Below are 57338 nucleotides of genomic sequence, written 5' to 3'. Positions count from 1 at the left end.
CAAAGCGCACGCGGTGCGAGCTGCCAAAGCGATTCCATAGATAGTGTGCCACCTGACGCACGCCGATTTCATGCGCCGCGCCGCCCAGATTAAAGAAGCAGTAATGCACACGGCAGCCGCGACGCATCAGCATGTAGCTGGAGACGCCAGAGTCGAAACCACCGGAAATCAGGGACAGGACATCTTCCTGGGTACCGATTGGGAAGCCGCCGATACCTTCGTAACGCCCTTTCACCAGCAGCAGGCGATCGTTTTCGATCTCCAGGTTCACGGTGACATCCGGGTTGGTCAGACGCACGCGCGCCGTTTCAACATGCTGGTTCAGACCGCCGCCAACGTAACGTTCCACCTCGATAGAGCTGAATTCGTGCTTGCCGCGACGCTTCACGCGCACGCAGAAGGTTTTGCCTTCGATCTGGTCGCGATACTGCACCAGCGCTTTTTCGAAGATGTCATGCAGTGAAGTGAACGGAACATCTTCCACTTCCAGAATATGGTGAATACCCGGAATACGGGTCAGCGCGTCGCGAATGTCCTGACGTTTGTTTTCATCTTTCGCGCGAACTTCAACGTGATCCCAGTGGCGCACCACGGCGAGGGTTTCGTCGTAGTGTTTTAAAACGTTACGAATGTTCCCGGTGAGAATTTTAATAAAGCGCAAACGCACAGATTGGCTTTTGATGGTGATTTCAGGGAACAATTTAATGATAAACTTCATGGCGGCAATGTTTCTTAGGCAAGCGTATTAAGGCTTGTAATGGAAAATAATATTACAGCCCACACCCGTGGCTGCATCCAGGCGCGCAAGTATACCACCATCGCGCCGTTCCTGTGCACATTGCGCGTTATTTGATAATTGCCCCGAGTCCGTTACCATGTCGGGGCTGAGAATATAAGAGTCAATTCACTATGCCGAAGAAGAACGACGCACCGGCCAGTTTTGAAACTGCGCTGAGTGAACTGGAGCAGATCGTCACCCGCCTTGAGAGCGGTGATTTACCGCTGGAAGAGGCGCTCAACGAATTCGAGCGTGGCGTGCAGCTGGCGCGCCAGGGGCAGGTTAAACTGCAGCAGGCCGAGCAGCGTGTGCAGATCCTGCTTTCCGATAGCGAAGACGCTAAGACAACGCCTTTCACACCGGACGCCGAGTAAATGGATTTTGCTAACGAGCTTCAGGCGCGAGTCATACGCGCCAACGACGCCCTGCGCCGTTTTATTGCGCCACAACCTTTTCAGAACACTCCACTGGTTGAGGCCATGCACTATGGCGCACTCTTGGGTGGAAAGCGCCTGCGCCCGTTCCTCGTCTACGCCACCGGCAATATGTTTGGTATCAGCGATACTACGCTGGACGCCCCGGCTGCCGCCGTTGAGTGCATCCATGCCTACTCGCTGATCCACGATGATTTACCGGCGATGGATGATGACGATCTGCGTCGCGGTCAGCCAACCTGCCATATTAAGTTTGGCGAAGCGAATGCCATCCTGGCGGGGGATGCCCTGCAAACGCTGGCATTCTCTATTCTGAGCGATGCGCCGATGGCAGAAGTCAGCGATCGCGACCGTCTGGCAATGGTTTCCGAGCTGGCGATGGCCAGCGGCGTTGCCGGCATGTGCGGTGGGCAAGCGCTGGATCTGGAGGCAGAAGGACGTCAGGTTAATCTGGAACAGCTGGAGCGTATTCACCGGCATAAAACGGGCGCACTCATCCGTGCCGCCGTACGCCTGGGCGCACTGAGCGCGGGTGAACAGGGGCGCAAAGCCCTGCCGATTCTGGACAGATACGCAGAAAGTATCGGTCTGGCGTTCCAGGTTCAGGATGACATTCTGGATGTGGTGGGCGATACTGCAACATTGGGTAAACGTCAGGGTGCGGATCAGCAGCTTGGCAAAAGTACCTACCCCGCCCTGCTGGGTCTTGAGCAAGCCCAGCGTAAAGCCCGGGATCTGATAGAGGAAGCCCGCCAGTCGCTGAATGAACTGGCCGCGCAGTCTCTCGATACCTCGGCACTGGAAGCGCTAGCGGACTATATAATCCAGCGTGATAAATAAACACACTATCTCGATGAGCCTTTGATGAGTTTTGATATTGCCAAATACCCGACACTGGCGTTAGTTGACTCCACCCAGGAGTTGCGTCTGTTGCCGAAAGAGAACCTGCCGAAGCTGTGCGACGAGCTGCGTCGCTATCTGCTCGACAGCGTAAGCCGCTCCAGCGGACATTTCGCCTCCGGGCTTGGCACGGTCGAGCTGACCGTTGCGCTGCACTACGTCTACAACACCCCGTTCGATCAGCTCATCTGGGACGTGGGCCATCAGGCCTATCCACATAAAATTCTGACGGGTCGTCGCGATCAAATTGGCACGATCCGCCAGAAAGGCGGCCTGCATCCGTTCCCGTGGCGCGGTGAGAGTGAGTACGATGTGTTAAGCGTCGGCCACTCCTCCACCTCCATCTCTGCGGGTATCGGTATTGCCGTGGCCGCCGAAAAAGAGAACAAGCAGCGCCGCACCGTCTGCGTGATCGGCGACGGCGCCATCACCGCCGGGATGGCCTTTGAGGCCATGAACCACGCGGGCGATATCAAGCCGGACATGCTGGTTATCCTGAACGATAACGAAATGTCGATTTCCGAGAACGTCGGCGCGCTGAACAACCATCTGGCACAGCTGCTCTCCGGCAAGCTTTACTCCACGCTGCGCGAAGGCGGCAAGAAAGTCTTCTCTGGCGTACCGCCAATCAAAGAGCTGCTCAAGCGCACCGAAGAACACATCAAAGGCATGGTCGTGCCGGGCACACTCTTTGAAGAGCTGGGCTTTAACTATATTGGCCCGGTTGATGGGCACGATGTGCTGGGGCTGGTCACCACGCTCAAGAACATGCGCGACCTGAAAGGCCCGCAGTTCCTGCACATCATGACGAAGAAAGGCCGTGGTTACGAACCGGCGGAAAAAGATCCGATCACTTTCCACGCGGTACCTAAATTCGATCCGACCAGCGGTTGTCTGCCAAAAAGCAGCGGCGGTATGCCGAGCTATTCCAAAATCTTCGGCGACTGGTTATGTGAAACCGCGGCGAAAGACAACAAGCTGATGGCGATCACCCCGGCTATGCGAGAAGGTTCCGGCATGGTCGAGTTCTCCAAAAAATACCCTGACCAGTATTTTGACGTGGCGATTGCCGAGCAGCACGCAGTCACCTTCGCGGCGGGTCTGGCGATTGGTGGATACAAACCGGTGGTGGCGATCTACTCCACCTTCCTGCAACGCGCCTACGATCAGGTGATCCATGACGTTGCCATCCAGAAGCTGCCGGTGCTGTTTGCTATCGACCGCGCAGGCATCGTGGGGGCTGACGGCCAGACGCACCAGGGTGCATTCGATCTTTCGTTCCTGCGCTGCATCCCGGACATGGTTATCATGACGCCAAGTGACGAAAACGAATGTCGTCAGATGCTGTATACCGGCTATCACTACCAGGATGGTCCAAGCGCGGTTCGCTATCCACGCGGTAACGCGGTAGGCGTTGAGCTGCAGCCGCTGGATAAACTGGCGATAGGTAAAGGTCTGGTGAAACGTCGCGGTGAGAAAGTGGCAATTCTGAACTTTGGTACCCTGATGCCAGAGGCCGCTAAGGTCGCTGAAGCGCTGAATGCCACTCTGGTGGATATGCGCTTCGTGAAACCGCTCGATGAATCCCTGATCCTGGAAATGGCAGAAACCCATGAGGTGCTGGTGACGCTGGAAGAAAACGCCATCATGGGCGGCGCGGGGAGCGGCGTAAACGAGGTGCTGATGGCGAATCGTAAAGCCGTTCCGGTACTGAACCTTGGTCTGCCGGATCACTTCATTCCTCAAGGTACTCAGGACGAAGCCCGCGCGGCAATTGGCCTGGACGCCGCTGGTATTGAAGCCAAAATTCGTAGCTGGCTTGCCTGATCCTTTCCTTTTTCCGCTCCTGCTATGCTTAAACGTATTGTTTAAAAAAGCAGGAGTGGAACCATGCAATACACGACATTAGGAAAAACGGATCTTAACGTTTCCCGACTTTGCCTGGGCTGTATGACCTTTGGCGAGCCTGACCGGGGTAATCACGCCTGGACGCTGCCGGAAGAGAGCAGCCGCCCTATCATCAAACGCGCCATTGAAGGTGGCATTAACTTCTTTGACACCGCCAACAGCTACTCCGACGGCAGCAGTGAAGAGATCGTTGGGCGTGCCCTGCGCGATTTTGCGCGTCGTGATGAAATCGTCGTCGCCACCAAGGTCTATTACCCGGTGGGCGATCTGGCTGAGGGCCTTTCTCGCGCCCAGATCCTGCGTTCCATTGATGACAGCCTTCGACGCCTGAACATGGACTATGTCGACCTGCTGCAAATTCACCGCTGGGATTACAACACGCCCATTGAAGAGACGCTTGAAGCGCTCAACGATGTGGTGAAAGCCGGTAAAGCGCGCTACATCGGCGCATCGTCTATGCACGCGTCGCAGTTTGCTCAGGCGCTGGCTCTGCAAGCGCAACATGGCTGGGCGCGCTTCGTCACCATGCAGGATCACTACAACCTGATCTATCGCGAAGAAGAACGCGAGATGCTACCGCTCTGCTATCAGGAAGGCGTGGCGGTGATCCCGTGGAGCCCGCTGGCACGTGGTCGTCTGACCCGTCCGTGGGGGGAAACCACGGCCCGCCTGGTATCGGATGAAGTAGGAAAAAATCTTTATTCCAGTACAGAAGCCAGCGATGCGTTAATTGCCGAACGGTTAGCCGGGATCGCCGACGATACCGGAGCCACCCGCGCCCAGGTCGCGCTGGCATGGCTGCTGGGTAAACGCGGCGTCGCGGCACCGATTATTGGCACTTCGCGGGAAGAGCAGCTTGATGAACTGCTGAATGCGGTGGATATCACGCTGACGCCGGAGCAAGTTGCCGAGCTGGAGACACCGTATCAGCAACATCCGGTGGTAGGGTTTAAGTAATCCCTCTCCCTAACCCTCAAATACGTAAGCCGGGTAAGGCGAAGCCGCCACCCGGCAGTACAGATCGCACAACATCACCCGAAGTGATCGTACCCTTTCCAGTCCAGCGTAACGGGCGCACCATCTTTCACAAACTTCAGCCCTTCACTCTCCGGCATGATCTGGCCGATACAGGTAAATTTCGCGCCGAGATGCGCTAACGCCACGTCCAGCGTCCCACGGTTGAGCTCAGGCACGGTAAAGCACAGCTCATAATCTTCGCCGCCGGAGAGCGCCCAGCGCAGCGCCTGCTCAGGCTCGACGTGTCGAAGCAGCTGCTCTGATAGCGGGAACAGATCCAGGTCAACGCGCGCGCCGACACCGCTGGCCTTCAGAATATGACCGAGGTCTGAGATTAACCCGTCCGAGAGATCGATAGCTGAGCTTGCCCTTTCGCGTAGCGCCTGGCCGTGAAGAATACGCGGCGTTGGCCGCAGATGGCGTTTGACCAGATACGCCGCGTCGTCAGTGTCATTCACGGTTAAGCGATCCTGGAGGATCGCCAGTCCCGCTGCGCTGTCGCCCGGCGTACCGGTGACGTAGATCCAGTCGCCAGGTTTCGCCCCGGAGCGTTTCAGCGCGCGTCCAGCCGGCACATAACCGTGGATCGCGAGCGTCATCGATAGCGGCCCCGCCGTGGTATCGCCGCCAATCAACTGCATGTCGTAGTAGTTAAGCTGCTCAAAAAGAGCGTCACTAAAGGCTTCAAGCCAGGGTTCATCGACCTCTGGCAGCGTCAGGGCCAGCGTTAACCACGCCGGATCGGCCCCCATCGCAGCCAGATCGCTCACGTTGACCGCCAGCGCTTTATACGCCAGGTCGGCAGGATCGATATCAGGTAAGAAATGGCGCCCGCACACTAAGGTGTCGGTGCTGATTGCCAGCGTCTGTTTTTCGGGAATATTGAGAAGTGCACAGTCATCGCCAATGCCGGTTTCAACATCAAGACGAGAGGTTCTGACACGGTCGAAATAACGGGCAATCAGGGAGAATTCGCCGCATGCCATACGTTATGCCTCAGCAAATAAAAGAAAAAACCGGAGCCGCACTGCCCGTCAGGCAATGCAGAGCTCCGGTTTGCGGATCACTTTTTGTGGGGACGGATCGCAGGTGCTGCTTTATCAAGAACGCCGTTTACAAACTTGTGGCTGTCTTCAGCGCCGAAGGTTTTCGCCAGTTCGATCGCTTCGTTGATGGCCACTTTGTACGGCACATCATCACGTTTAGACAGCTCAAACAGCGCAATGCGCAGCACTGCTTTTTCTACCTGACCCAGCTCTTCGAGCAGACGGGAGAGGTAGGGTTTCATCAGACCATCGAGATACGCGCTATTAGTCGCCACTCCCGACAGCAGTTCACGGAAGTACAGAACGTCAACATCTTTCACGTCCTGTTCTGACAGGAACTGGTATTCAACATCAGCGATGTCGTTCTGGGACAACTGCCAGGAGTAAAGTGCCTGAACGGCACATTCACGGGCGCGGCGACGAGCAGCAGGTTTCACGGAATTCCCCTTACAAAAAAATCAGGCCTTGATGGCTTTCAATACATTGATCATTTCAAGCGCGGTCAGTGCAGCTTCTGCACCTTTGTTACCGGCTTTAGTGCCAGCACGTTCGATGGCTTGTTCAATACTTTCGGTGGTCAGCACGCCGAACGCGACAGGAATTTCAGCATCCTGTGCAACGTGCGCCAGACCATTGCTTGCACCGCCCGCAACGTATTCGAAGTGCGCAGTGCCGCCACGAATAACGGTACCCAGCGCAATCACCGCGTCGTATTTACCGGTTTTCGCCAGCGCGCCCGCTGCCAGTGGCAGTTCGTAAGCACCTGGAACCCACACAACGGTAATGTTGTCATCTTTAACCTGGCCGATACGTTTCAGGGCGTCAACCGCACCTTCCAGCAGGCTATCGTTGATGAAGTTGTTGAAACGCGCAATGGTGATGGCGACGCGAGCGTCCGGGGTAGCTACAGCAGCTTCAATAATGTTCATACTCTTCCTTTACGGGTTCATTTGGCCCCGCAGGGGGGCGGATTTTATCATAATACTTTGCGCACTGCTTCCCTATTTCAGGAGCAATTACGCTGTCGTTAAATGGAGGCAAACATCCGGACCCACCGGACGAATCTCGCTAAATTTGAGTTGTGGTGCATCGGCCAGTTTTTCAAGGCCGGGCAGCACAAACAGGCCACGCGCGTCGCTACCCAGCAGTTTAGGCGCAACGTAGACAATCAGTTCATCGACCAGACCCGCCTGGAGCAGTGCGCCTGCCAGCGTCGGGCCGGCTTCCACCCAGATGCTGTTCACCTGCTGCTTACCCAGCAGCATCATCAGCACCACTAAATCCAGATGACCGTTGTGCTCCGGCACCATAATGCTGCGCACACTTTCCGGCCAGTCGCGTGAATCTTCCTTTGTGCGGGCAATCCAGGTTTCACCGGGCTGCTGCACAATGCGGTGTTCAGGCGTGACGCGGTTCTGGCTATCAATGACAATACGCAGCGGCTGACGCAGGTTTTCCTGCGGATACAGCGCCTGGGTATCGGCATTCAGTTCGTTCCAGCGCACGGTCATGGCCGGATCGTCCGCGAGAACCGTTTCACTGCTGGTGAGGATAGCATGGCTTTGCGCACGCAGACGTTGCACATCGCGCCTTGCCTGCGGCGAGGTGATCCACTGACTTTCGCCGTTCGCCATCGCCGTGCGGCCATCCAGTGAGGCGCCCAGCTTGAGCTGAATATACGGGAACCCGGTACGCATGCGCTTCAGGAAGCCTTTGTTAATCGCTTCCGCGTCCTGCATCATCAGGCCGTGGCTAACATCGATCCCTTCCTGCTGCAGACGGTACAGACCACGTCCGGCCACCTGGGGATTAGGATCCTGCATCGCAGCGACAACGCGTGACACTCCCGCCGCGATCAGCGCTTCACAGCATGGCGGCGTGCGCCCGTGATGGCTGCATGGCTCAAGCGTCACGTAGGCCGTCGCTCCGCGCGCTTTTTCACCCGCCATACGCAGGGCGTGCACTTCAGCATGGGGCTCGCCCGCGCGGTAGTGGAAACCTTCGCCCACGATCTCGCCATCTTTAACAATGACGCACCCGACGTTGGGGTTGGGATGGGTGGTAAATCGACCGCGCTGCGCCAGCTTCATGGCGCGCGCCATGTACATCTCATCCTGCATGGACTCAATCCTGTAAGCGGGCGATCTCTTCGCCAAACTCTTTGATATCTTCGAAACTGCGGTAGACAGAGGCGAAGCGGATATAGGCAACCTTATCAAGCTTTTTCAACTGCTCCATCACCAGATTGCCGATCATCTTGCTGGGCACTTCACGTTCACCCAGACCACGAAGGTAAGATTTAATGTGGTTTAACGCCATTTCGACGTCATCCGCGCTGACGGGGCGTTTCTCCAGCGCCTTAAGCATTCCGCTGCGCAGTTTCTCTTCGTTAAACGGCTCGCGCACGTCGTTACTTTTTACCACGCGCGGCATGACCAGCTCTGCCACCTCAAAGGTCGTGAAACGCTCGTTACATACCAGACACTGCCGACGGCGGCGTACGGAAGACCCTTCGCCCACAAGGCGAGAATCTATGACTTTGGTATCCACAGCGGAGCAGAATGGGCAATGCATACGGTATCCCTGTTATCTGGTTAACTGACTTTCATTTTACCCTGAACTGGCCTGACAACAAAGGAAGAGCTTTTTGAGACAAAGGATCTATGTCTGTCGGGATGATGCTGGCTACCATTACGGTGATCCGTTATTTCAAGGAATTAAACGCAATGACAAGACGTTACCTGAAAATTCTGCTGGTGGGGAGCCTCTTCACCCTTAGTGCCTGTGCACAGCAAACCGAAGTTCGCCAGATGAAACAGAGCGTGAATACGCTCAATACGGCGATGGACAAACTGAACAAAGAGACCGTGAAGATCACCCAGCAAAACGCGCTGAATGCAAAATCCACCAGCGGAGTGTATTTGCTGCCGGGGGCCAACACCCCTGCCCGTCTCAACAGCCAGGTTGGCACGTTAAAAATGTCGCTGGTGAATGTGGCGGCAAATGCGGATGGTACTCGCGCAACATTACGCATTCAGGGTGAGTCCAACGATCCGCTGCCAGCCTTTAGCGGCACCGTCGAGTGGGGCCAGATCCAGGGCACCACCGAGAATTACCAGGAGGTGAACGTGAAGAATCAGCTCTTCACCGCCCCGGCCAGTGTTTTAGCGCCGAGTGATGTGGATATTCCGCTGCAGTTAAGCGGCCTTACGCCCGATCAGTTAGGCTTTATCCGTATTCACGACATCCAACCCGCCGCGCAGTAACCCCCCCTCCTTTTGAGCGGAGTGAAATGTCACTCCGCTAACATTTACATTTCGTATGGATTGGCAACATAAATGATTGCCGCTACAATCCCGGCCGTTTAAAGTACGCAAACGTGAACGCAATCGATTACGCGTGTGAGAGATATGTGAAACAACACATATTTTTGTGAGCAAGGATTCCTATAATAGGCTCCGCAGAAACACGAAATATTTAGAAACGCAATTCGCGCATTTTTCACTCCCGGAAGGGAATTTCAATCAGTGGCATGATTATGAAAAAAACATTACTCGCAGCCGGCGCCGTGCTGGCATTGTCCTCCTCTTTCACTGTTAACGCAGCGGAAAACGATAAACCACAATACCTCTCCGACTGGTGGCACCAGAGCGTTAACGTGGTCGGCAGCTACCACACCCGTTTCGGACCTCAGATCCGTAACGATACCTACCTGGAGTACGAAGCGTTCGCCAAGAAAGACTGGTTTGATTTCTACGGCTATATGGATGCACCGGTCTTCTTCGGTGGTAACACCGACGCAAAAGGTATCTGGAACCACGGTTCCCCACTGTTCATGGAGATCGAACCGCGCTTCTCTATTGATAAACTGACTGGTACCAGCCTGGCGTTTGGTCCGTTCAAAGAGTGGTATTTCGCGAACAACTATATCTACGACATGGGCCGTAACAAGTCCGGTCGCCAGAGCACCTGGTATATGGGTCTGGGTACCGACATCGACACGGGCCTGCCAATGAGCCTGTCTCTGAACGTTTACGCTAAGTATCAATGGCAGAACTACGGTGCCGCGAACGAAAACGAGTGGGATGGTTACCGTTTCAAAGTGAAATACTTTGTGCCAATCACCCAGCTGTGGGGCGGCAACCTGAGCTATATCGGCTTCACCAACTTTGACTGGGGTTCCGATCTGGGCGACAACGACTTCCGCGATCTGAACGGTAAGAAAGCGCGCACCAACGACTCCATCGCCTCCAGCCACATCCTGGCGCTGAACTACGATCACTGGCACTACTCTGTTGTTGCGCGTTACTGGCACAACGGTGGACAGTGGAACGACGACGCCAGCCTGAACTTCGGCAACGGCGACTTCAGCGTCCGTTCTACCGGTTGGGGTGGTTACCTGGTAGTGGGTTACAACTTCTAATCGTGTGATTGTTGCCGGGTGGCGCTGACGCTTACCCGGCCTACAAAACCTGTGCGGGCTGCCTCTCCCCGTGGCTTGTTACTGCTTCACCTTGCGCAAAAAATCCGCCAGCGATCGGTCTGCACTCTCACTAAAGCGTCTTTCCGTAAGGATAATTTTGAGGCATCTGTCGAGACGGAAACAGCGATAGTCATCGCGCAGTTCACACCATGACGCCAGTAGCCAGCGTTCTCCCCAGAAAAACAGCCCCAGCGGCTGAACCTCACGCGTTGAAAATTGCCCCGCTTCGTCACGATAATGCAGCACGAGCACGCGCTGGGCCGAGATCGCCTGATGTATGACATCAAAATCACTGCGGGAGTGGCTTTTCATGCCAAAATCCGGGGCGTAGATCCGCGTCTGCTCTGCCTTTCGGCGGCTCTCTTCGGGCAGGATCGCGAGCACTTTCTCCTGTGCCGACTCCAGTTCGCGCGACAGCGACTCCCCGCCCCAGGTGGTAAGCAGGCGAATAGCCACAATCAGCGCCTCAGACTCCTTGTTTGTCAGCATCAGCGGCGGCAGGTCAAACCCCGACATCAGCCGGTAACCGCTCCCCGCTTCGCCCTCCACCGGCACGCCGGAAAGCGACAGGTCGCGGATATCGCGGTACACCGTGCGCTCAGAAACGCCCAGCCGGTCCGCAAGATGCGCTGCCGTTGTCAGACGTCGGCCCCGCAGGATCTGTACTATCTGAAACAAACGGTCAGCGCGTCGGGTCATTTTTACTTACGCTCTCAGGCAGGTTGATGAAGGCCGACGCGATTACCTTCGCTGTCGGTAAATAAAGCAATAGTACCAATACCGCGCGGTAACTCCAGCGGGCCAAACACGCACTCGCCGCCCGCAGAGGCAATGCGATCGAGCGTTGCTGTCAGATTGTCAGTATGCAGGTAGATAATGGCCCCCTGCACCGAGGGAATAATCCCCTCAAATTTTGCCAGCGCGCCGCCGGTGGCCGGATCCTCATGCGGGAATACCGCCAGATCGGCGCTGTCCATTTTCTCGCGCCTCAGTGAAACCTGCATCACCGGCTCATAAAATTTGATGGCGCGATCCATATCCGCGACCGGAATCTCAAACCAGTTAATCACACTTTTCATACATCCTCCTGCCTCTTGTTTGGGTTCAACAGGAGTCTACGACAGGGCTCCTGACAGCATACTGTCAGGAGTGTTTGTCAGGAGCAGATAAAAAAAATCCCGGTCAACAGACCGGGATTTCGATAACGCGATAAACGTCTTACGGCAGAATAGACGGCTGATCCGCCCCTTCTTTCTCGACTTTCTGCTGGAGCAGGTGCTCGCGCTTCATGCCAAGTTTCAGTGCCAGAGCGGACGCCACGTAGATTGACGACGCAGTACCGATAGACACACCGATCAGCATGGTCAGCGAGAAGCCTTCCAGCACCGGACCACCGAAGAGATACAGCATCAGGATCACCATCAAGGTTGTACCGGATGTGATCAAGGTACGGTGCAGCGTCTGGGTCAACGACACGTTAAAGATTTCGTACGGCGTACCGCGACGGATCTTACGGAAGTTTTCACGAATACGGTCAGATACCACGATACTGTCGTTCAGGGAGTAACCGATAACGGACATCAGGGATGCCACAATTGTCAGGTCAATCTCAATATGGAACAGAGACAGTACGCCCATGGTGATCACCACGTCGTGCGCCAGTGCGATAACCACACCCGCCGCCAGTCGCCACTCAAAGCGGAAACCGACGTAAACCAGGATGGAGATCAGCGCCACCAGCAGTGCCATCGCACCGGTTTGCGCCAGGTCCGCACCCACGCTCGGGCCGACGAACTCAATACGCTTAACCGTGGCGTTCTGGCTGGTTGTTTCGTTAATCACGCTAACAACCTTGCTGCCCAGTTCCTGACTGCCGTTGGCATCGTGTACCGGCGGCATACGCACCATGATGTCGCGGCTGCTGCCGAAGTTCTGCAGCAGCGGCTCTTCAAAGCCCGCTTTCTGCAGTGACTGACGCATCTGGTCCATATCGACCGGTTTTTCCAGGGTGATTTCAATCACCGTACCACCGGTGAAATCCAGACCCCAGTTAAAGCCTTTTACGCCCATAACGACGATGGACAGAATCAGCAGTAAACCTGAAATGCCGAAGGCCCAGTAGTCCCAGCGCATAAAGTCCCAGACTTTACGGCCGTGGTTCAATTGTTCAACAGTATATTCCTGTGCCACAACGCACTCCTCAGATAGACAGCTTTTTGACGCGCTTGCCGCCGTACAGCAGGTTCACGATGGCACGGGTGCCGACAATAGCAGTAAACATTGACGTTGCAACACCGATACCGGTGGTAATCGCAAAGCCTTTGATTGCGCCAGTCCCCACTGCATACAGGATAAGAACCTTGATCAGTGTTGTTACGTTCGCATCGAAGATGGAGCTGAACGCGCCTTTATAGCCTTCATCAATCGCCTGCTGAACAGAGCGACCGTTGCTCAACTCTTCTTTGATACGTTCGTTAATCAGTACGTTGGCGTCGACCGCCACCGCAAGGGTCAGAACGATACCCGCAATCCCCGGCATGGTCAGCGTCGCCCCTGGCAGCAGGGACATAATGCCGATGATCAGCACCAGGTTCGCGATCAGCGCGGAGGTGGCAATCAGACCAAACTTCTTATAGAAGAAGATCATGAAGAGGATAGAGACCGCCAGACCGGCCAGACACGCTTCCAGCCCCTGCTGGATGTTTTGCATACCCAGAGTTGGACCAATGGTACGTTCTTCAACAATCTGAATTGGCGCAATCAGCGCACCGGCACGCAGCAGCAGAGAGAGCTGACGCGCTTCGTTCGGGTTGTTGATACCAGTGATACGGAAGCTGTTACCCAGACGAGACTGGATATTGGCGATGTTAATCACCTCTTCCTCTTTCACCAGCACCGCACGGCCGTTAGCGTCTTTCTTACCGCTGTCTTTGTACTCCACGAACAGGGTCGCCATCGGTTTACCGATGTTGTCCTTGGTGAAGTTAGACATGATGTTACCACCCGCGCTGTCCAGCGAGATGTTAACCTGCGGCTGGTTGTACTCGTCCTGGCTGGAGGTGGAGTCGGTGATATGGTCACCGGTCAGGATCACGCGTTTGTACAGCACAACGGGCTGCCCTTCACGGGTCTCTTTCACTTCCGAGTCACCCGGAATACGGCCAGAAGCGGCAGCAGACTGGTCAACGTTGGTGTTCACCAGACGGAATTCCAGCGTTGCAGTGGCGCCCAGAATCTCTTTCGCGCGCGCGGTGTCCTGAATACCCGGCAGTTCTACAACGATACGGTCAGCACCCTGACGCTGCACCAGCGGTTCAGCCACGCCCAGTTGGTTTACACGGTTGCGCAGAATGTTGATGTTCTGCTGAACGGCATATTCACGCGCTTCTTTCAGACGGGCGTCGGTCATTACCGCGCGCAGCTGGTTGCTGCCCTGAGCGGTGATCACCAGGTCACGGTGACGTTGGGTCAGGTAATCTACAGCCTGATCGCGCGCCGCACTGTCGCGGAACGTGATGCTCATACCGTAGTTATCTTCTTTACGAACGGTGGTATACGCGATGCCTTTTTCACGCAGATCGCTGCGCAGGCTATCGATATTCTGTTCCTGCAGTTTGCCCAGCGCGGTATCCATATCCACTTCCATCAGGAAGTGTACGCCGCCACGGAGGTCAAGACCGAGTTTCATTGGCTCTGCGCTCAGCGCAGCCAGCCAACGTGGGGTAGCAGGAGCAAGGTTAAGCGCCACGACGTATTTATCACCCAGCACGCCCATCAGCGCTTCACGAGCGCGGAGCTGCGTGTCGGTGGTGTCGAAGCGAGCAAGAATTGCGCCCTCTTCCAGAGCCACAGACTTAGCGGTAATTTTTTCTTCTTGTAACGTTTTCTGGACCTGGATCAGCGTTTGCTCACTGGCGGCGACACCGCGCGCGCCAGTGATTTGAACAGCCGGATCCTCACCATACAGGTTGGGAAGCGCGTACAGCAGGCCGACGAGAATCACGACGACCAGCATGATGTACTTCCACAAAGGATAACGGTTTAACACGGCAGTTCCCTTTGGGAAAAGTTGGGATTACAGCGCCTTCATGGTGCCTTTCGGCAGAACGGCAGCTACGAAGTCACGTTTGATAACCACTTCAGTGGTGTCGTTCAGGGCGATAGCAATGTAGCCACTTTCAGCCACTTTGGTTACGCGACCGACCAGGCCACCGTTAGTCAGGACTTCATCACCTTTCGCGATGGAATCCATCAGCTTTTTGTGCTCTTTGGTACGCTTCTGCTGTGGGCGCAGGATCATGAAGTAGAAGATCAGACCGAACACAACCAGCATCAGAATCAGAGACATCGGGCTGCCCTGCGCTGGAGCACCTGTTGCCGCTACCGCATCAGAAATAAAAAAGCTCATTCAAATTCCCTCATTATTAATATTAATCAACGTTCAAAGGTGGAACGGTTCGACCCTGACGTTGGTAAAAATCGGTCACGAAGCTCTCTAATTTACCCTCTTCGATAGCCTTGCGTAAACCAGCCATTAAGCGCTGATAATAGCGAAGGTTATGAATGGTATTGAGACGCGCGCCCAAAATCTCATTGCAACGATCGAGATGATGCAAATACGCGCGAGAATAATTGCGACAGGTGTAGCAATCGCACTCGGCATCGAGCGGACTGGTGTCACTCTTATGCTTCGCGTTACGGATTTTCACCACGCCATCGGTAACAAACAGATGACCGTTACGTGCGTTACGGGTTGGCATGACGCAGTCGAACATATCAATGCCGCGGCGCACACCTTCAACCAGGTCTTCTGGCTTACCCACACCCATCAGGTAACGGGGTTTATCCGCCGGGATTTGCGGGCAGACATGTTCCAGAATACGGTGCATGTCTTCCTTCGGCTCACCCACAGCTAAACCGCCGACAGCGTAGCCATCAAAACCTATCTCTACCAGACCTTTAACAGAGATATCGCGTAAATCTTCGTAAACACTGCCCTGGATAATGCCGAACAGCGCATTTTTGTTCTGCAGGGAGTCAAAACGGTCGCGGCTACGCTTCGCCCAGCGCAGCGACATCTCCATGGAACGTTTAGCGTAATCCCAGTCCGCCGGGTATGGCGTACATTCGTCGAAGATCATCACGATGTCAGAGCCGAGATCGTACTGAATCTCCATAGACTTTTCAGGATCGAGGAAAATCGGATCGCCGTTGATCGGGTTACGGAAGTGGACGCCCTCCTCGGTGATCTTGCGAATATCACCCAGGCTGAAGACCTGGAAACCGCCAGAATCGGTCAGGATCGGGCCTTTCCACTGCATGAAGTCATGCAGATCGCCGTGAAGCTTCATGATCTCCTGACCAGGACGCAGCCACAGGTGGAAGGTATTACCGAGGATAATCTGGGCGCCAGTGGCTTCTACTTCTTCCGGCGTCATCCCTTTTACGGTGCCGTAAGTCCCCACAGGCATAAACGCGGGGGTTTCCACCACGCCGCGATCAAACACCAGGCGACCGCGACGCGCGCGGCCATCGGTGGTATCGAGTTCAAATTTCATTTTTATTCCTCTGTGCCAGAAAAACAGTCCAACACATTATTCCGGTGCCGCGGACTTATTCCCCGACACGCTCATTCAAAGCCAGCGGATTGTACGTGATAAACATCGCGTCCCCGTAGCTAAAAAAGCGATATTTTTGTTCTACCGCAGACTTGTATGCCGCCATGGTGTGCTGATACCCCGCAAAGGCGGAGACCAGCATAATCAGCGTTGATTCAGGCAGATGGAAATTGGTCACCAGAGCATCGATGACTTTGTACTGATAGCCCGGATAGATAAAGATCTGCGTATCGCCAAAGAATGGCTCGATCAGATCTTTTTTAGCCGCCTGGGCAGCGCTCTCCAGTGAACGTACGGAGGTGGTGCCTACCGCAACAACGCGGCTGCCGCGCGCTTTTGCCGCCAGAACCGCATCAACAACCTCCTGCGGCACTTCAGCATACTCAGAGTGCATGATGTGATCTTCAATGCTGTCTACCCGCACCGGCTGGAAGGTGCCCGCGCCGACGTGCAGCGTCACAAACGCCATCTCCACGCCTTTTGCGCGTAATTTTTCCAGCAGCGGTTCGTCAAAGTGCAGACCCGCCGTCGGCGCCGCTACCGCGCCAGGCTTCTGGCTGTAGACGGTCTGGTAGAGCTCACGATCGGCCTCTTCATCCGGGCGCTCAATGTACGGCGGCAAAGGCATGTGGCCGATGGCGTTGAGAATATCCAGCACCGTGCGCTCATCGTTGAACTCCACTTCAAACAGCGCGTCGTGGCGCGCGGTCATGGTTGCTTTGATGCTCTCGTCATCGCCCAGCAGCAGTTCGGCACCCGGTTTAGGTGCTTTAGAGGCGCGAATATGTGCCAGAATACGTTTATCATCGAGCATACGTTCGACCAGCACTTCAATCTTGCCGCCGCTGGCCTTGCGGCCAAACAGACGCGCCGGGATCACGCGGGTATTGTTAAAGACCAGCAGATCGCCAGGGTTGAGCTTGTCGAGCAGATCGGTGAAAGTACCGTGCGTCAGCTCGCCCGTTGGCCCGTCCAGTGACAGCAAGCGACAGCTACTGCGCTCAGGCATTGGATAGTGAGCAATCAGGGATTCAGGTAGTTCAAAGGAGAAATCGGCGACGCGCATGACGTATACTCGTGACTTAAAAACAGGCGGCATAGTCTAGTGCTCACACCCTTTTGCTGCAACAACTAGCCGCCCCCGGACAAATAAAACGCATGAATTTTCTCGCTCACCTGCACCTCGCTCACCTCGCTGACAGCTCCCTTTCCGGCAATTTGCTGGCCGATTTCGTCCGCGGCAACCCCGCCGAGACCTGGTCCGCTGAAGTTGTCGACGGGATTTTTATGCATCGTCGTATCGATGTCATGACGGATAACCTGCCAGAAGTAACCGAGGCCAAAGCGTGGTTTCGCCCTGAAACGCGCCGCGTTGCGCCAATCTCGCTTGATGTCATGTGGGACCATTTCCTGTCGCGCCACTGGGCGCAGCTGTCGCCGGAGATGCCATTGCCGGATTTTGTGCGCTACGCCCACCAGCAGGTGTCGATCATTCTGCCCGACTCGCCGCCGCGCTTTGTGAATCTGAATAATTACCTGTGGTCGGAACGCTGGCTGGAGCGCTATCGCGAGATGGACTTCATCCAGAATGTGTTAAATGGGATGGCGAGCCGCCGACCGCGGCTGGATGCACTACGCGACTCCTGGCATGACCTGGACGAACATTACGATGCGCTGGAAACGCGTTTCTGGCAGTTTTACCCGCGAATGATGGCGCAGGCGAAAAACAAACAGCTCTGACAGAATTCGCATTGATAGGTAAAAGCTGGCGGAACGATTGTCACCACCTCTTTGTCTTATCCATGAACACTCTCTATACTGGCTCGCGTTGCGTTCCAAATAACCTTAGTATCTACAGGAGAATCATATGGTTCTGGTAACTCGTCCGGCTCCGGATTTTACAGCTGCAGCAGTTCTGGGCAACGGTGAAATCGTTGAAAACTTCAACTTCAAACAGCACACCAACGGTAAAGCGACCGTTCTGTTCTTCTGGCCAATGGACTTCACTTTCGTTTGCCCGTCTGAGCTGATCGCGTTCGACAAACGTTATGAAGAATTCCAGAAGCGTGGCGTAGAAGTGGTTGGCGTCTCCTTCGACTCTGAGTTTGTACACAACGCATGGCGTAACACCCCTGTCGACAAAGGCGGCATCGGTGCGGTGAAATACGCAATGGTTGCGGACATCAAACGCGAAATCCAGCAGGCTTACGGTATCGAACATCCGGACGCTGGCGTTGCGCTGCGTGGCTCCTTCCTGATCGACGCGAACGGCATCGTGCGTCACCAGGTTGTGAACGATCTGCCGCTGGGTCGTAACATCGACGAAATGCTGCGTATGGTTGACGCGCTGCAGTTCCACGAAGAGCACGGTGAAGTGTGTCCGGCTCAGTGGGAAAAAGGTAAAGAAGGTATGTCTGCGTCCCCAGACGGCGTTGCGAAATACCTGTCCGAGAACGTATCCAGCCTGTAATCGGCACGGTTTACGAAAAAGGCCCGCTTATGCGGGCCTTTTTGTTATCACGCCGTCAGCCAAACCAGACGGAAGCAGAAATCGCCGGCAGGGAGAGGATCCCCTCCTGCACGCTCCCTTTCCCCTCTTTTAGCTGCCACGCGCTCACGTTAAGCAGCGGAGAGTCATCCAGCACCACTTCGCACGCCTCGCCCCGGTTGATGGCTACCAGCACGCGCTGCTGGTTATAGACGCGGACAAACACCACCACGTTGTCGTGGGCATAAACCACCTGACAACCACCGTAGCGCAGCGCCTGGCTCTGCTTACGCAGTTTCGCCAGCCGCTGATACAGGCTGAACAGCACGTTGTCCTGCTTCGCCGGATCCCATGGGAAGGTTTTGCGGCAGAATGGATCGTTGTTCCCGTCCAGCCCCACCTCATCGCCGTAATAGATGCACGGCACGCCCGGCCAGGTAAAGAGCCAGGTCACCGCCAGCGGCAGGCGCGTGACATCCTTACCGAGCAGGGATTTAAATCGCGCGGTGTCATGGCTGTCCAGCTGGTTAAACATCCGTAACTGCTGCTGATGCGAAAGACTGGCGCGGTAGTTATCCATCCACGCCATGCAGGTTTCCGCATCAATATGCTGCGGATCGTAGGAAATATCGGTGTTAGCAAGGAATCCCCACAGCGGGAAGGTAAAACCGCGATAGTTCATTGCCGCATCTTCTGCGTCCGCCTGCAGCCACTGGCGCGCGTCGCCAAAATGTTCGCCAAACACAAACGCCTCCGGCTGCGCGGCTTTTGCTGCACGGGTGATGCCAGCGACGTGCTGAAGGTTATTACGCGCCCCGCCCGCTTCACCGAGCATATGCACCACGTCAAGACGCCAGCCATCCATATTCCATGGCTCACTCAACCAGTGGCGCACAATGCTGTTTTCACCGCCGTAAATCTCGTTCACCAGCGTTGGCGACTGGAAATCCAGCTTCGGCAGGCTCGGATAGCCCAGCCAGTCCAGCGCGTGACCCTCCTCGTTGAAGCTGTACCAGTCGCGCTGGGGTGAATCCGGGTTATGGCACGCCCCGCCCATCGACTGGTTATGACGGTCAAACCACGCGTGTGAGTCGCCGCTGTGGTTGAACACGCCGTCCAGAATCAGACGCATGCCCTCTTTTTGCGTATTTTTACGCAGACGAAGCAGCGCGTCATCACCGCCAAACTGCGGGTCAACGTGGCGATAATCGGCGGTATCGTATTTATGCACGCTCGGTGCTTTAAACACCGGGTTAAGGTACAGCGCCGTCACGCCCAGCTTCTTCAGATACGGTAGCTTTTCGCTGATGCCGTCAAGATCGCCGCCGTAGAACGTCGAGCCGCCCGCCTGCGCGGTTAACGGCTCATCCCATTCTTTCAGGATAATGTCGTGTCCTGCAGCGTGGTGGTAATAAACCTTATCCTGCCCGGCGGTGCGCGTTTCGCTGCGCGCAAAGCGATCCGGGAAGATCTGATAAAAGACCTGATCGTTAACCCACTGCGGGCCAGCGTCCGGGTAATCGACGGCAAACTGCTCCAGCCGCGCCGGAGGAAAACGGCTAAATCCCTGCGGGGTAAACCACAGCTGGCGGTTATTCCAGAGCAGCTTAAAGCTATAGCGTCGGCGCGGCTGGCCGCTGCGCAAGTCGATGTTTGCCCGCCATGCCGTTACGCCAGGCTGCGGCTGGCTGCGCTGCTTGTGCATTTTCAGCGTGGTTTCTTCATTATCGACTTCAGCGCGTAGCGTCACGCGTTCAGGCTGATTTTCCCCCGCCAGCCAGAGCGTAATCACAAGGTTGTCTTTGTTTTGCTTAACAAATGGGGCAACCGGAAGGTGCCAGGCGTTTAACATCACGAATCCCCTTTGATGAAATTGACGTCACCTTGCCACAGGGTGATTAAGGTTAGCTCACCATGACGTGATTTATTGGGGGAGGAGAAAGGAGGAGGAGACAAAATGCCCTCTCCCACAGGGAGAGGGCATAAAATATTACTGCGCCTGCGCCAGCTGACGGTCGCGGCGGCATTTAAACACCCAACCCACCAGCAGCAGTACGATCCACGCACAGCCTACGTAGAGGGAAATACGGGTATCAGGATGGTAGCCAATCAGGCCGATGATAAACACCAGGAAGATCAGCCCAACGACGGTCGTCGCTACCCCGCCTGGCACTTTAAACTTCAGCGCTTTTGCCTCCTCAGGGGACAGACGGCGGCGGAACGCAATCTGTGACAGCAGGATCATGATCCACACCCACACGGTCGCGAAGGTCGCCAGAGAAGCGATCACCAGGAAGACGTTTTCCGGCATGATGTAGTTCAGGTAGACCGACAGCAGCAGCGCAACGGTCATCACCATAACCGTCACCCATGGCGTGCCGCGACGGGAGGTTTTGGCAAAGACCTTTGGCGCACTGCCCTGCTCTGCCATGCCGTGCAACATGCGGCCCACGCCAAAGACGTCACTGTTGATCGCTGACAGCGACGCGGTCAGGACCACAAAGTTCAGGATGCTGGCCGCAAAGGCGATGCCCATATGCTGGAAGGTCAGCACAAACGGGCTACCGTTGGTCCCCACCTGGTTCCACGGATAGATAGACATAATGACGAACAGCGTACCCACATAGAACACCAGAATACGCATCGGCACCGAGTTGATGGCGCGTGGAATGGATTTCTCCGGGTCTTTGGCTTCCCCGGCGGTAATTCCGATGATCTCAATCCCGCCGTAGGCGAACATCACCATCTGGAGCGACATCACCATGCCGAGCCAGCCGTTGCTGAAGAAGCCGCCGTTGCTCCAGAGGTTATGAATACCGGTTGGCTGGCCGCCGTTACCGATCCCCCAGATGATGATGCCGAAACCGGCCACAATCATGATGATGATGGTGGCAACCTTGAAGAAGGAGAACCAGAACTCCAGCTCACCGAAGACCTTCACGCTCATCAGGTTGACGGCGCAGATAATCAGCACCACGCTCAACACCCAAATCCAGTGCGGAACCGCCGGGAACCAGACGCCCATGTAGATGCCAAAGGCGGTGACATCGGCAATGGCCACAATCAGAATTTCGAAGCAGTAGGTCCAGCCGGTGATAAACCCGGCCAGCGGGCCTAAATTCTCCTGCGCATAGCGCGAGAATGAACTGGCTGAAGGGTTATGAACCGACATCTCTCCCAGCGCACGCATGATGATATAAGCCGCCACGCCGCCGATGATGTAGGCCAGCAGAACGCTTGGACCGGCCATTTTGATGGCATCTGCCGAGCCATAAAAAAGACCGGTACCGATAGCGGAGCCGAGCGCCATAAAGCGAATGTGGCGCGTGCTCAGCCCACGTTTGAGTTTGTTAGTGCTTTCCATTTAAATCTTGCCATTCAACACGAAAAAAACAAAAAACCACGGGGCCTTAAGCCCCGTGGTTAAACAGTTTGTTGCCGTTGATTAATGGGCGTTCGATGCGACCTGACGCCCTGCAGCACGGTCCCAGATAATGGCCAGAACCAGTGCAACAACGGTAGGCATCAGCCAGGCCAGACCTTGCTCAGACAGCGGCAGACGCTGTGTCCAGGCTGGCAGGATGTGAGCAAACGCTGATGCTTTAATCCCGTCAAGGATACCAAAAATCAGGCTGATAAACATGGCTGGCGCAATAATTCGCGAGGAGTTGTTCCACCACGGACGCGTAAAGCTCAACACCACCAGCACGATACACGGCGGATAGATGGCCGTCAGCACCGGAATGGAGACCTGAATCAGGTGGCTCAGACCGAGGTTAGACACCGCCATGGAGAAGATGCCGAGGATGAATACCAGCGTGCGGTAAGAGAGCGGCAGATATTGCGCAAAGAACTCCGCACAGGCACAGGTCAGGCCAACCGCCGTCACCAGACAGGCCAGGAAGATCAGGGCCGCCAGCAGCATGCTGCCCGCACCGCCAAAGGTGTGCTGAACGTAAGCGTGCAGAATTGCCGCACCATTCGCGTTCTGATCGACCAGCGTGGCGCTATCGGAACCCAGGCGGAACAGCGCCAGATAGAGCAGCGTCAGGCCCACACCGGCCATCAGACCAGCCCAGATGGTATAGCGGGTCAGCAGACGCGCTTCGGTCACACCACGGGAACGGGCGGCGTTCACGATAACGATACCAAACACCATCGCGCCCAGCGTATCCATGGTCAGATAGCCGTTCACAAATCCGTTAGAGAAGGCCGCGTTTTGGTAGGCATCCATCGCGCTGCTGATAGGACCCGCAGGCCAGATAATGGCCGCAACCGCCAGCACGATCAGCGCGATAATTTTGAGTGGAGCCAGGAAGTTACCCACGGTATCCAGCAGTTTGCCCGGATAGAGGGAGACCAGAATCACAATAGCGAAGTAAACCAGGCTGTAGATAAACAGCGGCATCGCACCGTCACCGGTCAGTGGCGCAATCCCCACTTCGAAGGAGACTGTCGCAGTACGCGGGGTCGCAAACAGCGGGCCAACGGCCAGATAACACACCGTTGCCAGCAGAACGCCAGCCACTTTACCAATTGGGGTGCTGAGGCTATCAACGCCGCCGCCAACTTTCGCCAGCGCAACCACGGTCAACACCGGCAGGCCCACGGCAGTGATCAGGAAACCAAATGCTGCTGTCCAGACGTGTTCACCCGCCTGTAAGCCAACCATTGGGGGAAAAATGATGTTGCCTGCGCCAACGAACAGCGCAAATGTCATAAAGCCCAGCGCGATGATGTCACGCGATTTTAAGTGATGGGTCATAAAACCTTACTGCCTGTGGATGTGGTGTTGAATATATTGAGATTTTCGCCATCCCCAATGGGACGATACAGCGGAAATTTTGCTCAATTTCAGCGGGATATGCTCCCGTCCTGGCGTGGAGAAGAATAGTTTTTCGATTTACCACGCAAATACAGTCGGTCTGACAGTATCTGGGGGGCAATTTAAACGCTTATAACGTTTAAAGGCAAGGAGGGATCGTAAAACCAGAACAATATACCATCATGAAAATACCAACCAGAATAATTCGCTAATATCATGAAAAAGCCATGGCTAATCATGCGAACAAAAAAGCACCAGCCGTATAAAATTCATTCGCGTTTCGCTTTACTGCAAAGCAAACGGGCCAGCAATAGCTGGCCCGTGGAAAGGTAAAATGACACACCCGCCGTCAGGCGATCTTTTTGGCAATTAATCGTTCCGGTATAACGAAACTGAAACGGGTTCCTTTGCCCAGCGTGCTTTGAATATCGAGGCGGCTTTCATGGTGATTCACCGCGTGCTTCACAATGGCCAGCCCCAGCCCGCTTCCCCCCGTTTGCCGGGAACGGGCTTTATCTACCCGGTAAAACCGCTCGGTCAGACGTGGAAGATGCTCAGGCGCAATGCCCGGCCCGTTATCCTCGACGCTAAACTCGGCCCCCGTTGGTGTCTGCTGCCAGCGCACCATAATATCCGTTCCTTCCGGGGTATGATTAACCGCGTTATAGACCAGGTTAGAGATAGCACTCCGCAGTTCATCCTCGCTCCCGAGCACCTTCAGACTGTTATCGACGTCAAAGGTCAGATGATGTTTTTTATGGCTTAAGGTTTGCGCTTCGCGCTCCACTACCCGCAGCATCATCGGTACGTCGATAGTGTCATTTAAGGCAAGTGTCGGAGCCGCCTCAATCTTCGACAGCGTCAGCAGCTGTTTCACCAGCCCTTCCATACGGTGCGTCTGCTCGCGCATGGTATGCAGCGCCTTCTCACGCGGCGCCCCTTCAAGCGTCTGCTCCTGCATCATCTCCAGATAGCCCTGCAGCACCGTCAGCGGCGTGCGCAGCTCGTGGCTCACGTTGGCGAAGAAGTTGCGTCGTGCCCCTTCCAGCTGGTGCATCTGGGTGACGTCACGCGCCACCATCAGCCATTGCCGATCGCTGTAGGGCATTACACGTATTTCAAGATGGCGGCCATTGTTGAGCTTCAGATTATGCGGACGCGTGAAATCACGTTTTTTCAGATACTGCGTGAACTCCGGATAACGCAGAAGGTTGAGGATGTTCTGGCCATTATCGTCCGGCCAGCGCAGGCCCAGCAGCTGTTGGGCGAGACCGTTACACCAGAAGATTGTTCCCTCTTCCGTGGTCAGAATCACCGCATCCGGCAGCGATTCCGCACCGCTGCGAAAGCGTTTAATCAGGCTTCCCAGCTCGCGACGGCGCTTTTTATTACGCATCTGCATCTGGTGCAGGCCGTAAAGCAGCGGCTCCCAGCTCCCGCTTCCCGGGGGAGGCGTCATACTTCTGTCAACCCACAGCCACCAGGAGAGGCGCAGTAAGTTCCAGAAATGCCAGATCAGCAGCCCGGTCACGGACGCCAGCAGAAACCACGGCAGGTATCCAAGAAAGGCCCCCAAAATGAAGGCCGGAATACAACATAAGATCAGTTCAAAGACGAGCCTTTTCCATGACAGACGTTCCAGCACGCGTCACACTCCTGTCATTGTTCAGAAACGGGTAGAAAAACGATAACCCGTGCCGCGGACCGTCTGTACCATGCGATCGTGTCCGCTCAGTTCCAGCGCTTTACGCAGGCGGCGGATATGTACGTCAACCGTCCGGTCTTCGACATACACGTTAGTTCCCCAGACGTTATTCAGCAACTGCTCGCGGCTGTAAACACGCTCCGGGTGAGTCATAAAGAAATGCAGGAGTTTGAATTCGGTAGGCCCCATGTCGAGGGGATTTTCGCCCGTCATAACACGGTGCGAGGTAGGATCAAGGCTCAGGCCCTGCATCTCAATGACCTCTTCCACCGCCATCGGTGAAATACGGCGCATCACAGCTTTAATACGGGCAACCAGCTCTTTCGGTGAGAAGGGTTTGGTAATGTAATCATCCGCGCCGGTCTCAAGGCCGCGCACGCGATCTTCCTCTTCACCGCGCGCGGTAAGCATGACAACGGGGATATCGCGGGTCATCGCTTCACGCTTGAGGTGTTTGATAAACTGCAGTCCGGAGCCGCCAGGCAACATCCAGTCAAGCAGGATCAGATCGGGCCAGGGTTCATTCAGCTGGTTCACCGCGCTGTCATAATCTTCCGCTTCAACCGGCTGGAAGCCATTTTGTTCGAGCACGAAGCACACCATTTCACGAATTGGAGCTTCATCTTCTACGACCAGAATACGTCTCGCCATACTTTGCCCTGTCTTATCTTATTTAAGTTACAAGTTTGTAATGCGGCGTCATTATGCGTCAGATTTATGACAGATTTATGAAAAACAGTACCACGTAAAATGGCAAACTGTTGTTTTATTACAGCGGTTATTTTCCAGCTTCTGAAAGTTTATAATCCCCATTCCCTTTTTTTGCCACGGATTCGCTATGCGCATATTACACACCTCGGACTGGCATCTGGGTCAAAACTTTTACAGCAAAAGCCGGGCAGCGGAGCATGAAGCGTTCCTGAACTGGCTGCTGGACACGGCCCGATCGCACGAGGTGGACGCGATTATTGTTGCGGGTGACATTTTTGATACCGGTTCGCCGCCAAGCTATGCGCGTGAGCTCTACAACCGCTTCGTGGTAAATCTGCAACAAACCGGCTGTCATCTGGTGATTGTCGCCGGTAACCACGACTCCGTCGCAACGCTGAATGAATCCCGCGATATCCTGGCCTTCCTTAACACGACCGTGGTAGCCAGCGCCGGTCATGCGCCGCAGATCCTGAAAAAACGTGACGGTACACCGGGAGCGGTGCTGTGTCCGGTGCCCTTCCTGCGCCCACGCGATATCGTTCAGAGTCAGGCGGGGATGTCCGGCGGGGAAAAGCAGCAGCATCTGTTGCAGAGCATCACGGACTATTATCACCAGCAACATACCGATGCCTGCGCCCTGCGCGGCGAACAGGCCATTCCGGTGATTGCCACCGGGCATCTTACTACCGTCGGCGCCAGTAAAAGTGACGCGGTGCGTGACATCTATATTGGTACGCTGGACGCCTTCCCGGCGCAAAATTTCCCGCCAGCGGATTATATCGCGCTCGGGCATATTCACCGGGCGCAGGTCATCGGCGGCTGCGAGCACATTCGCTACTGCGGCTCGCCCATTGCGCTCAGTTTTGATGAGACCGGCAAAGCCAAATGTGTGCACCTGGTGAGCTTTAATGAGGGCAAACTCAGTGCCGTGGAGTCGCTGGAGGTCCCCGTCACCCAACCGCTGGCGGTGCTGAAGGGCGATCTGGCGGCGATTACCGCTCAGCTGGAGCAGTGGCGCGGTGTCGAGCAAAATCCGCCCATCTGGCTGGATATTGAAATCACGACCGACGACTACCTGCATGATATGCAGCGTAAAATTCAGGCATTGACGGAAGATCTGCCCGTCGAGGTCTTACTGGTTCGCCGCAGCCGCGAACAGCGCGAGAAAATTCTGCTCGGCGCACAGCGTGAAACGCTCAGCGAACTGAGGGTGGAAGAGGTATTTGAACGCCGACTGTCGCAGGAAGAGATTGACGACACCACGCGCGCAAGGCTTAACGAGCTGTTCCTTCATACCCTGCACGCGCTCAGCGATGAGGAAGAAAACGCATGAAAATTCTGAGCCTGCGTCTGAAAAACCTCAACTCCCTTAAGGGCGAGTGGAAAATTGACTTTACCGCCGAGCCGTTTGCCAGCAACGGGCTGTTCGCCATTACCGGCGCGACCGGTGCCGGGAAAACGACCCTGCTCGACGCCATCTGTCTGGCCCTTTACCACGAAACGCCGCGTCTGCAAAAAGTCTCCCAGGCACAAAACGACCTGATGACCCGCGATACCGCCGAGTGCCTGGCCGAGGTGGAGTTTGAGGTAAAAGGCATAGCGTATCGTGCGTTCTGGAGCCAGAACCGCGCGCGCAATCAGCCAGATGGAAACCTGCAGGCACCGCGCGTTGAACTGGCGCGTTGTGAAGACGGTAAAATTCTGGCAGATAAAGTGACGGACAAACTGGAGCAAACCGCCGCGCTCACCGGGCTGGATTATAGCCGTTTTACCCGTTCAATGTTGCTCTCCCAGGGGCAGTTTGCCGCCTTCCTCAACGCTAAACCGGGCGATCGCGCCGAACTGCTGGAAGAGCTGACCGGCACCGAGATCTACGGTCAGATCTCAGCGATGGTGTTCGAGAAACATAAGGCCGCCCGTAACGCGCTTGAGATGTGCGAGGCGCAGGCCGCAGGCGTGGTGTTACTGAGCGAAGCGCAACAGCAGCAGTTACAGCAGAGTTTGCAGGCACTTACTGACGAAGAGAAAACCCTGTTGACTCAGCAGCAGAACCAACAGCGCGATTTTCAGTGGCTGACGCGCAACGACGAGCTTATTCGCGAGCAGCAGCGGGTTATGCTCCTGCAACAGCAGGCGCAGCAGGCTCTGACCGACGCCGCGCCTGAGCTGGCCAAGCTCCAGCTTGCGCAGCCCGCCGCCCAGCTTCGCCCCCTGTGGGATAGCCAGCAAGAACAAACCACGCGCCTCGCGCAGACAAAGCAGCGCATTGTCGAAGTAAATACTCGCTTACAGGCCAAAGCCGCGCAGCGCTCACGCATCCGTCATACGGCGCTGCGTACCCATGCGCAACTGCAGAATGACCTTACGATCCAGGCAACATGGCTGGCGGAGCATGAACGTTACCGCGTGTGGGGCCAGGAGATTGCTGGCTGGCGCGCCCATTTTGCGCAGTTGAACCGCGATAAACATCAGATTGCCACGCTTGCAGCCCGTATTGCTGAATTACGTCAGAAGCTCGCCGGGATGCCGGAACCCCCCCTGACGCTGACGGCGGATGACGTGGCAGCGGCAATGGAGCAACAGTCCCGGTCACGTCCTTTACGCCAGCGCCTGACCACGCTTCATGCCCGCTATCAGCCGCTGCAAAAACGGCTGCAAGAGAACGCGGATACCCGGCAAAAAGCGCAGTCCGAGCAGGTAAAACTCAATGAAACGCTGACGCTGCGCCGCCAGCAGTACAAAGAAAAAAACCAGCACTATGTCGATTTGAAAGCATTGTGTGAAAGCGAAGCGACGATCAAAAAGCTGGAAAGCTACCGCTCGCAGCTTGAGGCCGGAAAACCCTGCCCACTGTGCGGCTCCAGTGAACATCCCGCCATTGAGACGTATCAGGCGCTTGAGCTCACCGATAACCAGCGGCGCCGGGACGCGCTGGAAAAAGAGGTTGCCGCGCTTAAAGAGGAAGGTCTGCTGGTGCTGGGACAGGTCAATGCCCTGACGCAGCAGATCCAGCGAGCAACAGACGAAGCGCAGGCGCTCTCTCAGGAAGAGCAAGCACTCATTAAAGAGTGGCAGGAGGTCTGTGCAGACCTGAATATCTCGTTGAATATTCAGGAAGATATCGCCCCATGGATGAACGAACAGGAACAGTACGAACGTCAGCTCTATCAGCTCAGCCAGCGCCTGACGCTGCAAAACCAGCTTAACGAACAGCAAGCGCAGGAGCGTCAGTACCAGCAGCAGCTGTCGGCAACGCGTCAGGCACTGGAAAACGCCCTGCTCGCGCTGTCGCTGCATGTTCCTGAAGAGGGGGAAGAGACCGCCTGGCTGTACGCCCGGGAAACGGAATTCAACCTGTGGCAGGAAAAACAGACGCAGTATGCTGCAATTCAGGAGCGCATTAATACCCTGAAACCGCTGCTCGATACGCTTCCGGCAGGCGATGACACCGAGGCAGAACCGGCCATTCCTGAGAACTGGCGCGAGATCCACGACGAATGCCTGTCCCTGCAAAGCCAGCTTGCCACCCTGCAGCAGCAGGAGAGTCTGGAAAGCGAGCGGCTACAGCACGCCACAGCGCAATTTGCCACCGCGCTGGCGGCAAGCTGCTTCGCCGATCGCGAGGCCTTTCTCGCCGCGCTGCTGGATGAGGAGACCATCCGCCATCTTGAACAACGCAAGCAGACGCTGGAGAGCCAGCTTCAGCAGGCAATTGCGCTTAGCGGGCAGGCTGAACAGCTGCTACAGGCCCACCAGCATCAGCGACCGGAAGGGCTGGACGCCGACGCGCAAACCCTGCATGCGCAGCTACAGCAGCTGGCGCAGCAGCTTCGCGAGAACACCACTCATCAGGGGGAGATCCGCCAGCAGCTTAAGCAGGACAGCGATAACCGCCAGCACCAGCTGGCGCTGATGCAGCAAATTGACGAGGCCTCACGTCTGGCCGAGGACTGGGGTTATCTGAATGCGCTGATAGGCTCCAGCACCGGCGACAAGTTCCGTAAATTCGCCCAGGGTCTGACGCTGGATAATCTGGTCTGGCTCGCTAACCAGCAGCTTAACCGCCTGCACGGGCGCTATCTGCTGCAGCGTAAAGTCAGCGACGCACTGGAGCTGGAGGTGGTTGATACCTGGCAGGCCGATGCCGTACGCGATACCCGCACGCTTTCTGGCGGCGAAAGCTTCCTCGTCAGTCTGGCGCTGGCGCTGGCACTTTCCGACCTGGTGAGCCACAAAACGCGAATCGATTCGCTGTTCCTGGATGAAGGTTTCGGCACGCTCGACAGCGAGACGCTGGACACCGCGCTGGATGCGCTCGACGCGCTGAATGCCACCGGGAAAACCATCGGCGTGATAAGCCACGTCGAGGCTATGAAGGAGCGTATTCCGGTGCAAATCAAAGTGAAGAAGATTAATGGACTGGGGTATAGCAGACTGGATAAGGAGTTTGCGGTGCAGTAAAGGGGCTGTTTTACGGTGCGGTCTGGTGCCCTCACCCTGGCCCTCTCCCACAGGGAGAGGGTACAAACATAAAAAACCGCAACGTGCGTTGCTGTTTTGCTTTTATTCCGGCCATAACCACGCTGCGCCGCGCACGCCGCTGGAGTCACCGTGGACGGCTTTGCGGATTGGGGTTTCACACTCGCCGCCGAAGACCCACTGTTTGACGAGAGCAGGCACCGTCGCGTACAGCCGGTCGACGTTGCTCATCCCACCGCCCAGCACAATCACATCAGGATCGAGAATGTTCACCACATGCGCCAGCGATTTCGCCAGGCGCATTTCGTAGCGGCTCAACGCCAGTTCCGCCACGGGATCCTGCTCCTCAACCAGACGCATGATCTCGTTACCCTTAAGCGGCTGACCGCTCAGGCGGTGGTAATCGGTGGCAAAACCGGTGCCGGAGATAAACGTCTCAATACAGCCCTGTTTTCCACAGTAGCACGGCACTTCAGTACGGTATTTAAGTTCGTCTTCATCCATCCATGGCAATGGGTTATGTCCCCACTCGCCTGCCGTACCGTTACCGCCAATATGCGCACGCCCGCCGAACGCCACACCGGCCCCGCAGCCGGTACCGATGATGACAGCAAAAACGGTCTGGGCACCCGCCGCCGCACCGTCAATCGCCTCTGATACCGCCAGACAGTTTGCATCATTTGCCAGACGCACCTCGCGCTGCAGACGCGCGCTCAAATCTTTATCAAAAGGCTGGCCGTTGAGCCAGGTGGAGTTGGCGTTTTTCACCACCCCGGTATAAGGCGAAATGGACCCGGGAATGCCCATCCCGACGGAGCCGGTCTGTCCTGTCGCCTGCTCTGCCATCTCAACCAGCCGGGCAATCGTCTCGATAGTCTGGTGATAATCTTCGCGCGGCGTGGGCAGGCGGTGACGGAAAAGCTGCTCCCCCTGCTCGCTCAGTGCGATAACTTCAGTTTTGGTGCCGCCCAAATCAATCCCAATACGCACAAGACTCTCCTCATTATTTTGATTATCAACAGAGTAGAAGCACGCTTCCCGATTAGCAATGCAAGCGATGCGACAATTCGTTATCATGCCCGCTGATTTAACGACAAGGCCGTGGAAATTATCATGCTGTGGTTCAAAAATTTGATGGTTTACCGTCTCAGCCGCGACGTTTCGCTGCGTGCAGAAGAGATGGAAAAACAGTTAGCCGCTTATACCTTTTCCCCTTGCGGAAGCCAGGATATGGCAAAAACCGGTTGGGTTCCGCCAATGGGTTCACAAAGCGATGCCCTGACCCACGCCAGCAGCACGGGTCAAATCATCGTTTGCGCCCGTAAAGAAGAGAAAATCCTGCCCACGCCGGTGGTGAAGCAAGCGCTGGAAGCGAAAATTTTCAAGCTTGAAGCCGAACAGGGCCGCAAGCTGAAAAAGACCGAAAAAGATTCCCTGAAAGACGAAGTGTTGCACTCCCTGCTGCCACGCGCGTTTAGCCGCTTCAGCCAGACCATGATGTGGATCGATACCGTCAACGGGCTGATCATGGTGGACTGCGCCAGCGCCAAAAAAGCGGAAGATACGCTGGCCCTGCTGCGTAAGAGCATCGGCTCTTTGCCGGTGGTTCCACTGGCGCTGGAAACGCCTATCGAGTTAACCCTGACCGAATGGGTTCGCAGCGGCACGGCGGCGCAAGGGTTCCAGATCCTCGATGAAGCCGAACTGAAAGCCCTGCTTGAGGATGGCGGTGTCATTCGTGCGAAAAAGCAGGATCTGGTAAGCGACGAGATCGCCGTCCACATTGAAGCAGGCAAAGTGGTCACTAAACTGGCGCTCGACTGGCAGCAGCGTATTCAGTTTGTGATGTGTGACGATGGCTCTGTTAAGCGCCTGAAGTTCTGCGATGAACTGCGCGATCAGAACGAAGATATCGATCGTGAAGATTACGCCCAGCGCTTTGATGCGGACTTTATCCTGATGACCGGCGAGCTGGCCGCGTTGATTCAAAATCTGGTAGAAGGCCTCGGCGGCGAAGCGCAGAGATAATTTCGTCTCAACCTGACCCTCTCCCCAACGGGGAGAGGGAAGAAGATTATTTCAGATAGCGGCACAGATAAGAGGTCGGTTCAGCAACCTGCAGATGGAACTCACTGTGGCCAGGGACGTTGAAAACTTCGCCGGCAGAGTAAACTTTCCATTCCGTTTCACCCGGCAGTAAGACGTTAAGCGCACCACTTACCACCGTCATCTCTTCAGCTTCGGCCGTACCAAAGGTGTACTCCCCTTCAGCCATCACGCCGACACTGGCGCGGCCAGTGCTGCTGCTGGTAAAACCAATGGATTTCACTTTACCGGAAAAGTATTCGTTACTTTGAAGCATGAACTGGCCCTTATATTTTTAGATAAAAATTCACTATAGGGGCCATGCTCATGACCTGTCACGCAAAATCATCAGGTAAGGAGTTCTGAGGCCAGACGCGCCATCAGAACGTTCGACAACAGTACCGGCACATCCAGCGCTTTTTGCAGTAGATCGCGGTGATGCTGGTGGAACCCCAGGCAGTCGAGGATCAACACATCGGCCCCGCGCTCCAGTAGCTCCTTCCCGGCCGCAATGAGTTTGGCCTCACTGTCCCAGAAAGGATTGGCCAGCGCATACAGGGGCGTTTTTTCAAGCACGTGCCATTTTGCTTCCTGGTTGTCCATGAGTTCTTCAATGGGCACAATCACCCCCACCTGGTGTCCGTCCACAATGGATGCCACCAGCGGCGGAATGATTCGCATCGGCTCGAGTAAAATCGCATTACGCGCCATGAGCCCCTTAATGGGAGCAGTACTCATCAGCAAAATAACGTCATACTCTTGATTATCGAGCACTTCTATTACTGCCTGCAGCGAGCGCTCAATTTTCTGTCGTGAAACATGCGCCAGTTTACCGTCGCTTAATAACGTCGCCAGGGGATCCTCCCCCGCCTCTACAGCGTAGTCCTCCATGACCTCTTCCCGGCTCATCTTCCCCAGCAGGCTGAGATGCGTGATCTGTTGTTCAGATACATGCTCGGTTAAGAGCGGTAACACTTCGCTTACAGGGACCACACCAATAGTGATGATCGCCAACGTTGCCTTCATCGTCTTCGCCTTCCATTACTACAAAAACTTATTACACAGGTACAGGCTCACTACGCTGCACAGTTCGTTTTTTCAACAAAACAGCACCAAGCGTAGCAGGTGATCTCCATCCCGAAATGTAAAGATCACCTGCCGGTAACGGAGCTACCTGTAATAACTAAATATTAACTCCTGCTTAACATTAGCGATGAGTAAAAAGTGTGATTCAGGCACGGTATTGGAGCGTTTAGGAAAACATTCATGACTTATCGGGATCTTCGTAGCGCCGTTTCGCATCCAGCGCTTCCTGTTCAGTCTCATGTTCACTGATGAGAGAGTCGGGTTTAGGGTGATCGGCACGCAGTTGATACCAGGTCACGGTTTGATCGCCATTGCCTTTTTCAACGGTAACAATACGTGCTTCACGCGGATAGGGAGGTCTGGTTGGCATAGCTCATCCTTTTTTTATGTCAGAGCTATAAGTATAGACGGCGGTTAGCTGGCACAAGCCAAACGCAGGGCGGTAATAATCTGAATCACAACCTCTTCGGGCGACGCGGAAGCATCCACTACGTGATGTGCCGCTTCTCGGTATAACGCATCGCGCTCCGCCAGCACCTCGCTCACCTCTTCGCTGAGCGGTCTGGAGGTCAGCGCAGGGCGTTGCCCCTCTTCCGGAAACGCTTCCAGACGCCCCACCAGCGCAGCCACGGGCGCACAGAGGTAAATCACAATCCCTTTTTCGCGCATAAAGCGGCGGTTATATGCCGCCAGAATAATTCCGCCGCCTGTGGCAATTACCGCATCGGGAGCCGTCACCGCTTCCAGCGCGGCCGTTTCACGGCTGCGAAAGCTCTCCCAGCCCTCTTTTTCGACGATATCTGCGATGGTTTGTCCGGCCTGCGTCTGCAGCCAGTGGTCGGTATCAACAAAATGACGTTGACAGGCACGCGCCAGCTCCAGGCCAACGGTGGTTTTCCCACAGCCGCGGGGGCCAACTAAAAAGATGGGTTGGGTCATAACCAGGTGTTTCCCCTTGATGCCGGATGGCTGAAGAGTGTAAAGAAATAATTGCAGAAGATGTTGCGTTTACTTTACTGCAAAGCAGTACGGAATGACAACCCTGTCACTGCCATACTGTACCACATATTGACAATGATTATCATTTAGCAGTGCGACGCTTCACTTCCAGCAGCCACTTATCGAGCTCTGCGGCAAACTGCTGGCGGTCACGTTGAGATAAACTGTCTGGCCCGCCGGTCTGCACACCGCTGGCGCGAAGCGTATCCATGAAATCGCGCATGGTCAGTTTTTCCCGGATGGTTGCTGGTGAGTAACGCTCCCCGCGCGGGTTCAGCGCTGCGGCGCCCTTTTCCAGTACCTCTGCGGCCAATGGAATATCCGCCGTGATCACCAGATCTTCCGCGCTGCACAGCCGTACGATCTCGTTATCCGCCACATCAAAACCGGCAGGAACCCGCAACGCACGAATGAATCGGGAAGGCGGTACGCGGATATTCTGGTTTGCCACCAGCGTAAGCGGCATCTGAACACGCTCGGCAGCGCGGAACAAAATCTCTTTAATCACATTCGGACATGCGTCCGCATCAACCCAAATCGCCATAATGTCTCCCCTATTGATACTGGCGACTATTGTCGCCTGCATTTCGTTGTTAAGCTATCAATCAGAGAAAACAACGCATAACGACGGAGAAACGTGATGGATAAGAAAATCGGGTTTATTGGCTGCGGTAACATGGGCAAAGCCATCCTGGGTGGCCTGATCGCCAGCGGGCAGGTCCTGCCGGGTCAGATTTGGGTCTATACACCATCACCGGATAAAGTCGCGGCGTTACGTGATGAGTATGGTATTAACGCAGCCGAAAGCGCGCAGGAAGTGGCCCAGGTCGCCGATATCGTCTTTGGGGCGGTTAAACCGAATATCATGATCAAAGTCCTGAGCGAGATCACCTCCAGCCTGAATAAAGACACGCTGGTGGTGTCGATTGCCGCAGGCGTGACGCTCGATCAGCTGGCCCGTGCACTGGGTCATGACCGTAAAATTGTTCGCGCAATGCCCAATACCCCTTCGCTGGTCAACGCCGGGATGACCTCCATCACCCCTAACGCGCTGGTGACCACGGAAGATGTGGCCGATGTGCTGAACATTTTCCGCTGCTTCGGCGAAGCGGAAGTGATTGCCGAATCGATGATCCATCCGGTTGTGGGCGTGAGTGGCTCTGCTCCTGCGTATGTCTTCATGTTCCTGGAAGCGATGGCGGATGCTGCGGTGCTTGGCGGTATGCCACGTGCGCAGGCCTATAAATTTGCCGCACAGGCGGTGATGGGCTCAGCCAAAATGGTGCTGGAAACCGGTAAGCATCCAGGGGAACTGAAAGATATGGTCTGCTCGCCTGGCGGTACCACCATCGAAGCGGTGCGGGTGCTGGAAGAGCGCGGGTTCCGTGCGGCGGTCATTGAAGCGATGGCGAAATGCATGGAAAAGTCAGAGAAGCTGAGTAAGTCCTGACCAAACTAAGCCGGACGTCAGGCGGCCACCTCGGTACGTCCGCGTCCGGCATTTTTGGCTTTATAAAGCGCGATATCTGCCGCTTTTAACCATTCGCGGTAGTGGGCAAACTGTGTTCCCCACGGCGCAACCCCCACGCTGATGCGAAGCCGTTCGTTCGGGGCGCAGGGTAACGACAGTTTTTTCAGCCGCTCGTGGACGCGGGACATCGCCGCAATTGCACTTTCTGCCGGGGTGCCGGACATGATGATCGCGAACTCATCGCCACCGAAACGGCCAATATAATCCCCGGCCCGCAGCGTCAGCTGCAGTTGACGAGTGATAGCAATGATCGCTTCATCGCCCACATCATGTCCCCAGGTATCATTGATGCTCTTGAAGTGATCGATATCGATAAGCAGGATCGTGGTCTGACAATGATCCCGTCGGCACTTTTCATACTCCATCCGCAGCAACGTTTCCCAGTGGCGCCGGTTATAAACGCCCGTCATGCCATCGCGGGTACTCATCAGCTCAAGTCTTCGCTTATTTTCCGCCAGGCGAATGGCCGTCTGATGGCTCACCCAGGCAAAGAGTATTGGGTAGATCATCAAGACCGGCAGCGTCAGCCACCACTCCAGCGATCCGGAAGAGGGCACCACAACATTTCCGGTTAGCTTCAGCGTCACGACAGCGGATAACGTGGTTATGGCAATGCCTGCGAGAAACAGGCGACAGCCGCCGGATCCCATCATATTCATGCCCATCATCATAACCAGCGCAGCCGATGGCAGAGCGTTCACGCCCATCAGGCCAATCCAGATGCCGGTAAAAATAGCGTCGATCTTCAGATTGAAGATTTCACATTGATAAGGTTGAGATGAACGGCAGGTGAACTGCCAGGCAAGATGCGGCCAGATAAAAACCCAACTCACCAGTAATAACCACCAGCCGCCGGGCAGAAAATGCGTGACCAGAACGCCGGCAACAGGAAAAAACATCGCCGCCAGACCCACAATCCGCCCCAGCCGGACGCGCCGGGCAAAGCGTATGCCGGTACGGTGCGCGTCATCCTGAGAAAGGTTTTGAAGCCACTCTTCCCCGATACGCTCTTTATTGTAAAAGTTTTCGTCGTTCATCATATTTTGGGAATATTCTGAAACATTTTCCCAAATTATAGAGAGGGGGGATGCGGAGAAAGTATGAAATTTCGGGTGAGTCACCGTAAGGACTCACCCGATAGGACTATGCCTGTTTCTTCAGACAACCACTCATAAACTTGCTGCGATCGTCGCCTTTCAGCATTTTTTGCGTGGCCTGAGCGTTACATTCACGCATTTTTTGCTGCTGCGGCGTCAGGCTTTTTTCATCTGGTTTGGATGCACCATTTTTGAGGCAATCGCTCATATATGTCTTACGGGCATCCCCTTTCAGCGCTTTTGCTGTCGCCTGTTGATTGCAGGTCGTCATACGCTGCTGTTGAGGTGTTAAGGTTTTCTCTTCCGCATGCGCTGAGGCGATCAGGCACAGGCCGGAAAACAGGGTAACCAGTATTGTTGTTTTCATTGCACCATCCTTTATGTGAAGATCCACATTAAGTCTGGTTCGTTGCGGGAAAAAAACCACCCTGCGACAATGATTTTCTTCGGGTTTATGGATTATTTCATCTCTGGCGCGGCACGATGTTCATTACCCGGTTTCGCCTGACGCGTTAGGGTATTTAATAGCGAGAGGCATGAGATGAAATAGAGGCTCTGTTTAAATTCTTTTCTCCCAGTGCGAAGGCCAAAAATAAAAACAGAGCGACGACAGGCATCCTGCATGACCATTCTATGACAGGCCATTCTCTTTCAGCAGGCTAGCTGCGAGGATGCCTTAATAGCTTCTTTACGTATTGCTGAAGCATCTCCGCATCTTCAGCGGGGACCAGCGAATCGGGGCGAGCCTTGTCCAGCGCGCTTTCTACATTATCGATTAACGCCTGTTGCTGCGGTTGTGTCATTTGTCGGAGCAACGCCGTAACGACAATTTCCAGCGCTTCAACCTGGGCGACCAGTTCTTTTGACTCTTCTTCCTTTTGTGCAAGCTTGACCAGCAACTCAGCAATGAGATTTTTCATCGTGCTATTTCCTTATGCGTTTTTTCTGAACTTAGCATTCAGAATGAATAATGCAAAGAGGAGAAAAGTATTATCTTATGCAAAAGTGATGCTGCTGCCAAAATAAAGATGAATGGCAAGCAGCGAAACGTTTTTCTCTTTAGAAAAAGCCGCATTTAGTTATATAAAAATGCGGCAACCATAAGAATATATAATACATTCCGTCAAAAAATTAACGCGCTGCTCTCGCCTGCTCTAATTGGCGACGGCGTCTCAGCGCAATCGCCAGCTGGATAATATTGATCAACACCACAATCGCCGTGGCCGCAAATACCCAACGAAAACCGGCCATCGCCGAAACGGATGCGCCAATAAGCGGACCGGCAACATTACCTAAATACATAAATGACTGGTTATAGCCAAAAATACGCCCTGTCACCTGGTCACTTGAATATTTCACCAGCAAGGTCTGCACCGCAGGTAACATGGCGCCATCGGCAAAGCCGAGCAGGAATCGCAGCACGCCGAGCTGAAGCGGTGAGGTGACGAACGACATCGCAAAAAAGAGCACCACGGCAAAAATCAGCGTGGCCATCAAGATACGCGCCGTACCGATCCTGTCGCCCAGTTTTCCCAGCCGCGGCGCAGAGATTAACGCCGATACGCCCGGCACGGCAGCAATCATCCCGCTGAGAAACGCAATATTGCTGCTGTCTGGCTCCATCGATTTTATAAACAGCGCCAGAATCGGGCCTACCGAACCGTTACAGAGCTGGATCACCATGGTGGTTACGAACAGGCTTATCATCAGCCCGGGATACGGCAGCGAGGCGAAGACCGCTTTGCCGCTCAGGCGTTCAGATTTACTGACCACCGGGCGTCCCCCCTCCTTGATCAGAAACAGCGTCACCAGAAAACTGATCACCAGCAGGATAGCGGTAATGAAGAAGACGGCGCGCAACCCTACGTGGTCGGCCAGAAAGCCGCCTAACAACGGGCCGCCGATAACGCCACTGATCTGTGCGGTGGAGAGCGTACTCAACGCCCAGCCGCTACGTTCACGCGGCACCTGTGAAGCGACCAGCGCCATGGCGTTCGGAATATAGCCGGATGTCAGCCCCATGATCGCCCGCAGGATAAACAGCTGCCAGACGTTAGTGGCAAAGGCCTGCAGCAGTATGGCTATTGCCATCCCAAGCGAAGCGCGCAGCAGCATCAGCTTGCGCCCTTTTCGATCCGCCAAGCTCCCCCACATGGGTGACACAATGGCGGAAACCAGAAACGTCACGCTGAACGTCAGCCCCGACCACATGGAGAGGGCTTCATGCGAGGTCACGCCCAACTGCGAGACGTACAGCGGCAGAAAGGGCAAAATCTGGCTGATGGCCAGCCCGGTGAAGAAACACCCGAACCAGACCGAGATGAGGTTAACTTTCCAGGATTCCATAAAAGAAATAGTCTTCATTTTTAGGCAAATGCGTCGACAGATTAGCAAGTTACCGGCATCTACGCCGTGCCAGAGATGCGGCCTTGCTGACTTTGGTGTTTTATCTTCCCAGTCATCATATTTGTGAAATATGTCACAAATCATCCAATTTCTGGCGGAAGATTATGCTTTAGCGGCAGAGTCCAAAGCCGCGCATTCCCAGATGGAAATGGTTGGCGTGCGCCGCGTTATACTCCGGCCCCAGGCCGTTCCCGTAGTAGCCGCAGCTCGCTGTCAGCAGCGCCTGCAGCCACGGCTGCGTTTTGGTCGATCTCCAGCCGTGCAGAATGGTGACCCGTTCACCGTTCGCCAGCCGAAACGCGCTGATATCCAGCGCCTCTGCCGTGGCATGTTCGCTGCGTCTTGCATCAGGGCGGTGGTAAATATTGCGACAGGCGTAGCTGCCCAGGTGCTCAATGCGCACCAGCTCGCTTCCGGTCCAGGTTCTGGTGAGTGGCCGGGCCTGCTGGCTGACAAACAGTGCAGAACTCAGCGCCAGCGGGCAGCTGGCAAGAAAGCTGCTGTTCAGGCTGACCGGTCCGAAGTCACGCACGCGCACCACGTTGTGAAGGGGGCATGCTCCGGCGCTGTCGGCGACAGGCTGTGTGCGAATAAGGGCCTTCTGATTGGCCTGCGATAACAGGCTGGCACACGCCTCGGGGGTAAGGCGCCGCAGTTTGTACTGAGTGATTAGGCCTGGCGGGTCGTCAAGCGAGAGCGGCGTAAAAGGGTTGTAGTGAGACGGCAACCAGCGGTAACCCACCGTTGCGACTGCCACCAGAATGAAAACGATCAGCAACGTTTTGCCTTTCACACTCCCCCCTCTTTACTCCCAAAACATTATGGCAGAAGGTCGCGAAACCCGCAGGGCATCGTGGTATGTTATTGGCTTTTCGTCAGACTGGAAGAGAGTAAGATGGCAAAGCAGCGCGTAGGTATTGTCTTTGGGGGAAAATCAGCGGAGCACGAGGTTTCATTGCAGTCGGCAAAAAATATTGTCGATGCGATTGATAAAAACCGTTTCGACGTAGTGCTGCTGGGCATTGATAAACAGGGCCAGTGGCATGTGAACGATGCGAGCCAGTATCTGTTAAACGCCAACGATCCGGCACATATCGCCCTTAATCCTTCTGAAATCAGCGTCGCCACCGTCCCTGGCGTAGTGAAGGGGCAACTTATCGACGCCGGTAATGCACAGGCTCTTGCTCAGATTGACGTCGTGTTCCCAATCGTCCACGGCACGCTGGGCGAAGATGGTTCGCTGCAGGGTATGCTGCGCATGGCGAACCTGCCGTTTGTCGGCTCCGATGTACTGGGCTCCGCCGCCTGTATGGATAAAGACGTCACCAAACGCCTGCTGCGCGATGCCGGGCTGAACGTTGCCCCGTTCGTGACACTCACCCGCGCCAACCGCGATAAATACACATTCAGCCAGATTTCCGCCCAGTTGGGTCTGCCGCTGTTCGTGAAGCCTGCGAACCAGGGCTCCTCCGTTGGCGTCAGCAAAGTGACAAGCGAAGCGCAGTTCACCGAAGCCGTTCGTCTGGCTTTTGAGTTTGACCACAAAGTCGTGGTTGAGCAGGGTATCAAAGGCCGTGAAATTGAGTGCGCGGTGCTGGGCAATGATTTCCCACAGGCAAGCACCTGCGGTGAAGTGGTGTTAAACAGCGATTTCTACTCTTACGACACCAAATACATTGATGATAAAGGCGCTCAGGTCGTCGTGCCGGCAAATATCGATCCGGCCATCAACGATAAGATCCGGGCGATCGCCATCAACGCCTATCAGGCTCTTGGCTGCTGCGGCATGGCGCGTGTGGATGTGTTCCTGACGCCAGATAATGAGGTGGTGATTAATGAAATCAACACCCTGCCAGGCTTTACCAACATCAGCATGTATCCAAAACTGTGGCAGGCCAGCGGTCTGGGTTACTCTGAGCTGATCACTCGTCTGATCGAACTGGCGCTGGAGCGTCATGCCGCTGACAGCGCCCTCAAAAGTTCCGTAAACGGTTAATCGGTTCTTTTCACCGTCTCCGTCTCATCCGCTGTCGTCTCTTCCGGACGACGGCGGATAATTAACCCAGCCAGCCAGAAACTGATCACCCAGGTCACCAGCCCGACAGCATAGGTTTGCCATCCTTTGGCTTCAAACCCCAGCAGCCCTACGACACCGTTAAGAATAAAGATCAGCCCGATAGCAAAGGCGTAGTAGTGCCAGTCACGGCGTAGTTTGGACGTGAGCTTCATAACAACTCCGGCAGGAAAAAAAAACATCCTCTCACAGTTTTACGATCGGGTCTGTGGCAGATGCGGAAAATCTGAAACACGACGCAATTTCAGTTAAGTAATGAATTTGTGATGTGCTGCAGAAATCGACAATCCAGGAGAATTCCGCAGGGGAAATTACCACGATTCTGATATTGACAAATGCTATGACCTGTCAAACTCACCGTGTGCGAAGCGTATTAACAGAGTGATATTTCCGGAGGTCTTTATGGCTGACTTTACATTGTCGAAACCGATTTTTGGCGGCACACCACCAAAAACCTCCACTGCGGGTAATATTGCGTATGCCCTGTTTGTCCTGTTCTGCTTCTGGGCAGGCTCTCAGCTTCTCAACATGCTGGTTCACGCGCCTGGCGTCTATGAACATCTGATGCAGGTGCAGGATAACGGACGCCCGCGGGTTGAGATTGGTTTGGGTGTGAGCACCTTGTTTGGCCTTGTCCCCTTCCTCGCGGGTTGTCTGATTCTCGGTGTTGTCACGTTAGTCGTACGCCTGCGTCGCCGCCATTAACGTCCCATGCAACGAGCCCGACGATCGTCGACGCGTTTGGCGAACCATGCCGTTGTCAGGTTACGCGTGATTTTCGGGCTTTCCAGTTGAATACCCGGCAGGATTGCCCGCGGTAACGCTTTTCCACTCTTCTTCTCGGCCAGCGTGAAAACCTTTGTGTAGAGATCCGTCTTCTCGAACGCCAGGCTATCCCCTTTCTCCAGCTGACGGCGAATGTCGCTATCGCTCATGCCAAGCGTTGTTGCCAGTTTGCGCACCGCCAGTTCCGTAGTGCCCGCCTTGCTGCTGCCGTAGGCGATGAGATCGCCGTCCAGCGCCAGTTTCACCCCGCTGGCACGGCTGACCGCACTCTGAAACGCCGCGTTTCGGCTGGCATACCAGCCCGCGTTAAAGTCAGCAAAGCGGTACAACGGCTCGCTGTAGCTCGCCGGATAGTTCAGCAGATGGTACGTGCCAAACCACAGTCCGCCACGCAGGGAGAAGACTTCCTGGCGCACCGTCCCGTCGATTTTCCACGGATAACCGTCCGTATGCTGCTCGGCAAACGCAATGCTGACCTGCATCGGGCCGCCGGTGTGCACCGGGTTAAGCGAGCCGAACAGTTTCTGCCCCATCGGCACCATATTGATGAAATCATCAAAAATGGCGCTCAGCTGTCTCTCGGTTTTCACCGTGTCCAGCCGATCGCTGTAGCTTTTGCCGTTTGGCGAGGTGATTTTAAGGGCGGTATGCACTAGGAACACCGGGATATGCATCGATTCCGCGCGACGGTCGATCTCTTTCCAGGCAATTTTGTTCAGCCCCGGCACCACCGGGTCTGACTGGTACATTGACTCCTGCTGCGCCACTGCCAGTACCGAGCAGATATTCTCCTCGGTAGGGGCAATTTTCTGACTTTCAAAGGTCTTCGCTAATGCCTCGGCCCACGCATTGCGGTCTTTCACCGTAGAGGGCATTTTTTGCCGCACCACGCTCGCCACATCTACAGGTTTCTCACCTTTTTTAAGCGGGGCGGCCCCTTTTTCGGCACACCCCGCCAGCACGAGTGCGGCGAGTAAAGAGAGCGATAATGTACGTGGTACGGCAAAAGACATAGCAATTCCCTGTTTTAGCTAAATGTATTGGTGACTTCCTGCAGATCCCGATCGTCCAGCTCGCGTTCAAAGCTGCGCAGACGTTTGTAGATGGACATCAGTTCCACCAGCGTGGTCCAGGAGCTAATCAGATACTGGAACGACCCGCGAACCTGACCAAATACGTTGGTGATCTGTGTCATCAGACCCAGCGTTATCGTACCCGCAACAATGGACGGGAACAGCAGGAACAAACCGAAAACGTTATCCACCTGCAGATACAAAATGCGCGCAATGTTGAAGTACATATAGTGGAAGTAAAGACGGAAATAGTTGCGACGCACGGCGCCAAACAGTTCACGTACGGTTGGCGGCGAGGCGCGGTTGGCGTCATCTTCACCATACACCAGCTCTTTACGATACGCCGCTTCGACGCGCTGATTTTTAAACTCCAGCCCAGGCAGCTTGATCCCCACCACGGCCAGCAACCCCGTTCCCATTAATGACCAGACAATAGCGGCAATCACCAGGCCATACGGCAGATGACCAACAATCGGCAGGTCTGGCACGTGCGCCGAGAGCGTCACCAGCACCGGCAGGAAGGCAATCAGGGTCATAATGGCATTGATAAAACTCACGCCCATGTCTTCAAGGGTCGAGGCGAAACGCATGGTGTCTTCCTGCACACGCTGTGCGGCGCCTTCGATATGACGCAGGTGTTGCCAGTGCGCCATATAATGTTCGTTCATCGCGGTACGCCAGCGGAAGACGTAGTGGCTGACGAAGAAATTGTTCATGACGCCAATCACCACCGCAATAAGGGCAATACCGAGGAAGATGCCAACTTCATGGTAGAACTGATTGATAGTCACCTTATGCGGTGAACTCAGCGCACTCTGGATCAGATCGTAGAACGGGGCATACCAGGCGTTAACCGCCACCCCCACTTCCACCAGAAACCAGGTGACAAAGATGATCAGCGACGTGCCCAGAATCGACCAGTACTGCCAGCGATGTGGCGAATAGACAAACCAGAACAGGGCAAAGAGCCCTACGCAGACCATGTAGTAGGCATAAAACAGCAGATAGCTCAGCGACCAGAAACGCGCCGCGCTAATGGGAACCTCGCCCGTCGCGCCCGTGATACGCGTCAACCACGCTCCGCCGCCGGCCTGCCAGAAAATGACAGCGATCAGTGCCCAAATAAATGCCGACAGGAAAAATGGCCCCGGCTTTGGGAAAAAAGACTTAAACATGATACATCCTTCTTGTTGTTATGGCTGTTGCTGTGCTCAACACATCACCACACGAAAATCTTGCCTGGGCCAGGCGCCTGGCGCAGGCAAAAAGGTCAGACCCGAGGGTTTATTATTAGTTCGCTTTCCAGTTTTCAAGAATTGTTTCGGTGCGTTTCACCGCGGGCGGGTTTGCGGGCGCAATGAAGTTGCGCCAGACGTCGTTGTAGTGGTTAATCAGAATGCGGGCTTCGGCCGCCGGGCGATTCGCGGTGGTATGCGCATCCTCCGCCACGGTGATGTGGTAGCCCCGGCTGACGCCATTCTTGAACGTGGCATCGACACAGTAATCGGTGGCGCAGCCGCAGATGACAAACTCCCGGATCCCCTGCTCGCGGAGCAGTGCCTCAAGCGTGGTGTTATAGAATGCATCGCAGGCCGTCTTGGTCACGTAAAGGGCATCAGCAGGCTGATGCAGTTCAGGCAGCAAGGCAAACCCGTCACTGCCCTCTTCCAGACAGCCGGGCTCGGTATGCTGAATAAAAATCACCCGATCGGCTGCCTGCGTAAGATGATTGATCAATGAAACACATTTTTCACGCTGATGACGAGGCGTTTCGAACACCCCTTGCTGCATATCGACAACCATAACCACACGCTTTCCGGACATACCCTTCTCCGCAAGATTGAGTAACACAGCCCTCTATCATAAGGCCGATGTCACAAAATGGGAGACTGACGGTAAGTAAATTCTTCTGATTTACTCGCAGTTACGTTTTTCTGGTTATCGTTATGTAATTCGGGGCATTGCACCGTACGGTTTAGTAGTATAAATACCCATTACTTTCCTCATTCACACTATGGATGCTTTTCGTTGAAACGTTGTCTGCTCTTTTTCGCCGCGCTGTGTGCGGTGAGCTTCTCAACCGCCCAGGCAGCCCAACCGCTGACGGCGCCCGTTCTGGCATCGGATATTGCCGATCGCTACGAGAACCTGATTTATTACGGCAGCGGCGCGACGGGAATGGCGATGGTCGTCATCGACGGTAATCAGCGCGTGTTTCGCAGTTTCGGTGAAACGCGTCCCGGTAATAATGTTCATCCGCAGCTGGATTCCGTCATCCGCATCGCGTCCCTGACCAAGCTGATGACCAGCGAAATGCTGGTGAAATTGCTGGACCAGGGCGTGGTGAAACTCGACGATCCGCTCAGCAAGTATGCTCCGCCGGGCGCACGTGTCCCGACGTATCAGGGAACGCCGATAAGGCTGGTCAACCTGGCAACGCATACCAGCGCCCTGCCTCGCGAGCAGCCAGGGGGTGCGGCGCATCGCGACGTTTTTGTCTGGCCAACGCGTGAACAGCGCTGGAACTACCTGAGCAAAGCCACGTTGAAGTCCGCGCCCGGTTCTCAGGCCTCTTACTCCAACCTGGCGTTTGACCTGCTGGCCGATGCGCTGTCGACGGCAGCGGGCAAACCGTATACGCAGCTGTTTGAAGAGCAGATCACGCGCCCGCTGGGCATGAAGGACACCACCTTCACCCCATCACCGGATCAGTGCCGCCGTCTGATGGTCGCCGAAAAAGGTGCCAGCCCGTGTAACAACACGCTGGCAGCCATCGGCAGCGGCGGGGTTTATTCCACCCCTGGCGATATGATGCGCTGGATGCAGCAGTTCCTTTCATCAGACTTCTACTCACGCAGCCATCAGGCCGACCGTATGCAGACGCTGATTTACCAGCGCAGCCAGTTGCACCGCGTGATCGGTATGGACGTGCCGGGCAAAGCCGACGCCCTCGGTCTGGGCTGGGTATATATGGCACCTAAAAATGGCCGTCCGGGCATTATTCAGAAAACGGGGGGTGGTGGAGGATTCATTACCTATATGGCAATGATCCCCCAGTCCAACGTGGGCGCTTTTGTGGTGGTCACCCGCTCGCCAAATACCCGTTTCGTCAATATGAGCGATGGGATCAATAACTTAGTGGCTGAGCTCAGCGCCAATAAAGCCCAGGTGCTTACCGCCTCCTTCCAGCCTTAATATTCCGTGGGCAAACGGTTGATGCTAACCAGTTTGCCCCGGCTCATATTGATGTAGTTCCCCTGTCGAAGCGCAGCGAGTACCTCTGCCACGACCGAACGCGAAATGCGCGTGCTTTGTTGAATATGATTCATCACACCAATTTTTGAGCGCAGGGTTTCATCCCATTCGGCCATATTCAGCAGCATGGCGCGGATTTGGTGATAGGAGTTATTTCCTACCAGTTGCCTGTCCCGCTTTTCCAGAATGGATTTAATCCAGGACAGCCAGCAGAAAGCTTCTTTCCAGAGAGAACTTTGCTGAATAAGCTGCAGAGAGGTCGAAGCAGGTAAATAAAAGCCTGTGCACGGATTTTTGGCAACGACCCGATATTCCTTGCTGTAATCAAGCATGCCTGCAGTCAGCCCCAGAATAAAGGGCGCGGTGGCAATGCCAATCAGCAACTCGTCTGAACGGCGATAGATTTCAATAACGCCGGTCTGTAATACAAAGGTGCTGGGTTCATCATTATCATCATTTGAAATAATCTGCTGGGGAGCAGATTTAAATGGGGTACTGGCTACTTTCAAACACTGTTCGAGCCGGCTTAATTCAGAAAGTGGTTTCGCATTAACTTTCATGCAGACCTCTGGACATCCGTATTTGTCGGTTCAATATTATTTTTTTTAGATGACAAAGCGGGGGATATATTCCCCCGCTTTTATACTTTACCAGGTATATTTCACACCCAAATTGGCGCCCCAGTTCTGGTCAACGTCACCGCCGCCCAGGTAAGTGGCATCCGTGTATGCACTGAAGTTTTTGGTGAAGCTGAACTGTGTGCCCAGACCCACACGCACCGCAGAGCCTTCAACGCCGTTGTCAATGCTGTCGCCATTCACGTTCGCATTGTTATCAGCATCGTCATACACATACGCCAGTTTGACGTATGGCGTCAGAGCCTGATCGCCGCCGTAGTTGAAGGTATACCCTGCGTCGACACCGAGTTCATAGCGCAGGCTGTCGTAAGACTGGCCATCAATTCGCATGTCATTGCTCAAGCGGTAGTCGTCACCCGACTGGAACAGCCCAGACACTGCCGCATAAGGCGTGACGTAGCCGGACAGGTTTGGTTTCCAGTCATAACCCAGTTTCATACCGAAACCAACCGCATCTGTCGTGGTATTACCGTCCACGTACTGACCGTTACTCATGGTCGCGGAGAGATCGTTATTGAAGCGGGTGTAGCTCAGGGAGCTGTCGAGGAAGACATCGTTGGCAAACTTCGCAGAGGCATAGATCATCGCCGTCTGGCTATCCTGATCAACCTGACCGGTACGATCGCTGATATCCCCCTTCGCGAAACCTGCCGCGCCACCAACGATCCACTTCGCGTTGTTACCGTCAATCTGTGTATCCAGACCAACCATAATCCCGCTTACGTCCTGATCGTAGCTGATAACGCCATTGTCAGCGTCAAAGTTGCCGCCGAAGTAGCTCACCCACGCCCCACCGTTATCGGCCAGACCGTGACGGCTGTTAGTCAGACGGGTTCCAACGGTATCCTGCTGCAGATCCCAGATATTGGTATTCGCTGACGGAATGCTCAGCGCCATATTGGCGTAGTCAGTCAGCGCTTTCTGCTGCAGAACAACCGTGTCACCCTTCTGCTGCGCCTGGTAGGTATAGGCACCTAAATCGGCTTTGTTTGCTGCCGTAAAGCGGGCCGCAGTGTCTGCGTTATTGTCATAAACGCGGATGATCTCTTTGTTTTTATAATCAGCAACAGAACCGGCGCCGGTCGCATCGTCGATACGCACGGTGTAGTTACCTGCCACATCACCGTTCACCGCCAGATGACCGTCTGAGTTAAGCGCCACGACGCCATAGTCGTAATCTGCTTTGCTCTTGTCGTTGGTGATAAAGCGGGCGTTGTTCAGATCGCTGTTCAGCACGTAGTCACGGCTGGCAACGTTCAGCACACCGCCATCGGTCAGCACCATGTTGTGCGTGTCCACCTGACCCAGGCCCAGTGCCAGTTCCGCACCGTTGTCGACGGTGATGGTGTTGGCATACAGTTCAGCCGTTTCTTCCGTCAGCGCGGCACGGCTATAGCTGTCCAGATACAGGCTGTCTGTCGCCACTGCACCGCTGTCGCCAATATTCAGGGTAGAGGCGTTGGTCAGGGTGATGGAATCCGCCAGCAGGCCAGAGTTTTCAACATTGACCTGCGACTGGTTATTCACTGCCAGCGTGTCGATGTTAGACAGTTTGCGGGTATCCCACTCTGAACCGTTGTTCAGGGTGACGTTGAACAGACCGCTCTGGTATACCTCTTCACCTGCAACGTGACCGTTGGTGTCGTAGGTGGAATCAGGCCAGATGCTGTTTGGCGACAGGGTTCTCCAGTCAACACTGCTGTAACCCTCACCATACATCTGCGCGGTGCCGATCGCTTCAACGCTGGATTGTGCAGCGCCAACCCATTTGCTGCCGTTGGTCAGTGTGACATCCAGCTTATCGGTACCATCCCAGCCGTTGGTGGTTGGGTTATACACACCGTCTTCGGTGGTATCGGTTGCCGGGTCGCCATTCTCGTAGAAGTTATTGTCGAAGGTGCTGGAGAACAGGATATCGCCGGTAACGGTAGAGTGATCGAAGGTAGCGGTGGTTTGCATGGCGTTGTCAGACGCGCTGGCCGCGACGATCAGTGCCGCGTCATCTGCGCCGGTCGCGTTGGTTTCACCGTAGTCGCTCGGCTTCGCGGTTTGACCATAGAACCCGCTGGTACCCAGATCGCTGTATGCGCCAGAGGTCAGAACAGAGTCTTTGACCACCAGGGTGTTAGTAAAGACATTACTGCTATCCGCAACGCCTTCAACGCCGTCATACGGGGTATTGTCCAGCTCATGGTAACCCTGAGTCAGCGTAATACCTGCAACGTGAGAGTTGTTCTGGATAACAATATCCGATTCCACATCCAGCGTAATCGCATTCCCCAGTCCATAGGTATCCAGATAGTGGGTTTCGGTGTTGTCACCATTCAGAACATCATACGCATAATGCTCATAGGTATCGTTAATGGTGGAGTGATCGACGGTCAGGCTAAAACGATCGTACTGCGTATGGGTCGTGCCGTCCGTATCAACCCCATCAGCACACGTGGTGGTCATGCACTTTGAGGTGATCATGCCATTAATGGTGCTGTTAGAAATGCTCAGCGCATTCGCTCTTCCATTGACACCATCGTCAAGGTAGTACGTCGAAATAACACCGTTCACCGTTGACTTATTAATCACCGGATAAATATCACCGTCGTGGGTGGCATCCGAGTAATCCCAGTCAGCGTAGCCATAATACCAGGGTGTTGATGCTGAATTATCATATCCGAAGGTATTATATGTGGCACCAGAAATATCTTTCGCATTGGCCTGAGAAGCGATAGCCAGGGTGCAGGCTAATGCAAGTTGTGATACAACCAGTTTCTTTTTCCATGTTTGCATTGGGTCATCCCTCCTCAGGGACGTAAGCAAGTTTGTCCATCAAATCATTTGGCAACATTGTATTGCGGAGGGAATTATGCATTTTCATTTCGAAAAGGTTCAATGAATGATTCCATTAAGTCCGTATCCAGACTAATAACATGAAAAAAATGCAACGACATTAAAAATTATAAATAAACACTATAAAAACAGCGAATTAAAATCATCTGACATAAATATAGAAAATATAATAAAGAATAATAGATCATTATTAATGATATATTTACTTCAATTTAGAAATCGCACCAATATCTCGAGCGTTTGAAAAACAGGCTGACGCTGGTTATATATATTGACCATGTGAAACATCGCAAACCCCATTTTGCATTAACAAAAAGCCTACTTTCGTAAAACCCTCTCCCCCACTTTCATGTACACTAGCCTCTTTGTTCCACAAACGTCAGGCATATCATGACCGATTTAATTGCTCGTCCCCGTCGTCTGCGCAAGTCACCTGCACTGCGCGCTATGTTTGAAGAGACAACACTGACCTTAAACGATCTGGTGTTGCCGATTTTTGTTGAAGAAGAGATCGATGACTACAAAGCCATCGACGCCATGCCAGGCGTGATGCGCATTCCGGAAAAATATCTGGCACGTGAAATCGAACGTATCGCCAACGCGGGGATCCGCTCGGTGATGACCTTTGGCATCTCCCACCACACTGACGCTACTGGCAGCGATGCCTGGAAAGAGGACGGTCTGGTCGCCCGGATGTCGCGGATCTGCAAAGAGACCGTGCCGGAAATGATCGTCATGTCAGACACCTGTTTCTGTGAATATACCTCTCATGGCCACTGCGGTGTGCTGTGCGATCACGGTGTCGATAATGACGCCACTTTGCTGAATCTCGGCAAGCAGGCGGTGGTAGCTGCAGCAGCCGGTGCGGATTTCATCGCACCTTCCGCTGCCATGGACGGGCAGGTTCAGGCGATCCGCCAGGCGCTTGATGCGGCCGGATTCACCGATACCGCCATCATGTCCTACTCCACCAAGTTTGCCTCTTCGTTCTACGGTCCGTTCCGTGAAGCGGCCGGTACTGCGCTGAAGGGCGATCGCAAAACCTATCAGATGAACCCGCTGAACCGCCGTGAAGCCATCCGTGAATCGCTGCTGGATGAAGCCCAGGGCGCAGATTGCCTGATGGTGAAACCAGCTGGCGCATATCTGGATATTCTGCGCGACATTCGCGAGCGCACCGAGCTGCCGCTGGGTGCATACCAGGTGAGCGGCGAGTACGCGATGATCAAATTCGCCGCGCAGGCGGGTGCCATCGACGAAGAGAAAGTGATCCTGGAAAGCCTGGGCGCGATCAAACGTGCTGGCGCGGATCTGATCTTCAGCTACTTTGCGCTGGATCTGGCCGAGAAGAAAATTCTGCGTTAATCCGCTTTAGCGCCGGGTGGTGGCTTCGCCTTACCCGGCCTCCTCTCTGCGCTAATCTTCACCAAACTGCAATACAACCGACATCTCTCCCTTCTACTGTCTGAGCAAGACGGCAGGAGGAGTAACCATGTTTAGTCTCGATAGCGTTCTCGACGACCTTTGGCCTCAGGCGAGGCCTGCACCCTGGCAAAAAAGTCTGTTAAAAAGACTGTTCTACGAAGAAGAATTCCAGCAATTTGCCGCGACACACCGCCATCTGAAAGGCCTGGATATGGTGGAGCAGGTTCTGGAGCACCTCGATATACTCTGCACCGTTTCCGCCCGCGATCTCGAACAAATCCCTGAACATGGCCCGCTGGTCATTATTGCCAACCACCCAACCGGAACGCTGGACGGGCTGGCGCTGATGTATGCCGTTTCCCGTGTACGGCGGGATGTGAAAGTCGTCACTAACCGGATGCTGACCCACCTTGAACCGCTTAGCTCACTGTTTATTCCGGTGGACAATATGGGCGGCAGAACGGCAAAAACGTCCCTGATGCAGATGGAACAGCATCTGCAAAACGCAGGGGTGCTGATCTTCTTCCCGGCGGGAGAAGTGTCCCGTCCTACGCGCAAAGGGATCCGCGATAAAAAATGGCACCCCGGCTTTATTAAACTCGCCAGTAAGCTGCGCGTACCGCTGCTGCCGGTGCATATTCAGGCACACAACAGCCTGCTCTTTTATGCCAGCACGCTGGTGTCCCCCACCGTATCGATGCTCTTGCTGATGCAGCAGATGTTCCGCCGCCGCCACAGCCAGCTACCGATAAAGATCGGCCAGCAGATAGCCTGGCATCACTGGTATAGCACAACCCTTTCATCGCGTGAGATGGCCGAGCAGTGCCGTCAGCACGTGATACGTCTTGGCAAGGGAGTGCCTGGCGTCTTTAAAACCCAATGCGCCATTGCCCGTCCGGAAGACCGGGCCACGCTGAAGCGCGAGCTGGCCCAGGCCGAATGTCTGGGCAAAACCAGCGATGGCAAAACCATTTATCTATGGCAACGCAACGGGCAGGAAGAGGCTCCCCTGCTGCGCGAGCTGGGACGCCTGCGCGAGATCGCGTTTCGCGCCGTGGAGGAAGGGAGCGGTAAACGTCGGGACACCGACAGTTACGACGATGACTATCTGCACCTGATCCTGTGGGATGAAGACGATCTGGAGATCGTCGGCGCCTATCGCTTTATGCCCACTGCCAGACAGGTCGAGCAACGCGGTCTGGAAGGGCTTTATAGCTACAGTCTGTTCCACTACGACGATAAAATGCAGGACGTGCTGGAACACGGTATTGAACTGGGGCGCAGCTTTATTCAACCACGCTACTGGGGTCGTCGCGGTCTGGACTATCTGTGGTCCGGTATTGGCGCCTATCTGGCACGTTATCCGCACTACCGCTACCTCTTTGGCCCGGTCTCGATTTCCGGTGGCTTACCGCCTGCCGCACGGGATCTGCTGGTGGCGTTTTACCGCCTCTGGTTCCCGGCGACACATCCCTTAGCCGCGTCACGTCAGCCTTATCCGGCCTCCCTGCCGGACGTGTTGGCGCAGTTTGGCGGGGTCGATTACGTGGATGACCTGACGAAGCTGAAATCCCTGCTCGGTAATCTGGGGTGCGGTATTCCACCGCTCTACAAACAGTATTCCGAGCTGTGTGAACCCGGCGGCGTGCAGTTTATCGATTTTGGCAGCGATCCGGCGTTCAACAACTGCATCGACGGGCTGGTGCTGGTGGACTTGTGCTACCTCAAGGCAAACCGCTATCAGCGGTATATTGAGGCGCACCTTTAACTGTGCGGTTTTTTGTAGGCCGGGTAAGCGCAGCGCCACCCGGCAAGAACGGTGCACATTTGCCGGGTGGCGGCTACGCCTTACCCGGCCTACGGGTGCGATGGTTCAAGGACGGTAAAACGGCTTATCCCCCAAAATTGTCGCCCGCTGCATAATCCGACGCTGTGGCAGATAATCCGCATTCGCATAGTGCTGCGTCACGCGGTTATCCCAGATCGCCAGATCGTTCTCCTGCCAGCGCCAGCGCACCTGAAACTCCGGTTTGGTGATATGCGCAAACAGGAAACGTAACAGCGCCTCGCTCTCTTTTTCCGTCACGTCCACAATCCGCGTCGTGAATCCCTCATTCACAAACAGCGCCTGCTTGCCGGTTACCGGATGGGTGCGCACGACCGGATGCAGCAGCGGCGGATGTTTCGCAACCGCCTCCTGCCAGCGCTGATGCTCCGCTTCTGTTTTGCGGTACTTGTACTCCTGGAACGATTTTTTGAAGTCATGCTCCGCCCGCAGGCCGCTCAGCAGGGTACGGAAGGGTGCGGATAGCGCCTCAAAGGCCGCAATGCCGCTGGCCCACAGCGTATCGCCGCCCGTCTCCGGCAGCAGCTTCGCCGAAAGAATCGCCCCTGCAGGTGGCGTCTCGATAAACGTCACATCCGTGTGCCAGTTGTCGTTGTCCGGCGGGTTATCGTTATGCGTGTCGAGCACAATAATCTCCTCCACCCCTTCCGCATGCGGATAAACCGGATGGATATGCAGATCGCCAAAGCGCAGTGCCAGGGCGCGCTGCTGCTGCGGGGTGATTGCCTGTTCGCGCAGGAATACCACCTGATGGCGCAGCACCGCATGATAAAGCTGCTCAAACTGGTTATCGCTCAGCGGACGGGTCACATCCAGGCCCGACACCTGCGCACCAATATATGGCCCCAGCGGGGTAATGGTCAGACGTTCACTCATTGTATTTCTCCATGCCAGGGCGTCAGACGACGCTGCAGCGCGCGCAGCCCCAGTTCTAATCCAAAGGCGATCACGGCGATAACCGCAATCCCGGCCAGTACCACGTCAGTCGCCAGAAACTCCCCCGCCGACTGCACCATAAACCCTAACCCTCGGGTGGCGGCGATCAGCTCTGCCGCCACCAGCGTTGACCAGCCCACGCCAAGGCCGATGCGTAATCCGGTTAAAATCTCCGGCAGTGCGCCCGGTAAAATCACGAACAGCAGCACCTGTGTCCGGCTGGCTCCCAGTGATTGCGCCGCGCGGATCCGCACCTGCTGAGCGCTTTTGACGCCCGCCAGAGCCGACATGGCAACCGGGGCGAAAATCGCCAGATAAATCAGCAGGATTTTTGACGTTTCACCGATGCCGAACCAGATCACCATCAGCGGCAGATAGGCCAGCGGCGGCACCGGACGGTAAAGCTCAATCAGCGGGTCGAGGATGCCGCGCACCGTCGGGCTTAAGCCCATCGCGATCCCGACCGGAATGCCGATTATCACCGCCGCCAGTAGCGCCACCAGAATGCGCGCCAGGCTTGCACCTAAGTGCTGCCAGAGCGTAGCGTCCATAAAGCCCTGCGGCCCGGCAATGGTGATGAGTTTTGCCAGCACCTGCCCCGGCGGCGGCAGAAACAGCGGGCTGATCCATGCCTGCGCGGCAACCAGCCACCACACCGCCAGCAGCACCAGCAGCGTGCCGACACTGAGTGTTATCTGGCGCGAGAAAGGCCAGCGTAAGACCGGGCGCGCGCGTCGCGTTTTCTCGCTGAAGACGATGCTCATGAGAAGGCCTCCCGTTGTTCAAACACACGGCTTAAGACGTATTCACGCTGTTCAATAAACCGCGGATCGGATTTGATGCTGCGCACCGGCTCCCCCGCGACATAGCGACGGGCAAACTCAAGCGGCAGCCGCTCCAGCACGCGCCCCGGGCCAGGGGACAACAGCACCAGCTCGGTCGCCATAAACACCGCCTCTTCGATATCGTGGGTGATCAGCAGCACCTGTTTACCCGTTTCATGCCACAGGCGTAAAAGCAGGGTTTGCATCTGCTCGCGGGTAAAGGCATCCAGCGCCCCGAACGGCTCATCCAGCAGCAAAAGCTGCGGATTGGCCGCCAGCGCGCGGGCAATACCAACCCGCTGACGCTGGCCGCCGGAAAGCTGCCAGATAAACCGTTTTTCAGCCCCTTCAAGACCGACCTTTTTGAGCATGTCCCGTGCTGTTGCCAGCCGTTGCTCGCGGCTTACGCCCACCAGCTGCAACCCAAACGCCACGTTTTCCTGCACGTTGCGCCAGGGAAGCAGACCTTCATTCTGAAAGACCACCCCACGCTCAGCGCCCGGGCCTTCCACTTTTTTCCCTTCCAGTTGAATGGAGCCATGCTGATATGGCACAAACCCGGCAATCAGATTCAGCAGCGTGGTTTTCCCGCACCCGGACGGGCCAAGCACAACCAGCAGCTCACCGCTCTCCAGCGTCAGGTTGATGTTCTCCAGGGCCGGTTTGCCACCGTAATCAGCAGACAGATTTGTAATAGTCAGCATCGCAGCCCCCTTATTTCACAAAGCGATCGGTCACGTACTGGCTGTAGTCCGCCGCCACCGCCGGCACTTTGCCCTGCTCTTTCAGGAACGTGGCGGTATCGACAATCGCTTTGTTTACCGGCCCGGTCAGCTGTTGTACCTGCTGGGCAGGCGTGAGATAGGTATTCCCTTTCACCAGCCCCGGAACGTCCGCTTGCGGCACGCCGCTCAGACGGGACAGTTTTTCGAGATTGGCAGGCTGCTTCAGCCATGCATCCGGGTTGCTGATATAGGGCTGCTGAGCGTCGATGGCGCTTTTGGCAAAGGCCTTCACGACCTCAGGATGTTTCTCGGCAAAATCTTTGCGCACCACCCACACGTCAAGCGTTGGCGCGCCCCACTGGCCCACTTTTTCGGAGTCGGTCAGCACGGTGCCGTCTTTTTCCAGCTCATTGACGGCCGGTGCCCAGACGTATGCGCCATCAATATCGCCGCGCTGCCAGGCCGCAATAATCGCCGGTGGCTGCAGATTAATGATTTGCACCTGGCCTGGCTTGATGCCCCAGTGTTTCAGCGCCGCCAGCAGGCTGTAGTGAGTGGTCGAAATGAACGGCACGGCGATGCGCTTGCCGATCAGGTCTTCCGGTTTGGTGATGTTTTTCTTCACCACCAGCGCTTCGGAGTTGCCCAGCTGTGAAGCGAGGAGGAAAACTTCAATCGGCACCTGCTGGCTGGCCGCTACCGCCAGCGGGCTGGAGCCGATATTACCAATCTGCACGTCGCCGGACGCAAGCGCACGCACCACGGCCGCCCCGCTGTCGAACTTACGCCAGTCGACGTTTGCGCCGCTCTCTTTGGCAAAGGTGTTATCCGCCTGCGCGACTTTCGCAGGCTCTGCGGAGGTTTGATACGCGACGGTGACATCCACCGCCTGCGCCTGAAATGCCCACAGCGCCAGCGCGCCGAGTAATGTAATTCGCGATGAAATTGCCATCCTGTCTGCTCCCCTTGTTGTTATGAGGGCAGTATTTCCGGCGCGGGAATTTTGATAAAGGAATTAAAACGAATCGCTAATAACGATTCGTTTTTAGAAAAAAAGCGGGAAAGGATAGTTGGTTTTGTGCGGTTGTTTTTTCCCCTCTCCCTGTGGGCTGAGGGATCCCCAGTAATATGGTCATGCCACCATGACCATATTACTGTACTCTTTTCCCAGCTTTTTCATCTCGTTAACTATATTCAGGCGTCTTACTTTCCCGGGCTCAAGCCGGATGACTTCTTCTGCCAGACTCAGGTATGACAGCACCCGTCTGTGCCTGATGCTGCTTGCCTGATAGTGCCAGTGTAAACACTGCCTTTCT

56 protein-coding genes and 1 pseudogene (1 of these 57 running past the window's edge) are annotated in these 57338 nt (G+C 55.2%); 17 read left to right on the top strand and 40 right to left on the bottom strand.

The features are described 5' to 3' along the window. Positions 1-718 carry the beginning of a tRNA uracil 4-sulfurtransferase ThiI gene (gene thiI / locus ACOTZF_RS15315; protein WP_013095844.1) on the bottom strand. 731 nt of this gene lie to the left of the window's left edge, so the window shows 718 of its 1449 coding nt (coding positions 1-718); the start codon lies at positions 716-718; the stop codon falls past the left edge of the window. Between the two features lie 191 nt (positions 719-909). On the opposite strand from thiI, the gene xseB reads away from it, so the two are divergent. The 4 genes from xseB (at position 910) to ACOTZF_RS15295 (ending at position 4977) form a co-directional block, all read left to right on the top strand. Then, on the top strand, positions 910-1152 hold the full coding sequence (gene xseB / locus ACOTZF_RS15310; RefSeq protein WP_008503331.1) for an exodeoxyribonuclease VII small subunit: 243 nt from the start codon (positions 910-912) through the stop codon (positions 1150-1152). Next, the gene (ispA, locus tag ACOTZF_RS15305; RefSeq protein ID WP_014830869.1) at positions 1153-2052 is read left to right on the top strand and encodes a (2E,6E)-farnesyl diphosphate synthase; all 900 of its coding nucleotides are present in this window, start codon (positions 1153-1155) and stop codon (positions 2050-2052) included. Positions 2053-2076: 24 nt separating this feature from the next. Beyond that, positions 2077-3939: a 1-deoxy-D-xylulose-5-phosphate synthase gene (gene dxs / locus ACOTZF_RS15300; protein WP_129252893.1), complete on the top strand. Its 1863-nt coding sequence runs from the start codon at positions 2077-2079 to the stop codon at positions 3937-3939. Between the two features lie 63 nt (positions 3940-4002). Next, entirely contained in the window at positions 4003-4977 is a 975-nt protein-coding gene (locus ACOTZF_RS15295) for an aldo/keto reductase (protein ID WP_038985384.1), read from the top strand. A 74-nt stretch (positions 4978-5051) separates the two neighbouring features. On the opposite strand, the gene thiL is transcribed toward ACOTZF_RS15295, so the two are convergent. The 5 genes from thiL to nrdR form a co-directional block, all read right to left on the bottom strand. Next, a complete protein-coding gene (gene thiL / locus ACOTZF_RS15290; RefSeq protein ID WP_013095840.1) occupies positions 5052-6023 on the bottom strand; it encodes a thiamine-phosphate kinase in 972 nt (323 codons plus the stop codon). A 77-nt stretch (positions 6024-6100) separates the two neighbouring features. After that, positions 6101-6520, bottom strand: a complete 420-nt coding sequence (gene nusB / locus ACOTZF_RS15285) for a transcription antitermination factor NusB (protein WP_006809908.1) — start codon at positions 6518-6520, stop codon at positions 6101-6103. 21 nt (positions 6521-6541) lie between these two features. After that, positions 6542-7012 (bottom strand): 6,7-dimethyl-8-ribityllumazine synthase, encoded by a 471-nt coding sequence (gene ribE, locus ACOTZF_RS15280; protein WP_003859098.1) that lies wholly within the window; start codon positions 7010-7012, stop codon positions 6542-6544. An 87-nt stretch (positions 7013-7099) separates the two neighbouring features. Further along, positions 7100-8203 carry a bifunctional diaminohydroxyphosphoribosylaminopyrimidine deaminase/5-amino-6-(5-phosphoribosylamino)uracil reductase RibD gene (gene ribD, locus ACOTZF_RS15275; RefSeq protein WP_028028139.1) on the bottom strand — a complete coding sequence of 368 codons (1104 nt, stop codon included), beginning with the start codon at positions 8201-8203 and terminating at the stop codon, positions 7100-7102. A gap of 4 nt (positions 8204-8207) precedes the next feature. Next, complete coding sequence (nrdR, locus tag ACOTZF_RS15270) at positions 8208-8657, bottom strand: transcriptional regulator NrdR (protein ID WP_008503337.1); 450 nt, start codon at positions 8655-8657, stop codon at positions 8208-8210. Between the two features lie 152 nt (positions 8658-8809). Here nrdR and ACOTZF_RS15265 point away from each other — a divergent pair, with 152 nt between their 5' ends. Both ACOTZF_RS15265 and ACOTZF_RS15260 read left to right on the top strand, forming a co-directional pair. Continuing rightward, positions 8810-9349 carry a DUF3251 domain-containing protein gene (locus ACOTZF_RS15265; RefSeq protein WP_014830864.1) on the top strand — a complete coding sequence of 180 codons (540 nt, stop codon included), beginning with the start codon at positions 8810-8812 and terminating at the stop codon, positions 9347-9349. A gap of 272 nt (positions 9350-9621) precedes the next feature. Beyond that, entirely contained in the window at positions 9622-10506 is an 885-nt protein-coding gene (locus tag ACOTZF_RS15260) for a nucleoside-specific channel-forming protein Tsx (protein WP_025756198.1), read from the top strand. A gap of 78 nt (positions 10507-10584) precedes the next feature. Here the strand turns inward: ACOTZF_RS15260 and ACOTZF_RS15255 are convergent, their stop codons facing one another. The 7 genes from ACOTZF_RS15255 to queA all read right to left on the bottom strand — a co-directional run bounded on the left by ACOTZF_RS15255 (position 10585) and on the right by queA (position 17250). Next, a complete protein-coding gene (locus ACOTZF_RS15255) occupies positions 10585-11265 on the bottom strand; it encodes a helix-turn-helix transcriptional regulator (protein ID WP_129317785.1) in 681 nt (226 codons plus the stop codon). A 14-nt stretch (positions 11266-11279) separates the two neighbouring features. After that, positions 11280-11645 carry a VOC family protein gene (locus ACOTZF_RS15250; RefSeq protein ID WP_013095835.1) on the bottom strand — a complete coding sequence of 122 codons (366 nt, stop codon included), beginning with the start codon at positions 11643-11645 and terminating at the stop codon, positions 11280-11282. 139 nt (positions 11646-11784) lie between these two features. Further along, positions 11785-12756: a protein translocase subunit SecF gene (secF, locus tag ACOTZF_RS15245; RefSeq protein WP_013095834.1), complete on the bottom strand. Its 972-nt coding sequence runs from the start codon at positions 12754-12756 to the stop codon at positions 11785-11787. Between the two features lie 10 nt (positions 12757-12766). Further along, complete coding sequence (gene secD, locus ACOTZF_RS15240) at positions 12767-14614, bottom strand: protein translocase subunit SecD (RefSeq protein ID WP_071830016.1); 1848 nt, start codon at positions 14612-14614, stop codon at positions 12767-12769. 27 nt (positions 14615-14641) lie between these two features. Then, positions 14642-14974 (bottom strand): preprotein translocase subunit YajC, encoded by a 333-nt coding sequence (gene yajC / locus ACOTZF_RS15235; RefSeq protein WP_000007630.1) that lies wholly within the window; start codon positions 14972-14974, stop codon positions 14642-14644. 22 nt (positions 14975-14996) lie between these two features. Then, positions 14997-16124, bottom strand: coding sequence for a tRNA guanosine(34) transglycosylase Tgt (gene tgt / locus ACOTZF_RS15230; RefSeq protein ID WP_013095832.1), 1128 nt, complete (start codon positions 16122-16124; stop codon positions 14997-14999). A 55-nt stretch (positions 16125-16179) separates the two neighbouring features. Then, positions 16180-17250 carry a tRNA preQ1(34) S-adenosylmethionine ribosyltransferase-isomerase QueA gene (queA, locus tag ACOTZF_RS15225; protein WP_057071131.1) on the bottom strand — a complete coding sequence of 357 codons (1071 nt, stop codon included), beginning with the start codon at positions 17248-17250 and terminating at the stop codon, positions 16180-16182. A gap of 92 nt (positions 17251-17342) precedes the next feature. Between queA and acpH the strand changes: the two genes are divergently transcribed. Beyond that, positions 17343-17924: an ACP phosphodiesterase gene (gene acpH, locus ACOTZF_RS15220; RefSeq protein WP_129252888.1), complete on the top strand. Its 582-nt coding sequence runs from the start codon at positions 17343-17345 to the stop codon at positions 17922-17924. Between the two features lie 127 nt (positions 17925-18051). Next, positions 18052-18654 carry a peroxiredoxin gene (locus ACOTZF_RS15215; RefSeq protein ID WP_013095829.1) on the top strand — a complete coding sequence of 201 codons (603 nt, stop codon included), beginning with the start codon at positions 18052-18054 and terminating at the stop codon, positions 18652-18654. Between the two features lie 55 nt (positions 18655-18709). Here the strand turns inward: ACOTZF_RS15215 and malZ are convergent, their stop codons facing one another. From malZ to phoB, 5 genes are all read right to left on the bottom strand, one after another. Continuing rightward, a complete protein-coding gene (malZ, locus tag ACOTZF_RS15210; RefSeq protein ID WP_038985393.1) occupies positions 18710-20524 on the bottom strand; it encodes a maltodextrin glucosidase in 1815 nt (604 codons plus the stop codon). A 138-nt stretch (positions 20525-20662) separates the two neighbouring features. After that, positions 20663-22036, bottom strand: a complete 1374-nt coding sequence (proY, locus tag ACOTZF_RS15205; protein WP_020686369.1) for a proline-specific permease ProY — start codon at positions 22034-22036, stop codon at positions 20663-20665. 81 nt (positions 22037-22117) lie between these two features. Beyond that, on the bottom strand, positions 22118-23437 hold the full coding sequence (gene brnQ, locus ACOTZF_RS15200; RefSeq protein WP_013095826.1) for a branched-chain amino acid transporter carrier protein BrnQ: 1320 nt from the start codon (positions 23435-23437) through the stop codon (positions 22118-22120). A 409-nt stretch (positions 23438-23846) separates the two neighbouring features. Beyond that, on the bottom strand, positions 23847-25142 hold the full coding sequence (gene phoR / locus ACOTZF_RS15195) for a phosphate regulon sensor histidine kinase PhoR (protein WP_029883416.1): 1296 nt from the start codon (positions 25140-25142) through the stop codon (positions 23847-23849). Positions 25143-25163: 21 nt separating this feature from the next. Continuing rightward, positions 25164-25853 (bottom strand): phosphate response regulator transcription factor PhoB, encoded by a 690-nt coding sequence (phoB, locus tag ACOTZF_RS15190; protein WP_010428026.1) that lies wholly within the window; start codon positions 25851-25853, stop codon positions 25164-25166. Positions 25854-26040: 187 nt separating this feature from the next. Between phoB and sbcD the strand changes: the two genes are divergently transcribed. Both sbcD and sbcC read left to right on the top strand, forming a co-directional pair. Beyond that, positions 26041-27246: an exonuclease subunit SbcD gene (gene sbcD, locus ACOTZF_RS15185; RefSeq protein ID WP_020686366.1), complete on the top strand. Its 1206-nt coding sequence runs from the start codon at positions 26041-26043 to the stop codon at positions 27244-27246. Continuing rightward, positions 27243-30374 carry an exonuclease subunit SbcC gene (gene sbcC / locus ACOTZF_RS15180; protein WP_129317783.1) on the top strand — a complete coding sequence of 1044 codons (3132 nt, stop codon included), beginning with the start codon at positions 27243-27245 and terminating at the stop codon, positions 30372-30374. The genes sbcD and sbcC overlap by 4 nt, the downstream gene beginning before the upstream one ends. Positions 30375-30476: 102 nt before the next feature. On the opposite strand, the gene mak is transcribed toward sbcC, so the two are convergent. Continuing rightward, a complete protein-coding gene (mak, locus tag ACOTZF_RS15175; RefSeq protein WP_129252884.1) occupies positions 30477-31382 on the bottom strand; it encodes a fructokinase in 906 nt (301 codons plus the stop codon). A 123-nt stretch (positions 31383-31505) separates the two neighbouring features. On the opposite strand from mak, the gene rdgC reads away from it, so the two are divergent. Beyond that, a complete protein-coding gene (gene rdgC, locus ACOTZF_RS15170; RefSeq protein WP_013095820.1) occupies positions 31506-32420 on the top strand; it encodes a recombination-associated protein RdgC in 915 nt (304 codons plus the stop codon). Positions 32421-32466: 46 nt separating this feature from the next. Here rdgC and ppnP read toward each other — a convergent pair whose 3' ends face one another. From ppnP to ACOTZF_RS15145, 5 genes are all read right to left on the bottom strand, one after another. Beyond that, entirely contained in the window at positions 32467-32754 is a 288-nt protein-coding gene (gene ppnP, locus ACOTZF_RS15165) for a pyrimidine/purine nucleoside phosphorylase (RefSeq protein ID WP_013095819.1), read from the bottom strand. A gap of 71 nt (positions 32755-32825) precedes the next feature. Next, positions 32826-33503, bottom strand: a complete 678-nt coding sequence (locus ACOTZF_RS15160; RefSeq protein WP_013095818.1) for an AroM family protein — start codon at positions 33501-33503, stop codon at positions 32826-32828. 238 nt (positions 33504-33741) lie between these two features. Then, positions 33742-33933, bottom strand: a complete 192-nt coding sequence (gene yaiA / locus ACOTZF_RS15155; protein ID WP_013095817.1) for a protein YaiA — start codon at positions 33931-33933, stop codon at positions 33742-33744. Between the two features lie 44 nt (positions 33934-33977). Further along, complete coding sequence (gene aroL / locus ACOTZF_RS15150; RefSeq protein WP_058678422.1) at positions 33978-34502, bottom strand: shikimate kinase AroL; 525 nt, start codon at positions 34500-34502, stop codon at positions 33978-33980. Between the two features lie 142 nt (positions 34503-34644). Beyond that, positions 34645-35106: a YaiI/YqxD family protein gene (locus tag ACOTZF_RS15145; protein ID WP_013095815.1), complete on the bottom strand. Its 462-nt coding sequence runs from the start codon at positions 35104-35106 to the stop codon at positions 34645-34647. A gap of 96 nt (positions 35107-35202) precedes the next feature. Here ACOTZF_RS15145 and proC point away from each other — a divergent pair, with 96 nt between their 5' ends. Next, positions 35203-36012, top strand: a complete 810-nt coding sequence (gene proC, locus ACOTZF_RS15140; protein WP_013095814.1) for a pyrroline-5-carboxylate reductase — start codon at positions 35203-35205, stop codon at positions 36010-36012. Between the two features lie 17 nt (positions 36013-36029). Here proC and adrA read toward each other — a convergent pair whose 3' ends face one another. From adrA to ACOTZF_RS15115, 5 genes are all read right to left on the bottom strand, one after another. Beyond that, on the bottom strand, positions 36030-37133 hold the full coding sequence (gene adrA / locus ACOTZF_RS15135) for a diguanylate cyclase AdrA (protein ID WP_129252882.1): 1104 nt from the start codon (positions 37131-37133) through the stop codon (positions 36030-36032). A 103-nt stretch (positions 37134-37236) separates the two neighbouring features. Next, on the bottom strand, positions 37237-37557 hold the full coding sequence (gene psiF, locus ACOTZF_RS15130; protein WP_129252880.1) for a phosphate starvation-inducible protein PsiF: 321 nt from the start codon (positions 37555-37557) through the stop codon (positions 37237-37239). Between the two features lie 292 nt (positions 37558-37849). Continuing rightward, a complete protein-coding gene (gene iraP, locus ACOTZF_RS15125; RefSeq protein WP_013095810.1) occupies positions 37850-38110 on the bottom strand; it encodes an anti-adapter protein IraP in 261 nt (86 codons plus the stop codon). 211 nt (positions 38111-38321) lie between these two features. Then, positions 38322-39536: a multidrug efflux MFS transporter gene (locus ACOTZF_RS15120; RefSeq protein WP_013095809.1), complete on the bottom strand. Its 1215-nt coding sequence runs from the start codon at positions 39534-39536 to the stop codon at positions 38322-38324. Between the two features lie 169 nt (positions 39537-39705). Then, positions 39706-40389 carry an extensin family protein gene (locus tag ACOTZF_RS15115; RefSeq protein ID WP_095439984.1) on the bottom strand — a complete coding sequence of 228 codons (684 nt, stop codon included), beginning with the start codon at positions 40387-40389 and terminating at the stop codon, positions 39706-39708. A gap of 102 nt (positions 40390-40491) precedes the next feature. Here ACOTZF_RS15115 and ddlA point away from each other — a divergent pair, with 102 nt between their 5' ends. After that, complete coding sequence (gene ddlA / locus ACOTZF_RS15110; protein WP_048970445.1) at positions 40492-41592, top strand: D-alanine--D-alanine ligase; 1101 nt, start codon at positions 40492-40494, stop codon at positions 41590-41592. Here ddlA and ACOTZF_RS15105 read toward each other — a convergent pair. Next, positions 41589-41825, bottom strand: a complete 237-nt coding sequence (locus tag ACOTZF_RS15105; protein WP_020686357.1) for a DUF2754 family protein — start codon at positions 41823-41825, stop codon at positions 41589-41591. The genes ddlA and ACOTZF_RS15105 overlap by 4 nt on opposite strands. Positions 41826-42072: 247 nt before the next feature. Here ACOTZF_RS15105 and ACOTZF_RS15100 point away from each other — a divergent pair, with 247 nt between their 5' ends. Continuing rightward, the gene (locus ACOTZF_RS15100; protein ID WP_421636116.1) at positions 42073-42375 is read left to right on the top strand and encodes a DUF2755 family protein; all 303 of its coding nucleotides are present in this window, start codon (positions 42073-42075) and stop codon (positions 42373-42375) included. On the opposite strand, the gene ACOTZF_RS15095 is transcribed toward ACOTZF_RS15100, so the two are convergent. The 3 genes from ACOTZF_RS15095 to ACOTZF_RS15085 form a co-directional block, all read right to left on the bottom strand. Further along, positions 42372-43469, bottom strand: coding sequence for a DUF1615 domain-containing protein (locus ACOTZF_RS15095; protein ID WP_129252878.1), 1098 nt, complete (start codon positions 43467-43469; stop codon positions 42372-42374). The two genes, ACOTZF_RS15100 and ACOTZF_RS15095, sit on opposite strands and share 4 nt — an antisense overlap. 14 nt (positions 43470-43483) lie before the next feature. Further along, complete coding sequence (gene sbmA / locus ACOTZF_RS15090) at positions 43484-44704, bottom strand: peptide antibiotic transporter SbmA (protein ID WP_013095803.1); 1221 nt, start codon at positions 44702-44704, stop codon at positions 43484-43486. A gap of 115 nt (positions 44705-44819) precedes the next feature. After that, positions 44820-45353 carry an isochorismatase family protein gene (locus ACOTZF_RS15085; RefSeq protein WP_129252876.1) on the bottom strand — a complete coding sequence of 178 codons (534 nt, stop codon included), beginning with the start codon at positions 45351-45353 and terminating at the stop codon, positions 44820-44822. A gap of 204 nt (positions 45354-45557) precedes the next feature. On the opposite strand from ACOTZF_RS15085, the gene ampH reads away from it, so the two are divergent. Next, positions 45558-46724 carry a D-alanyl-D-alanine-carboxypeptidase/endopeptidase AmpH gene (gene ampH, locus ACOTZF_RS15080; RefSeq protein WP_129317782.1) on the top strand — a complete coding sequence of 389 codons (1167 nt, stop codon included), beginning with the start codon at positions 45558-45560 and terminating at the stop codon, positions 46722-46724. Here the strand turns inward: ampH and ACOTZF_RS15075 are convergent. After that, entirely contained in the window at positions 46721-47344 is a 624-nt protein-coding gene (locus ACOTZF_RS15075) for a helix-turn-helix domain-containing protein (RefSeq protein WP_013095800.1), read from the bottom strand. The two genes, ampH and ACOTZF_RS15075, sit on opposite strands and share 4 nt — an antisense overlap. 87 nt (positions 47345-47431) lie before the next feature. Beyond that, a complete protein-coding gene (locus ACOTZF_RS15070; RefSeq protein ID WP_129252872.1) occupies positions 47432-50206 on the bottom strand; it encodes an autotransporter outer membrane beta-barrel domain-containing protein in 2775 nt (924 codons plus the stop codon). A 450-nt stretch (positions 50207-50656) separates the two neighbouring features. On the opposite strand from ACOTZF_RS15070, the gene hemB reads away from it, so the two are divergent. Both hemB and ACOTZF_RS15060 read left to right on the top strand, forming a co-directional pair. Further along, positions 50657-51631, top strand: a complete 975-nt coding sequence (gene hemB / locus ACOTZF_RS15065) for a porphobilinogen synthase (RefSeq protein WP_013095798.1) — start codon at positions 50657-50659, stop codon at positions 51629-51631. 127 nt (positions 51632-51758) lie between these two features. After that, the gene (locus ACOTZF_RS15060; protein WP_038418777.1) at positions 51759-53459 is read left to right on the top strand and encodes a lysophospholipid acyltransferase family protein; all 1701 of its coding nucleotides are present in this window, start codon (positions 51759-51761) and stop codon (positions 53457-53459) included. A 105-nt stretch (positions 53460-53564) separates the two neighbouring features. Here the strand turns inward: ACOTZF_RS15060 and tauD are convergent, their stop codons facing one another. The 5 genes and pseudogenes from tauD to ACOTZF_RS15035 form a co-directional block, all read right to left on the bottom strand. Then, a complete protein-coding gene (gene tauD, locus ACOTZF_RS15055) occupies positions 53565-54413 on the bottom strand; it encodes a taurine dioxygenase (protein ID WP_013095796.1) in 849 nt (282 codons plus the stop codon). Next, positions 54410-55237 (bottom strand): taurine ABC transporter permease TauC, encoded by an 828-nt coding sequence (tauC, locus tag ACOTZF_RS15050; protein WP_013095795.1) that lies wholly within the window; start codon positions 55235-55237, stop codon positions 54410-54412. Before tauC ends, tauD begins: the two co-directional genes overlap by 4 nt. Next, on the bottom strand, positions 55234-56001 hold the full coding sequence (tauB, locus tag ACOTZF_RS15045; protein ID WP_029882451.1) for a taurine ABC transporter ATP-binding subunit: 768 nt from the start codon (positions 55999-56001) through the stop codon (positions 55234-55236). The genes tauC and tauB overlap by 4 nt, the downstream gene beginning before the upstream one ends. A 10-nt stretch (positions 56002-56011) precedes the next feature. Next, complete coding sequence (gene tauA, locus ACOTZF_RS15040) at positions 56012-56974, bottom strand: taurine ABC transporter substrate-binding protein (protein WP_014830825.1); 963 nt, start codon at positions 56972-56974, stop codon at positions 56012-56014. 180 nt (positions 56975-57154) lie between these two features. Then, positions 57155-57338 (bottom strand): annotated as a pseudogene (locus ACOTZF_RS15035) (IS4 family transposase); the annotation flags it as partial.

The sequence above is a fragment of the Enterobacter cloacae complex sp. SHL021 genome (assembly GCF_049237765.1).
In the GTDB taxonomy this organism is placed as follows: domain Bacteria; phylum Pseudomonadota; class Gammaproteobacteria; order Enterobacterales; family Enterobacteriaceae; genus Enterobacter; species Enterobacter cloacae.
This window is presented reverse-complemented; position numbering and strand designations above follow the sequence as displayed.

Bases quoted from the DNA above. Each gene is read 5' to 3' on its own strand.
- adrA (WP_129252882.1), bottom strand. From the start codon at position 37,133: ATGATGAACGACGAAAACTTTTACAATAAAGAGCGTATCGGGGAAGAG.
- thiL (WP_013095840.1), bottom strand. From the start codon at position 6,023: ATGGCATGCGGCGAATTCTCCCTGATTGCCCGTTATTTCGACCGTGTC.
- ppnP (WP_013095819.1), bottom strand. From the start codon at position 32,754: ATGCTTCAAAGTAACGAATACTTTTCCGGTAAAGTGAAATCCATTGGT.
- ACOTZF_RS15265 (WP_014830864.1), top strand. From the start codon at position 8,810: ATGACAAGACGTTACCTGAAAATTCTGCTGGTGGGGAGCCTCTTCACC.
- ACOTZF_RS15075 (WP_013095800.1), bottom strand. From the start codon at position 47,344: ATGAAAGTTAATGCGAAACCACTTTCTGAATTAAGCCGGCTCGAACAG.
- proC (WP_013095814.1), top strand. From the start codon at position 35,203: ATGGATAAGAAAATCGGGTTTATTGGCTGCGGTAACATGGGCAAAGCC.
- rdgC (WP_013095820.1), top strand. From the start codon at position 31,506: ATGCTGTGGTTCAAAAATTTGATGGTTTACCGTCTCAGCCGCGACGTT.
- tauC (WP_013095795.1), bottom strand. From the start codon at position 55,237: ATGAGCATCGTCTTCAGCGAGAAAACGCGACGCGCGCGCCCGGTCTTA.
- sbcC (WP_129317783.1), top strand. From the start codon at position 27,243: ATGAAAATTCTGAGCCTGCGTCTGAAAAACCTCAACTCCCTTAAGGGC.
- ACOTZF_RS15100 (WP_421636116.1), top strand. From the start codon at position 42,073: ATGGCTGACTTTACATTGTCGAAACCGATTTTTGGCGGCACACCACCA.
- yaiA (WP_013095817.1), bottom strand. From the start codon at position 33,933: ATGCCAACCAGACCTCCCTATCCGCGTGAAGCACGTATTGTTACCGTT.
- malZ (WP_038985393.1), bottom strand. From the start codon at position 20,524: ATGTTAAACGCCTGGCACCTTCCGGTTGCCCCATTTGTTAAGCAAAAC.
- iraP (WP_013095810.1), bottom strand. From the start codon at position 38,110: ATGAAAAATCTCATTGCTGAGTTGCTGGTCAAGCTTGCACAAAAGGAA.
- psiF (WP_129252880.1), bottom strand. From the start codon at position 37,557: ATGAAAACAACAATACTGGTTACCCTGTTTTCCGGCCTGTGCCTGATC.
- ACOTZF_RS15105 (WP_020686357.1), bottom strand. From the start codon at position 41,825: ATGAAGCTCACGTCCAAACTACGCCGTGACTGGCACTACTACGCCTTT.
- ACOTZF_RS15250 (WP_013095835.1), bottom strand. From the start codon at position 11,645: ATGAAAAGTGTGATTAACTGGTTTGAGATTCCGGTCGCGGATATGGAT.
- ACOTZF_RS15145 (WP_013095815.1), bottom strand. From the start codon at position 35,106: ATGGCGATTTGGGTTGATGCGGACGCATGTCCGAATGTGATTAAAGAG.
- hemB (WP_013095798.1), top strand. From the start codon at position 50,657: ATGACCGATTTAATTGCTCGTCCCCGTCGTCTGCGCAAGTCACCTGCA.
- xseB (WP_008503331.1), top strand. From the start codon at position 910: ATGCCGAAGAAGAACGACGCACCGGCCAGTTTTGAAACTGCGCTGAGT.
- ribD (WP_028028139.1), bottom strand. From the start codon at position 8,203: ATGCAGGATGAGATGTACATGGCGCGCGCCATGAAGCTGGCGCAGCGC.
- ACOTZF_RS15215 (WP_013095829.1), top strand. From the start codon at position 18,052: ATGGTTCTGGTAACTCGTCCGGCTCCGGATTTTACAGCTGCAGCAGTT.
- ACOTZF_RS15085 (WP_129252876.1), bottom strand. From the start codon at position 45,353: ATGTCCGGAAAGCGTGTGGTTATGGTTGTCGATATGCAGCAAGGGGTG.
- yajC (WP_000007630.1), bottom strand. From the start codon at position 14,974: ATGAGCTTTTTTATTTCTGATGCGGTAGCGGCAACAGGTGCTCCAGCG.
- sbmA (WP_013095803.1), bottom strand. From the start codon at position 44,704: ATGTTTAAGTCTTTTTTCCCAAAGCCGGGGCCATTTTTCCTGTCGGCA.
- proY (WP_020686369.1), bottom strand. From the start codon at position 22,036: ATGGAAAGCACTAACAAACTCAAACGTGGGCTGAGCACGCGCCACATT.
- brnQ (WP_013095826.1), bottom strand. From the start codon at position 23,437: ATGACCCATCACTTAAAATCGCGTGACATCATCGCGCTGGGCTTTATG.
- ACOTZF_RS15095 (WP_129252878.1), bottom strand. From the start codon at position 43,469: ATGTCTTTTGCCGTACCACGTACATTATCGCTCTCTTTACTCGCCGCA.
- tauB (WP_029882451.1), bottom strand. From the start codon at position 56,001: ATGCTGACTATTACAAATCTGTCTGCTGATTACGGTGGCAAACCGGCC.
- tgt (WP_013095832.1), bottom strand. From the start codon at position 16,124: ATGAAATTTGAACTCGATACCACCGATGGCCGCGCGCGTCGCGGTCGC.
- ACOTZF_RS15295 (WP_038985384.1), top strand. From the start codon at position 4,003: ATGCAATACACGACATTAGGAAAAACGGATCTTAACGTTTCCCGACTT.
- aroL (WP_058678422.1), bottom strand. From the start codon at position 34,502: ATGACCCAACCCATCTTTTTAGTTGGCCCCCGCGGCTGTGGGAAAACC.
- tauA (WP_014830825.1), bottom strand. From the start codon at position 56,974: ATGGCAATTTCATCGCGAATTACATTACTCGGCGCGCTGGCGCTGTGG.
- queA (WP_057071131.1), bottom strand. From the start codon at position 17,250: ATGCGCGTCGCCGATTTCTCCTTTGAACTACCTGAATCCCTGATTGCT.
- nrdR (WP_008503337.1), bottom strand. From the start codon at position 8,657: ATGCATTGCCCATTCTGCTCCGCTGTGGATACCAAAGTCATAGATTCT.
- ACOTZF_RS15255 (WP_129317785.1), bottom strand. From the start codon at position 11,265: ATGACCCGACGCGCTGACCGTTTGTTTCAGATAGTACAGATCCTGCGG.
- sbcD (WP_020686366.1), top strand. From the start codon at position 26,041: ATGCGCATATTACACACCTCGGACTGGCATCTGGGTCAAAACTTTTAC.
- tauD (WP_013095796.1), bottom strand. From the start codon at position 54,413: ATGAGTGAACGTCTGACCATTACCCCGCTGGGGCCATATATTGGTGCG.
- ACOTZF_RS15070 (WP_129252872.1), bottom strand. From the start codon at position 50,206: ATGCAAACATGGAAAAAGAAACTGGTTGTATCACAACTTGCATTAGCC.
- ACOTZF_RS15260 (WP_025756198.1), top strand. From the start codon at position 9,622: ATGAAAAAAACATTACTCGCAGCCGGCGCCGTGCTGGCATTGTCCTCC.
- ACOTZF_RS15160 (WP_013095818.1), bottom strand. From the start codon at position 33,503: ATGAAGGCAACGTTGGCGATCATCACTATTGGTGTGGTCCCTGTAAGC.
- phoB (WP_010428026.1), bottom strand. From the start codon at position 25,853: ATGGCGAGACGTATTCTGGTCGTAGAAGATGAAGCTCCAATTCGTGAA.
- ddlA (WP_048970445.1), top strand. From the start codon at position 40,492: ATGGCAAAGCAGCGCGTAGGTATTGTCTTTGGGGGAAAATCAGCGGAG.
- ACOTZF_RS15120 (WP_013095809.1), bottom strand. From the start codon at position 39,536: ATGGAATCCTGGAAAGTTAACCTCATCTCGGTCTGGTTCGGGTGTTTC.
- ribE (WP_003859098.1), bottom strand. From the start codon at position 7,012: ATGAACATTATTGAAGCTGCTGTAGCTACCCCGGACGCTCGCGTCGCC.
- acpH (WP_129252888.1), top strand. From the start codon at position 17,343: ATGAATTTTCTCGCTCACCTGCACCTCGCTCACCTCGCTGACAGCTCC.
- ispA (WP_014830869.1), top strand. From the start codon at position 1,153: ATGGATTTTGCTAACGAGCTTCAGGCGCGAGTCATACGCGCCAACGAC.
- dxs (WP_129252893.1), top strand. From the start codon at position 2,077: ATGAGTTTTGATATTGCCAAATACCCGACACTGGCGTTAGTTGACTCC.
- ACOTZF_RS15060 (WP_038418777.1), top strand. From the start codon at position 51,759: ATGTTTAGTCTCGATAGCGTTCTCGACGACCTTTGGCCTCAGGCGAGG.